Source organism: Kitasatospora sp. HPM-01-4, from assembly GCF_051374625.1.
Classification (GTDB): Bacteria; Actinomycetota; Actinomycetes; order Streptomycetales; family Streptomycetaceae; genus Kitasatospora.
Map to the genome: position 1 here is coordinate 5,779,241 of NZ_JBPQGP010000005.1, position 57,671 is coordinate 5,836,911.

The window sequence follows — 57,671 nt, forward strand, 5'->3', positions numbered from 1 at the left end:
GATCGACCCGAGCGCCCCGGCCACCGCCGTCCTGGTCGACGAACTGCTCCGGCGCCTGGGCGTACCGCTCGACCAGGAACTCGCCACCTGCCTCTACACGGGCATCGCCACCGACACCGGCTCCTTCCGGTACCGGGCCACCACCCCGGCCACCCATGAACTCGCCGGCCGGCTGCTGGCCACCGGCATCCGGCACGACCTGATCTCCCGCACCCTGTGGGACACCTCCTCCTTCGGCTACCTCAAGGTGCTCGCCGCCGCGCTCGACCGGGCCGTGTACGAGCCCGGGGCCGCGGATGGGCTGGGGCTGGTGTGGACCTGGGTGCCGTACCAGGACCTCGCGCTGTTCGGCGTGACCGTCGAGGAGATCGAGGGCCTGATCGACGTGGTGCGCCGCCCTGCCGAGGCGGAGGTCGCGCTGGTGCTCAAGCAGGACCCGGACGGCACGCTGCGGGGCTCCTGCCGGGCCAAGGGGGCGGTCGACGTCTCCGCCGTCTGCGCCCGGCTCGGCGGCGGCGGACACCTCTTCGCAGCGGGGTTCGAGGCCCGCGAGGAGGTGCCGGCGGCCATGGCCCGGTTCCGGGCCGCGCTCGCGGCGACCGTCGCGCTCCAAGACTGACCGGCGACAGGGCACGTTGCCAGTCGGTCCAAGTTTTCACCTTTCCACGGATCCGCACAGAGAAGAACTGATGAAGCGTAAGGGAACCGGCCCCGACGGCCTGGTCATTGTCGACAAGCCGGAGGGCCTCACCTCGCACGGGGTGGTGGCCAAGATGCGCTGGCTGGCCGGGACCAGGAAGGTCGGGCACGCGGGCACGCTGGACCCGATGGCCACCGGCGTCCTGGTCATCGGCGTCGAGCGGGCCACCCGGCTGCTCGGCCACCTGATGCTCACCGCCAAGACCTACGAGGCGACCATCCGGCTCGGGCAGAACACCATCACCGACGACCGCGAGGGCGAGGTCACCTCCTCCGCCGACGCCTCGGGAGTCGAGCGGGCGCGGATAGACGCCGGGATCGCCAGGCTGACCGGCGAGATCATGCAGGTGCCGTCCAAGGTCAGCGCCATCAAGATCGACGGCAAGCGGTCCTACCACCGGGTGCGGGAGGGCGAGGACTTCGAGATCCCCGCCCGGGCGACGACGGTGCACTCCTTCACGGTGCACGAGCAGCGGGCCGCGGTCGCGGAGGACGGCACCCCCGTGATCGACCTCGACGTCACCGTCGAGTGCTCCTCCGGCACCTACATCCGAGCCCTGGCCCGCGACCTCGGCGCGGACCTCGGAGTGGGCGGCCACCTCACCGCGCTGCGCCGTACCAAGGTCGGTCCCTACGGGCTCGAATCCGCGCGCACCCTGGAGCAGTTGGAGGAGAAGCTGGAGGTGCTGCCGATCGCGGAGGCCGCGTCGGCGGCCTTCCCGCGCTGGGACATCGACGCCGACCAGGCGCGGCTGCTCTCGAACGGCATGAAGCTGAAGGCCCCCGGGCTGGGCGTGGACGGCCCGATCGCCGTCTTCGACCCGGAGGGCCGTTTCCTCGCCCTGGTGGAGGAGAAGGGCGGCAGCGCCCGTCCGGTGGCCGTCTTCGTCGGGTGACGGCCGGCCGGGGCGGCGCTCCGGCGGAAGGGGCGTCCGGCACGATCGGGCGGGCACGACAGGGAGCGCGCTTCGCGGCCGACTCCGCGCTGCGGTGGAGGCGTTCGGCGAACCCGTTCCCGCGGCGTCCCGGTGGGCGTGGGGAACCGGACAACTCCGGGTGGGTTGACCGCGAAGTCCCCCGCGCCCCCGGCGGGTTGCGACTCGGCGAGGACGGGGTCGGGAGCTGCCGCGTGGTTCCGCGCGCCCTGGGGCGTGCCCGTTCGCGCCTCACCGCCACGTCCCACGTGAGCTCCTGAGGGCGCGTCTCCCGCGTGCGGCGAAGCCGTGCCTTCCGTGGTCTGGGCCCGGGTGCCGGCACGCACCGGCGGCATGCCCTCTTCCGCTGCTCGGGGGCGTCTGCCGCAGTCGGCGAAGGTCGAAAACCTCGGGGAGCGGGATCTCACTCGGACGAGTGAGCGCGAGAGGTGAAGGCTCGGCGCGAGGGGTGTGGCTGTGGTGCCCCGCCCGCGCCCGGGGGCAGGCTCCCGGCGGGCAAAGTACGGCGGCTGCGGCGGGCCACCCCGCAGAGCGGGACCTGTTCACGGCCCGGCTGGGGAAGGCGGGCTGATGGCCGCTGATCGGTGGTCCGGTACGGCTGACGGGTGGTCCCGGGGGCCGGTCGACCCGAGGCAGGCGCTGCTGCGGATCTGCGGTCCGGACGGCCGGATGCGAGGGCTCGGATTCGTCGTGGACCCCCACGGCACCGTGGTCACCGCGCACGAGACGGTGGCCGGACTGGACCGGGTGGTCCTGCACACCGAGGGCGGGCAGGCACGGGTGCTGGGCGCGGACTGCGTCGAACCGCTCGCGCGGCACGGCCTCGCGCTGGTGCGGACGGAGGCGGTCGGCGGGCTGCCGGTGCCGCCGCTGCCGATCGGCGGCCCCGGCGGGAGTGGGGATCCGGTCGAGGTGCCGTACTTCAAAGACGGCGGCACGGCGGCCTCGGCGCAGGGGAGAGTGCTCGGGACGGGCACGGCGATGTACCCCTGGCAGGACGAGTTCCACCTGATCTCCGGGGCGCTGTGGCTGGAGGCCACGGCGGCGGTTCCGGCCGGTGCGCCGGTGGTGGACGCCGGGACCGGGGCCGTGCTCGGGGTGGTCGCCCCCTCGCTGCCGCCCGGGCATGCGGGCGCGGTGGCGGCTGTGCCGCTGGTGCCCGCCGTGGGACCGGCGGGCAGGGCCGCCGCAGCGGCCGGCCTGTCCGCCTCGGGTCCGCCCGCCTCCGGTCCGGCGCCGGCCGGAGCGCTGGCCGGGGTGGTGGCGCGGAACGCGGCCACCGTTCCCGCGTACGGCCGGGCGCTCAATGCGGCCGGGGTGGTGCAACTGGCCTCCGTGCAGCTGGGATCGGCCGTCGCCGGGCCGGGGCGGATCGCCGACCTGGCCGCCGACCGGGTCGACCGGCCGGACGGACTCACCGGCGAGGAGCCGCGGGGCCCGTTCACCGTACTGGTCGGCGCCCCCGGCAGCGGGCGCACCACCGAGCTGGCCGCGCTGGCGGTCCGCCGGGCCGGCGGATGCCGCCCGCTGCCCACGCTCTGGCTGCGCGGCGCTGAACTGCGGTCCGCGGACGAGTCGTTGGCGGACGCGGTGGGCCGGATCCTGGCGCGGGCGGCCGGGCTGCTCGGGGTGGACGCACCTGACCCAGGGCGGGCCGCGCGGCTCTGCGCCGAGGCCGGGAGGCCGCTGCTCGTCCTCCTGGACGCGCCGGAGGAGGCCCACGCGGCCGTCGGCGGGCCGTGGCTGCGGGCGACCTCGCAGTGGCTGCGCGCGGAGTCGGCGGGCCTGCTCACGGCCTGCCGGCCGGAGCGGTGGGCCGAGTGGGAGGGCGCGGACGACACCGGCGGTACGGGGGCGGCGGGAGCCGTGGTGCACGGGCTCGGTCCACTGCCGAAGGAGGCCGCCGAGCGGGCCGCGCGGCGGTACGGTCTCGCGGGCCGGCCACCGGTGCCGCCCGAGGCCGTGGACGGGGTCAGACCCGTCGGGAACGAACGCCCGTTGGCGCCCTCGGAGGCGGCACACCCGCTGGCCCTGCGGATCGCCGGCGAGCTGCGGTCGGCGGGCGTGCGGTGGCACGGGGCGGCGCCCCGGCGCGGGGAACTCTTCGAGGGCTACCTCGACCTGGTCTGTCTGCGGATCGCCGGCCGGCTGGCCGGGGGAGCGGAGGTACGGCGCCCGGGGGCGCACCGCAGGGGCGGGCCCCGGCCGGGCGAGCCGGAACCGGGCCGGGTGCGGCGGCTGGCGGCGGCGGTGGCCGGGCGGGTGCACGAGGCGGCCCGGCAGATGCTCGGCTCGGGCCACGGCGGACTGCCGGCGGACGCGTTCGAGCTGCTGTTCCCCACCGCCGGTGGCTGGGCCTCGGCGGTGCTCGGCGAACGGCTCTTCGTCGCGGCGGGGGACGGCTACCGGCTGGCGTACGAGGAGCTCGCCGAGTGGCTGCAGGGGCAGCACCTGGATCTGGACGGCGCGCTGCGGCTCCTGCTGGGGGAGGACGGCGCCGACGGGCCGGACTCGCCTGAGGGTGCCACCGAGGGCGCTGCGGCGCCCTGGGGCCCGGCCGCCGGTGCCCGGGTGCCGAGGCACCGTGCCGGGCCCGTGGTGGCCGCGCTGGCCCGGATCGGCGAGATCTGGGGCGCCGAGGCGCTGGACGGCCGGCTGCACCGGCTCTGGCGGGCGCTGGAGCTCTCACCGGCCGGTAGCGAGGCCGCGTGGTGGGCCGGGCACCTGCTCGCCGCCGCCCTGCGCTCCGCCACCGACCTCGCCGTCCACCGGCCCCTGCTGCGCCGGCTCGCCGAACTCCGCGAGCACAGCGGCGCGTTCGGGCCGGCCTTCTGGGCCGCCCTGCCGCTGGCCCCCGAAGACCGGCTGGACCTGCTGCGCCGCCTGGTCAGGTCCGACGGCGCCGCCCAGGCCTTCCGGACCGCGGCGGCCGAGGCGCTGGCCGCCGACCCGCGCACGGTGATCCCGCTGCTGTGCCGGTGGTTCGAGGACGGCCACCGCCTCGCGGCCCGCCCCGGCGGCACGGTCGCCGGCCTCGCCCACGACCTGCTGTACGCCCACCGGAAGCTGGCGCTGGACGATCTCACGGAGTGCCTGGTGGAGACCGCCCACCCGCGGGCGGACGCGCTGCTGACGCTGCTCGCGGCGGACGAGCCCTCCGCGCTCTGCCGCGCCGTCGACCGCTGGAGCCACGACCCCCGCCCCGAACGGCACGTCGCCGCCGCCGTGCACGCACTGCGCACCGTGCCGCACGCCACCGGGTCCGCCCTGGAGCTGCTGAGCTTCACCGCGACCACCCTGCTGGCCAGGGAGGGCGAACCTGCCCTGCACGGTGCGGCGTTGGCGCTGCTGGTGCAGGACGGGCGGACCAGGGGGCGGTATCTGGCCGCGGCGATCGCGCGGTACCTGGCGGACGATCAGTTCGTCACCGCGCAGGTACTGGCCCCCGCGCTGGCGGAGCGGCCGGAGCCGGTACTGGCGGCGTTCCGGCAGCGGCTGGCGGCTCCGGGCGCGGCGCTGGCCGAGGGCCTGCGGGTGCTTGCCCAGGTGCCCGACCCCGCGGTGGCTCGCCAAGGGCTCGACCTGGCCGCCGAGGTGCTGCGCGAGCACCCCGAGTGGGCCGGCCGGATCGCCGACTACCTGGACCGGCTGCTCGCCGGGCCACCCGGGACCCGGGCCGGGGAGTCCCCGGCCGCTCCGGCACCCGGCGCCGTGCGAGCCGCCGTGGCCCGGCGGCCCTGCGCCGAGCCGCGGGAGATGCTGCGGGCGCTGGCGCTCGCCGCGCGGCCGGCACCGGTGCGGAGGGTCATCGCGGTACGGCTGGCGGCGCCGGGCCTGCCCGCGCGCGGGCCGCTGCTGGCCGCGCTGCTGGCGGAAGAGAGCGACGAGGGAGTGCTGACGGCGGTGCTGGAGTGCCTGGCCGAGCGGTGCGCGGAGCACAGCGCCGAGTGGGTACGGGAGCTGGTCCGCCGGATCGCGGCGCGGACGGCCCGGGCGGATGCCGCGCTGGTCCGCTGCGCCGGCCGCTCGGCGTCCTTCGCACGGCTGCTGGCCGAGTGGCCGCCCGCCGAGAACCCGCCGGCCGGCGGGCCGCTGCTGGCCAGGATGCGCGGCCTGGCGGCCGCCGGGCGCGACCCGCAGTACGCCGCAGCGGAGGCCGAACGCGGCGCCCCGCGCCCCTCGTCGCGCGCAGGGGGCCTTCCGGTGCCGAAGCCGACTCGGGCGCATGGCACGCTATAGGGGTTCAGGTTGGAACACAGGAGCGTACAGAGCGTGCGCCGGGAACGAGGAGCGGTCAGGGTGCAGCGCTGGCGTGGCCTGGAGGAGGTCCCCGGGGACTGGGGGCGCAGCGTCGTCACCATCGGATCCTTCGACGGTGTGCACCGGGGTCATCAACTGATCATCGGCCGGGCGGTCGAACGCGCCCGGGAACTGGGTGTACGGACCGTCGTGGTGACCTTCGACCCGCACCCGAGCGAGGTCGTCCGGCCGGGCAGCCACCCGCCGCTGCTGGCGCCGCAGCCGCGCCGGGCGGAGCTGATGGCCGAGCTGGGGGTGGACGCGGTGCTGGTGCTGCCGTTCACCCAGGAGTTCTCCAGGGAGTCGCCGGAGACCTTCGTACAGCAGGTACTGGTGGACGGGCTGCATGCGCGGCTGGTCATCGAGGGCCCGAACTTCCGGTTCGGGCACCGGGCGGCCGGGAACGTCGAGCTGCTCGCGGAGCTCGGCCGCAAGGCCGATTTCGAGGTCGAGGTGGTGGACCTCCAGGTGTCCGGAGCGGCGGGGGACGGAACGCCCTTCTCGTCGACCCTGGTGCGGCGACTGGTCTCGGAGGGGGACATGGCGGGCGCGGCGGAGGTGTTGGGACGGCCGCACCGGGTCGAGGGCGTGGTGGTCCGCGGTGCGCAGCGCGGACGGGAGCTCGGCTTCCCGACGGCGAACGTGGAGACGCTGCCGCACAGCGCGATCCCGGCCGACGGGGTCTACGCGGGCTGGCTGACGGTGCTCGGTGGAGAGCAAATGCCCGCCGCCATCTCGGTGGGTACCAACCCCACCTTCGACGGCACGCTGCGCACGGTGGAGGCGTACGCGATCGACCGGATCGGTCTGGACCTGTACGGCCTGCACGTGGCGGTGGAGTTCCTGGCCTACCTGCGTGGCATGGAGAAGTTCGACTCGATCGAGGCGCTGCTGGAGCGGATGGCCGACGACGTCAAGCGCGCCCGTGAACTGACCGACGCGGACTGAGAACCGGCCGCGGACAGCGGTACTGACAGCGGACCCCGCCGACCGTTTCGGTCGGCGGGGTCCGCTGTTGATGGCTCACTGCTGCGGGGGCGGCGGGTAGCCGTAGCCCGGCGGGGGCTGCTGGCCCTCCTGCGGCGGCGGGTAGCCGTAGCCGGGCTGCTCACCGGCCTGCTGGGTCCACTCCGGCGGCAGCGGTGTGCCGCCCTGCTGCGGCTGGGCGGGGTAGCCGGGCGGCGGGGCCTGGCCCGGCTGAGGTGCCCAGGGGGCGCCGGGGACGGGCTGCCCGGGGTAGCCGCCGGGCGGGGGCGGCGGGTAGCCGCCCTGCTGCGGGTACGGCTGTTGCTGCGGGTAGCCGCCGCCCTGGCCCTGCTGCGGGTACGGCTGCTGCTGCGGGGCCCAGCCGCCCTGGGCGGCCTGGGCGGCCTGCTGGGCGCGGGCGATGTCCTCGCCGACCAGGGTGGCGAGCTCGAAGTACGCGTCGCGGACCTTGGGCCGCATCATCGCCAGGTTGACCTCGGCGCCGGCCGCGAGGCTCTCGTCGAAGGGGACCACGACGACGCCCCGGCAGCGGGTCTGGAAGTGCGCGACGATGTCCTCGACCTTGATCATCTTGCTGGTCTCGCGGACCCCGGAGACCACCGTGATCGAACGCTGCACCAGGTCGGCGTAGCCGTGCGCGGAGAGCCAGTCCAGCGTGGTGGAGGCGCTGCTGGCGCCGTCCACGCTGGGGGTGGAGACGATGATCAGCTGGTCGGCCAGGTCCAGCACCCCGCGCATCGCGCTGTACAGCAGGCCGGTGCCGGAGTCGGTCAGGATGATCGGGTAGTGCTGGCCGAGCACCTGGATGACCTGGCGGTAGTCCGAGTCGTTGAAGGTGGTGGACACGGCCGGGTCGACGTCGTTCGCCAGGATCTCCAGGCCCGAGTTGAGGTCCTGCGAGGTGAACTGGCGGACGTCCATGTAGCTGCGCAGGTGCGGGATCGCCGTCACCAGGTCGCGGATGGTCGCACCGGTCTGCCGCTTGATCCGGCGCCCGAGCGTACCGGCGTCCGGGTTGGCGTCGATCGCGATCACCTTGTCCTGGCGCTCGCTGGCCAGGGTGGCCCCGAGCGAGGTGGTGGTCGTGGTCTTGCCGACGCCGCCCTTGAGGCTGATCACCGCGATCCGGTAGCAGCTCATCACCGGGGTGCGGATGATCTCCAGCCTGCGGGCCTTGTCGGCCTGCGCGGCCTTGCCGCCGAACTGGAACCGGGGCTGCTGGCGCTGCGGCTTGGGGTGGCCGCGCAGCAGGCGGTCGGAGGACAGCTCCACGGCCGCGGTGTAGCCCAGCGCGGCGCCGTGGGCCATCGGCTGCTGGCCGCCCTGCTGGTACGCCGCCGTCGGCTGAGGTGCGGCCTGCTGCGGATAGGCCTGCTGCGGGTAGCCGCCGGCCTGCGGCCAGCCGCCCTGCCGCGGGTCCACCGGAGCGGTGGTCGGTGCCTGTTGCTGTTGCTGTTGCTGCTGCGGCGGCCACGGGCCCGGGGGCTGCTGCGGGTTCTGAGGCTGCTGCGGAACCTGGGGCGGCTGGGGTGCCTGCGGCACCTGCGGCGGCTGCGGTGCCTGAGCGGTCTGCTGCACCGGCGGTGCCTGCGGCGGGAGGACGACCTCCTGCGGGTACGGAGGCTGCGCCGGCACGGGTGCCGGGACGGCCTGCGGCGCACCGTCGGCGGTGGGCCAGGGCTGCGGCGGAACCGGCTGCTCAGGGGTGGCCGGAGCCGGAGCCGGCACGGGTGCCGCCGGCGTCTGCACCGGGACGGCGGCCGCCGCGGTCTCGACGGGGGCGGGCGCGGGCGCGGGTACGGCCTGCGGCGCGGCCTCGACCGGAGCCGGAGCCGGAGCCGGAGCGGGTGCGGGCGCGGGGATCGGAGCGGGCGCGGGCGGCTGCTGCTCAGCGCCGGCGTACGGGTTGTCCGGTACGGCGGCCGGGACAGGTGCCGGCGGAACGGGGGCCGGTGCCGGCGGAACGGGGGCCGGAGCCGGCGGCACGGGCGCCGGAGCCGCCTCGGCCACCGGGGCGGGTGCCGGAGCCGGCACGCTCGGCTGGACGGGTGCGGGTGCGGGTGCGGGTGCGGGTGCGGGTGCGGGCGCCGGACCCGGGGCGGGCGCGGCCGCCTGCGGTTCCGCGCTCTGGGTGTACCAGGACGGCGGCGAGTAGTCAGGAACGTCCGACCAGTCGTCGTCGTCTTCTGCCGCGTTGTCGCCGACGTAGACGCCGTCCCGATCGCTGCTCACTTGGGCTCCCTCGTTTTCGCCGCCGCTGATTCGCGGTGCCGTCGGGCAACAAGACTAGGACGTGATTCGTGGTCACCTGAAGGCGGTGCCCGAACTCACGCCAGGGTTCACAGGCCTTCACCAGGGCATCGAAGGGCGATGACAACCGCCTTTGGAGTGAATCCCACCGGCTGTTCACCTCCTCCCCCAGGAGGCCGTCGGGCAGGTGGTCCGTCCGGGCGCCCACCACCTGCCTGACGTCGAGCCGGACTCAGTCCATCCGGCGCGGGGTGCCCAGCAGTTGGGCCTCCGCCTCGACCGGGTTGGTCATCACGAACTGACGGCGCATCCTGGTCGCCCAGAGCGTGATGTTGTCGGGCAGTGTCGGCAGCGACGCCATGTCCTGCTCGTCGAGCGTGAGGACCCGCGCGACGATCTCGGCCTCCTGCGGCGAGATCCGCTGGACCCCGACCAGGTCGGCGGAGTTGAGCACCCGGGCGGCGTTCGGACCCAGGTAGGGCAGCAGGGTGAGGGTGGTCTGCCACGGGGTGGCGGACAGCCGGCTGCGCGGCGGCCGGGCACCGAGGTCGCGGACCACCAGCACCGGCGAGGTCACCGAGGCACCCTGGGCACCGAGGCGACCGACATGGTGCACCGTCACACAGGGCTGGCCGCCGCCGGCCGCCTGGGCCAGCGGACCCCAGGCCTGCGGGCGTCCGGTCTCCACCGCGACCCGGGCGCCGGTGGCGGCCGCCCGCAGCGCGATGACCTGAGCGGTCCACATACCGCCGACCAGCACCACCTCGTACGGGTTCGGCCGGAACAGCCCCAGCACCGCGGGCTGGTGCTGCGAGTCGACGCCGATGACCACGCCGTCGTCGCCGACCGGGAAGGACAGCGCGGAGAGGTCCTCGACGGAGAGCACGTGCTTCTCGCGGCGCGGACCGCGCAGGCCGAAGCCGGGACGGATCCGAAGCGCGCCCCGGGTGCGGTCGGCATCCGGCTCGGCCGGCTGGGCGGGATAGGTCTGATAAGCCATCAGGAAGTCCCTCCCAGGGGCAGCGTGGCGAGCAGACCGGGCGCCTGCTCCTGGTCGAGCCGGGTCAGGCCGACCCCGGCACTCTGTGCGCGGGCCTCGACGAGCCGCCCGACCTGGGCGACCTCGCTCTCGCTGCGCCCGGTCACCCGGACGTGCCCGCTGATGCCGACCGAACCGCCGGTGCCCCGGCTCGCGGTGAGGCTGAAGGTGCTGGCCAGCGCGGGGGTGCCGGTGACCAGGTTGACCAGGTCGGGCGCGGCGATCCGGCCCGCGCCGCCGCCGGGGCGGCTGAGCTGTGGCCACTTGGAGATCCAATACGTGCTGTGCCAGCGGTCGTCGATCCGCCAGAACCTGCGGCTCTCCTGGGTGCGGCGGCTGGTTCCGGCGCCGCCGCCGGTGCCCTGGCGGCCCGCCACGGCGATCGGGTTGGCGCAGATCGAGATGGCCAGCGCGGCGATCAGCTCGCGCTCGTCCAGCACGGTGGCGGTGAAACCGGCGCTGTTGAGCCGCCCGGCCAGCTGGTCGGTCACCCGCTGGAGCGCCTTGCGGGCGCCCTCCTCGCCGCCGCCGCGGGCCAGTACGGCGGTGGCCGCCGCCTCCGGGTCGAGCTTGAGCGCGACCCAGGTGAGCCGCAGCCCCGGGGTGCTGAGGCCGTCCTGCAGCTGGTGGTAGGTGCGCGCGGCGAGCGACTGCTCCGGCAGGTGCGGGGCGGGCGCGGGCTGGGTGTGCTGGACCAGCTGGACCGACTCCAGGGCGATGTCGTCCACCTGGAGCGCCGAGCAGATCACGTCCAGCGGCAGCGGCAGGGTGGTCCGGGCGGGCCGCAGCGGCTGGTCCTTGGCCTGCACCAGCAGGACCGAGGTCAGGAAGGTGCCGTCGCCGACCATGCCGGTCTCGCGCCGGAGCGGCCGGCCGCCGCCGAGGTCGGCCTCGGTGGCGTGGGTGTAGGTGCGCAGCGCCGGTTCGACCTCAAGCGCCGGTGCCAGCGCCGGGTCGGTGCCCGGCGGCGGCACGTTGAGCTGGGCCTGCTTGCGGCGGGCGCTGTGCGCCATCCGTACCTGCAGGCCCTCGGGCAGGGTGCGGCCGCCCAGCGGCAGCACGGCGACGACGACCAGCAGGACGGCGGGTACCGCGAACACCCCGGCCATCGCCTTGCTGATGGTCCAGCCGACCGCGATCAGCGCGGCCGCGACCTCGATGAGGACGAGTTGCTGCAGTCGCAGCCGGGTGCCGAGCAGACCGGGGCGCGGGTGGATCTTCACCGCGATCGGGGCAGTGCTGCCCCCGGGCCGGTCCGGCGCCGACCGGCGCGTCCCCCTGCCCCCGTTCCGACGGCCGCCGTTTCCCCTGCCGTGCGATGTGCTACGTCGCTCTGGAGCGGTCTGGCTTGGCATCCCCCGAGTGAACCTCTCTGATCAGATATCACGGCCCGGTTGGCTGGTCGACAGACCGGACCCGTACCGTACTCACCGTCTGCTGCCGCATCGTAGAGGGTTTGCATCGTAGAGGGTTCGCTGCGCCCCGTGCCCGCCGGGTGGCAGACTCGCGCATGGACCAATCGTGCTGACGTACGCACAGGTGCCGGGCCGAGGCCGTCGGGCCGGTCCGGCTGTCGGTCAAACAGGGGAGACGACGAGATGGCATCACGCCGGGACGAACTCAACGCCTACACCTTCGCGCGCAAGCGCATGGTGGGCGCCTTCCTGCAGCCTGGGGGCGGCGGCAGCGACGAGGACGCCCCGCGCCCGGTGCGGGCCGTGCTGCCCAGCCTCGTGCTGGGTGCGGTCGTGGTGGCCGGCTTCGGTATGTGGGGTGTCATCAAGCCCACCGCGCCCAAGGGTTGGGACGACGGCAAGAACATCATCCAGGGCAAGGACTCCACCACCCGCTACGTGGTGCTGGTCGACCCCAAGACCAACGAGAAGTACCTGCACCAGGTCCTGAACATGGCCTCGGCCAGGCTGGTGCTGCCGGCCGGGGCCAAGGTCGTGCCGGTGGTGGACTCGGCGCTGGACGCGTACAAGAACCACGGCGCGACCATCGGCATCCCCTACGCCCCGGACCGGCTGCCCACGGCGGACGACGCGGCCCAGGCGAAGATCTGGTCGGTCTGCGACCGGCCGGGCGCGGGCGGGCAGCAGGCGACCATCAACCAGTCGGTGTTCATCGCGGCCGACGGCGAGAAGAAGATGCTGGAGCGGCCCGACCTGGTGCTGGGCAGCGGTCAGTGGCTGTTCGTGCAGGGCCCGCAGGACGGTGCGCAGGACGTCACCAGCAAGGACCTGCCGGCCACCGAGTTCCTGGTCGATCCGGCGGGCATGAAGCACGCGCTCGGTGACGACAGCACCGATCCGATCGACCGCCACGGGATGGAGGCGGCGCTGTTCGGCAGTGACGCCACGCCGGAGCAGGTCTCCAAGGAGTGGCTGGCCACCCTGGGGGACGGGGCGCCCATCAAGTTCCCCACCATGCCCGGTTCCAACACCATCGGTGCGCGTTCCTCGGTGGCCATCACGCAGCCGAGCGAGCGGAAGGTCGGGCGGCTGCTGTCGTACCAGGACAAGACCTACTACGTGGTGGGCGCGCAGAAGCTCTACCAGATCTCCGCATTCCAGGCCGAACTGATGCGCAACAGCCGGGCGTTGAAGGACGCCTACCCCTCGGGCACGACGCCGAAGTTCGCCGAGCTCTCGCCGAACGACTACGCGAGCCTCAAGGACAGCGTCGAAACCAGCATGATGGACAACGACCCCAAGGACATGCCGAAGGAGAAGCCCGCGGAGCACGCGGTCAACAACGGCAAGGGGGCGCGTACGGTGCTCTGCAGCACCTTCGAGGGCTGGGGCGCCGACAAGAACATCAAGCGCTCGGTCTGGGCCTTCACCGACTACCCGGCGCAGGTCAGCAACGGCTCCGCCACCGCGCACGTCTCGCCGGGCCACGGCCTGCTGTTCCGCGCGGTGGACGGCACGGGCGGAGTGGACAGTTCGGGCAGCAACTTCCTGATCACCGAGACCGGTCTGCGCTACTCGGTGCCGGCCAACAACGACGGCCCCAGTGGCCAGGGGGCGCCCTCCCCGAGCCCGTCCGCCGATCCGCAGAGCGGTGCCGCGCAGCAGGGCAACGAGGCGCAGGCCCGGCTCGGCTACGACAAGGTGCAGCCGAGCCTGGTCCCGCGCGCGTGGTCCGACCTGGTCCCGGCCGGCCCGGTGCTCAACACCAGTGCCGCGCTCCAGGCGCAGAACGCCTGATACCGCTCTATGACACGGCGTCAGTTGAACGGCTGGCGCAGTGTCATAGTCCAGTAACCGCCGTACTCCCGGTGTTGGGTGACTTGCGGATGGCGACTACAGTACTTCAGGACATCACACCGTGATGTTTGACGGATGGTCCGCGCCAGGACCATCAATCAGGATGTCTGTCTCATGGGGGACGGTGGACCATGTCTGGTCAGTTCACGACGACCGCTGAAGAAATGAGTGCTTTCGCCAACCGCATCGGTGAGGTGAACAGCCAGATCCACGGGGAGATCCAGCGGCTCAACCAGCTCGTCGACGAGATCAAGGCCGGTTGGCAGGGCCAGGCGGCTCAGGCCTACCAGCAGCTGCAGACGCGTTTCAACGAGGACGCGGACCGGCTGAACAAGGTGCTGGACGAGATCAAGCAGGCGATCGAGGCCACCACCAAGGCCTACTCGCAGACCGAGCAGGAGCAGCAGTCGTCGATGAAGGGCTCGTTCTGAGCCACGGCGCCGTAGTGCCCGTAACTCATCGGCCACTGTGACGGCCGCCGCGATTCCATCCAGAAGGAGACACCGTGTCCGATTCGCACATTCTCGTCAATTTCTCCACCATCCAGAACGCCAGCCAGGAGGTCCGCCAGACCGCCGCTCGCATCCAGAGCCAGCTGGACGAGCTGAAGGCCGGCGTGACCCGGATCGCCAGCAGCTGGCAGGGTTCGGCGCAGGAGGGCTACCAGGCCCGCCAGCGTGAGTGGGACACCCGCGCCGCCGACCTGCAGCAGGCGCTGGGCCAGATCGCCACCTCGCTGGACAACGCCGCGCAGAGCTACCAGGCGACCGAGTCGCGCAACGCGTCGATCTGGGGCTCCTGACCTCGGGCCCCGCTTCCGGGGCACGAAAGTGGTGCACATGGGGCGGGCGTCCGGACGGGCGCCCGCCCCGGGCCTGTTTCAGGCCCTGGCGCGCGGGCGCCCGCGCGCACGACATCGGGTGGATCAGAGGGGAAGACAGGTGTCGTTGGGTACCTACCGCAGGGCTGCCGCGGGACTGGTCGCGCTGGGGGTGATCGGCACCATGGCGAGCGCGCCCGCGTACGCGGACACCTCGGTGCCTTCGGGCGATGCCTCGGGCACGCACTGGTCGCCGCTGGGGATAGCCGCGGCGGCGGACTGCAACTTCCCTGCCGCGGACGTGCAGGGCGTGCCGTGGGCGCTGCAGCGGGTGCTGCTCGACCAGCTCTGGAACGGCGGCAAGGAGCGGGGCATCAAGCCCGACGGCAAGACCAGGGTCACGGTCGCGGTGATCGACACCGGGGTCGACGACAGCAACCCGCAGCTGAACGGCCAGGTGGTGGCCGGCACGTCGTTCCTGAAGGACAAGGACGGCAAGCCGGTCGAGGGCACGAGCACGGACGACACGGTCGGCCATGGCACCAAGGTGGCGGGGATCATCGCGGCCAAGCCGTACCCGCAGAAGACGGGGTTCGTCGGGCTGGCCCCGGACGCCAGGATCTACGCGATCCGGCAGAACGACAGCCAGGGCAGCGGTGACGTCGACACGCTGATCAAGGCGATCAACGAGGCGGTCGACCACAACGTCGACGTCATCAACATCTCGCAGGACGTCCGGGCGACCGACGACAGCGGCGGCTTCCCCCAGAAGGACGACCTCGAGAAGGCCCTGAAGAGGGCCGAGGCCGACCAAATCGTCGTGGTCGCGTCCTCCGGCAACGACGGACGCGAAGGCCCCACCTACCCGGCCGCCTTCCCGACCGTGCTGTCGGTCGGCGCCTCGGACCGCAACAACGAGCGGGCCCAGTTCTCCCAGTACGGGGACTTCGTGAAGGTCGCGGCGCCGGGTGTGGAGATGCTCTCGACCGTCCCCAAGGGCGGCCAGTGCGTGGACAACGGCACCAGCTTCTCCTCCCCGTACGTGGCGGGTGTGGCCGCGCTGCTGAAGGCGAGGTACCCGGGCTGGACGGCCGCGCAGATCCGGGCCCGGATCGAGCAGACCGCGCAGCGCACCGAGGCCGGAAACAACCGGTTCATCGGCTGGGGTGTGGTCGATCCGGTGAAGGCCGTCCGCAGTGACGCCCCGCCCGAGAACGAGCCGGTTCCGGACAAGCCGGTACAGCTGGACACCACGAAGATCGTCGCGCAGCCGCTCGGTCTGGGGGAGACCCAGGCCCAGCGGGACAGCCGGACCGGTACCTATGCGGTGGGCGTGGGCGCGCTGCTGGTGGCGGGTCTGGCGGGCGGCTCGATCGTGGTCCGGGACCACCGCCGGCGCCGCGCCGAGGGCTGAGCACAGAGCGGCCGCGGGCCCGGCTCCCCTGGTGGGAGCCGGGCCCGCGGCCGCTTCGGCGTTCAGACCCGCTCGTCCTCGGGCAGGGTGATCACCCAGTGGGTGTCCTGGCGGGGGCGGAGGTAGAGGGCCCAGTACAGCGAGGCGGCGACGGTGACACCGCCGGTCCACAGCAGCGACGCGACGTCCAGCTGGGTCAGCACGTAGCCGAGGACCACGATCAGCAGGGCGGGCAGCACCGGCCACAGCGGCTGGCGCCAGGCCGGGGCGTTCTTGTGCTGCCCGCGGCGGGAGAACAGGGCGGCGACGGCGACCAGCAGGTAGAGCGCGGCGACCGCGACTCCGGTGATGTTGGTCAGCATGGTGTTCGGCACGAAGCAGAGCACCGCGCCGGGGACGCCGACGGCCAGCGTGGAGACCCACGGGGCGCTGAACCGGTTCAGGGTGCCGAAGGCCTTGTTGACGGGCTCGGGCCAGGCCCGGTCGCGGCCGGAGGCGTAGAGCACCCGGGAGTTCTGGATGACCATCACGATGCCGGCGTTGATGATGGCCAGCGCGATGCAGAGGCTGATGAAGGTGCCGACCGCGGAGTTGCTCCAGCCGACCACCATGGCGGAGATGTCCCCGCCGGTCAGCGTGGCCAGGTCGGGGGCGCCCATGGTGATGGCGGTGACCGGGACCAGGATCACCACGACCGAGAGCGCGAGCGTCCACAGCACGGTGCGGGCGACGTTGCGGCGCGGGTTCTCCAGCTCCTCGGAGAGGTAGATCGCGGTGCTGAAGCCCTGGGTGACGAAGAGGGCGGTGCCCATCGCGGCCAGTACGGCGGCCATGCCGACCGGGCTGGTGGCGCCGCCGGCGTCGGCGGACAGGCCGTGCAGCAGGCTGTCCGCGCCGCGCTCGGTGTGCGCGAAGCCCAGGAAGGAGACCACGGCGGCGGCGATCACTTCGAGGACCAGGAAGATGCCGGTGATCCAGGCGTTGGCCCGCAGGTCCAGCAGGCCGGCGACGGTGGCGGCCAGCATCACGCCGGCCCCGGCCACCGCCGGATCGATGTGCACGATCGGGGCGAGGTAGTCGGCCGTGCCGAGGGCGATGACCGACGGCACGATCATCACCACGATCAGGGACTGGATGAACACCAGCCACCCGGTGAACCGGCCCGCCAGGGTGCCGACCATCGCGTACTCGCCGCCGGCGCTCGGGACCAGGGTGCCGAGCTCGGAGTAGCAGAACGCCACCGCCACACAGAGGACCGCGCCGATCCCGATGGTCAGCGCTGTCGCGGTGCCGAGGCTGTTGAAGAGGCTGGGCACGATCACGAACAGCGAGGAGGCCGGGGTCACGCAGGAGAGCGTGAGCAGTGTCCCGCCCACGACGCCGAGCGAACGGCTGAGCTTCCGCGGCGCCCCGTCGAGGCTCTCGGTCTCCGTAGTGGGGGCTACGGCGAGTGACGGGCGAAGCGTGTCGGTCATGGGCGTTCCGATCGGCTTGTGAGGTCGTGGGAGGGGAGCGCTATCGCCTCCGGTGGCTGGTGTCGGTCCTGGTCGCTCCCGAGAGGCCCATGGAACAGCGCCGTAAAGATCGCGTCAACGGTCGAACTGCTTCGAAATCCGCAGGTCAAAGCGGACTGAACAGGAGATCCGATGGTTGCTCAGGGTGATCACCGAGCATGTCCTATTTGTTACCTTCGCCACTCTGTATGTGAATCGAAGGTAAACAAAGATTGCTGTCCATGAATCCAAGGTCGTCTATCGGGCGGACCTGTACTGGCCCAGGCGCCCCTCCCGGGCCCACTGCCCCGCCCGAGGGCAACGAGAACCGCAGCAAAGTCATGCGAGAAACTCGATAACGTTTCGGCACCCGATACGGCAGAGGCCGGATCCGTAACCGGATCCGGCCTCTGCGTGTCACTCGGTGTTACGGCACCGCCCGGTGCTACGGGGTGGGCAGCCAGCCGACCTGGACCGTCTGGCCCGCGGTCATCCGGCGGGTCACGTACACGCCGCGGCCCGGCGGCAGCTGCTGCGGCTTGGCCGTGCCGAGCAGCGCGCCCTCGTTCTTGTCACCGGAGAGCAGCAGACCCTGGCCGCCCAGCTCGCGCATCCGCTGCATGACCGGCTCGAAGAGCGAGCGGCCGGCACCACCGGCACTGCGCGCGATGATGATGCGCAGACCGATGTCGCGGGCGAACGGCAGGAACTCGGCCAGCGGCGCCATCGGGTTGCCCGACTGGGTGGCGACCAGCTCGTAGTCGTCGACGATCACGAACATGTCCTTGCCGCTGTACCAGCTGCGGTTGCGCAGCTGCTCCGGCGTGACGTCCGGTCCGGGCAGACGGCGGGCGCAGGCGCCGCGGAGCATGTCCACGATCGCGGTCATGGCGGGCGCGGCCGCCGCGTACTCGACCAGGTACTCCGGCGGCACCACGCCCAGCAGCGAGCGGCGGAAGTCGCCGATCACGATGCCGGCCTGGTCCGGGGTGTAGCGCTCGGTGATCTGCTTGATCAGCATGCGCAGCACCGCGGACTTGCCGGACTCGCTCTCACCGAAGACCACGAACAGCGGGTCGGTCTCGAAGTTGAGGAAGACCGGCGCGAGTTCGGTCTCGTCCACACCGATGGCGACACCCAGTTCGGGGTGCTCGAAGCCCTTGGGCAGCGAGTTCCCGTCCAGGACGGAGGGCAGCATGCGCACCTGCGGGGCGCGCGGCCCGGTCCAGGCGGAGGAGACCGCCTCGACCAGGCCCGCCAGGCCGTCGCCGAGGTCGTCGATGGTGGACTTGCCGTCCAGGCGCGGCAGACCGGTGAGGAAGTGCAGCTTCTCCGGGGAGAGGCCGCGGCCGGGTGCGTTCGCCGGGACGTTCACCGCGACCTTGCGGTCGATCTCGGACTCCATCGGGTCACCGAGCTTCAGCTCGGTGCGGTTCTGCAGCAGGTCCTTGAGCGCGGGGCGGACCTCGGCGTACCGGGCGGCGGTCACGATGACGTGGACGCCGTAACCGAGACCGCGCTGGGCGATGTCGGAGATGACCGGCTCCAGCGCCTCGAACTCCTGCTTGAAGGTCAGCCAGCCGTCGATGATCAGGAAGACGTCGCCGTGCAGCTCGTTCGGCAGCTGGCCGCTCGCCCGCCGGCTCCGGAAAGTGCCGACGGTGTCGATCCCCGCGGTGCGGAACAGGTCCTCGCGGTGGTTCAGGACACCGTGCACCTCGCTGACCATGCGGCGCACCTTGTCGACGTCCAGACGCCCGGCGACGCCACCGACGTGTGGCAGGCCCTCCAGACCCTGGAAACCGCCACCGCCGAAGTCCAGCAGGTAGAACTGGGCCTCCATCGGGGTGTGGGTGACGGAGAAGCCCGCCACCAGGGTCCGCACCATGGTCGACTTGCCCGAGCGCGGACCACCGACGATCAGACCGTGACCGGCCGCACCCGAGTAGTCCTGCTCCATCACGTCGCGGCGCTGGTCGCGCGGCTTGTCGACGATGCCGACCGGCACCTTCAGGGTGCCCACCTTGCCGAAGTCCGAAGTGGTGAGCCCGCGTTCGGGGGTGACCTGGAGCGGCAGCACCAGCCCGTCGATGCTGGGGGCGTCCTCCAGCGGCGGCAGCCACACCTGGTGGGCGGGCGGACCCTGGCCGATCATCCGCTGGACGAAGACGTCCAGCATGGTGTCGAGCAGGGAGTCGTCGATCTCCTCGGTCTCCTCGTAGACCTCCTCGACCACCGGCTCGATGATCGGCACCTCGGCGGCGGTGAACAGCACCGGCTGGGCGGTGATCACCTGGCCGCTGCTGGTGCGCTGCTGGCCCGGCGGACGGTAGGGGCCCGAGACGTACGCGGCGCGGAAGCGCTCCATCACGTCGGAGCCGAACTTCAGGTAGCCGACACCGGGGATGGGCGGCAGGTGGTAGGCGTCCGGCACACCGATCGCGGCCCGCGACTCGGCGGCCGAGAAGGTGCGCAGACCCAGGCGGTAGGAGAGGAAGGTGTCCAGGCCGCGGAGCTTGCCCTCCTCGAGTCGCTGCGAGGCGAGCAGCATGTGCATACCCAGCGAGCGGCCGATACGGCCGATCTGGATGAACAGGTCGATGAAGTCCGGCTTGGCGGTGAGGAGTTCGGAGAACTCATCGATGATCATCAGCAGCGAGGGCAGCGGGTCCAGGGCCGCACCGGCGGCACGGGCCCGCTCGTACTCGTTGATGTTGGCGTAGTTGCCCGCCGCGCGCAGCAGCTCCTGGCGGCGGTTCATCTCGCCCTCGATCGCGTCGCGCATGCGGTCGATCAGGGTGGCTTCGCCCTCGAGGTTGGTGATCACTGCCGCGGTGTGCGGCATCTCCGCCATACCGGCGAAGGTGGCACCACCCTTGAAGTCGGCGAGGACCAGGTTGAGGACCTCCGAGGAGTGGGTCACCGCGAGCGCCAGCACGATGGTGCGGAGCACCTCGGACTTACCGGAACCGGTGGCGCCGACGCACATGCCGTGCGGGCCCATGCCCTGCAGCGACGCTTCCTTGATGTCCAGCCAGACGTACTCGCCGTTGGTGCCGACACCCAGCGGGACCTTGAGCTTCTCGGCCATCGGGCGCGGACGCCAGTGCCGGGCCGGGTCGAAGGAGCCCGGGTCACCGGTGCTCATCATCTCGGTGAAGTCCATGCTGACCAGCGACGGGTCGCCGTCGTCCCCGCCGGCCGAGACCCGGAACGGCGCCAGCTGGCGGGCCAGCGCCTCGGACTGCCAGGAGGACAGGGTGTCCGGCTTGCCGGAGTAGGTGGCCCCGGAGGCGGACTCCAGCAGCAGCTCGTCCTTGGTCAGCGAGATGACCAAGTGCCCGTTGGGCTCGTCCAGTTCACCCGGGACGACCTCGATCACGGTGACGCCCTGCACGCCCTCGGCGCCGGCCAGGACCGAGTCGTGCGGCACCGCGGCGCCGTCCATGACGACCACGATGTGCGGCTGGTCGGGCGACGGAACCGTCTCACGGGAGAAGCCCTTGCGACCCGCCAGCTCGTTCTCCAGCAGGTACTCCAGCTCGCCCAGCCCGGTCGCGATCAGCCGGCGCGAGCCCGCGCCGTCGCTGTCCTTGCGGTGCTGGGTGTGCGGCAGCCACTTCGCCCACTCCCACTCGTCCACCGCGCCCGGCGCGGCGGCGACCGCGATCATCAGGTCGTCGGGCGAGTGCAGGGTGGTCAACTGGGCGATCATCGCCCGGACGTTGCCGTACACGGTGTCCGGGTCGCCGCAGACGGTGATGTGGTAGAAGGCGCGCAGCGAGACCGCCAGCGGCAGCTCCTGCAGAGTGCCGTGCGCGGTGAGGAAGTTCTTCATCGCCGCGGCGGCCAGCGGCTCCAGCTCGTCCAGCGGCGCGGTCTGCGGAGCCACCAACGGCGTGGACAGCTGCTGCGGGCCGCGGCCGAGCCTGATCTGCGCGAAGTCCGCGTCGCCGGGCCTGCGCTCCCACAGCCGGCGGCCCTCCGCCACGATCGACCACAGCTGGTCGGGCTCGGGGTGCAGGAACAGCTGGGCGCCGCGCTGGCGCTCGGCGGTACGACGCACCTGGCGGCGCATCTGCTGCAGGTACTTCAGGTAGTCGCGGCGCTCGTCCGCGGTGCCCGCGTTGCCGCCCTTGCGCGCCTTGACGATCTGGGCCACCGCCATACCCGCGGTGGAGGCGATCATCAGGACGCCCATCATCTTCATCGGGCCCTGGGCACCGGGAGAGAAGAGGAAGGCCGCCGACCCGCCCATACCGAGCAGCGGCAGCAGGGACATCAGCCAGTCCTCGCCGCCCGCCCTGGGTAGCTCCGGCGGAGGCACCAGCTCCACCGGTTCGTCCGGCACCGCGGGCGGATACGCCCGCGCCGGACGCTTGACGGTAACCACACTCATGCGACCTCCTCGCTTCGCGCGTCGGCCGCTTCGCGCAACTCGCACCGCCCAACGGGGCGCTCGTTTCGCTCGCTCACTGGCATCAGCCCTCACGCACTGGATACGTACGGGTGAGGGCGCCCCGTATTGCGATGACGCCGCCCCCGCTCCGCCGACCGCAAGCGTCACCGGGGTCGCGCGTATCCGCCCCCGTACGCCTTGCGCAGGGGCCGATCCTACTGGTCTGCTCGGGCTGTGGGGCTACAGGGGCAAGCCATCCTCGGCTGTGAGGAAAAGGGGTGACCGGACGTCACGCTTCTTTCACAGCTCCGGCAGGCAGGGCCGGTGAGCCTGGACGCCCCGCTGGCGGTAGGGTAACGCCGCGCCAAGTCTCATCCGGGCCGCGCGAGTTCCGGTCCCGGCGGATCGGGGCGAGTCGACGAACGGCCAGTCAACAAGGGGGAGAGCGCCGGTGAGCGCTAATGCAACGACCGGATTCTGCCGGGTCACCGTGGTGGCGCCGGACAGCCGGATCGACGTCGCACTGCCGGAGGACGTCCCGCTCGCGGACATCTACCCCGAAGTGCTGAGGCTCTCCGGCCAGACCCAGGCGGACGGCGCACCGACCGGGTTCCACCTGGTCCGCCGCGACGGCACGGTCCTGGACAGCGGCCTGCCGCTGGCCGCCCAGCAGGTCCGCGACGGCGACCTGCTGAGCCTGCGCCCGTTCGCCGAGTCGCTGCCGCCGGCCGTCTACGACGACGTGGCCGACGCCATCGCCAGCGCCGTCGAGGCCGACCGCCGCTTCTGGAGCCCCGAGCTGATGCGGGCCTTCGGCCTGATCGGCTCGACCGTGCTGCTGGTGCTGCTCGGCTTCGCGCTCTGGTTCTCCGACCTGCGCCACGACATGCACAGCCTGCCGGGCATCCTCTCCGGCGTGACCGCGGTCGTCCTGGTCGCCTTCGCCGGGATCCGCGCCCGGGTCTACGACGACCACGACGCCGGGCTCGCGCTCGGCCTCGGCGCGCTCCCGCACACGCTGATCGCGGGCAGCGGCATCATCGCGGTCGCCCACGCCGGTGACGGTCCGGGCCGGCTCCAGTTCCTGGTCGGCTGCGTCGCGGTCCTGGTGGTCTCGGTGCTGCTGGTCGGCCTGCTGCCGGAGAAGGACTCGGTCTTCGTCGCCTCCGCCTTCCTGGCCGCCGCGGGCACCCTGGCGACCTTCGCGGGCGTGCTGCTCTCCGGTACCCCGGCCACCCACATCGCCGCCGTCACCGGTGTCGCCGCCATCGCCGCGATCGGCGTGCTGCCCGCGCTGTCCGCCCGCTTCGCCCGGCTGCCCGTCGGTTTCAGCGCCCCCGGCCAGGCCCGCACCCGGGGCCGCAACTTCAGCGAGGACGCCGACCGCGCCGAGACCGTCCAGTACGAGAAGATCGCCCACCAGGCCCGCCGCGGCCACGAGGTGCTGGTCGGCCTGGTCGGCGGCTGCGCCGCGGTGACCGTCGGCTCCTGCGCCGTGCTCGGCTTCAGCGACACCATGTACGGCGAGCTGCTGGCGCTGGCGCTCGGCGTCACCACCATGATGCGGGCCCGGCTGTTCCGCTACACCGCGCAGGTCTTCGCCCTCACCATCGCCGGCCTGGCCGGTCTGGGCCTGCTGATCCTGGGCCTGTCGCTGCACACCCCCGAGTTCATCGTGCGGGCCGCCGGCTCCACCACCCAGACCGATCTGCGCACCATCTGGCTGGGCGCCTCGGTCGCCTTCGGCGCCGCCGTGCTCACGGCCATCGCGCTGGTCGTCCCGCGCCTGGGCGTCTCCCCCTTCTGGGGCCGGGTGCTGGACATGGTGGACGGCCTGATGCTGGTCTCGCTGGTCCCGCTGGCCCTCGCCGTGCTGGACATCTACGGCCTGGTCCGCGGCGCCACCAGCTGACCCGTAGGCCGGGGTGACAGAGCGCCCGCCGTCGCCCCGCTGCAGGGGCGGCCGGCGGGCGCTGGTACGCTTGGCCAGTCCGAGTTCTGTCAGATCCTGTGCTTTCTACCAGGGTCACTCGGCCAAACCCTTGAAGGAGATGCCGTGGCACTCGCCGCCGACGTCAAGAAGCAGATCATCGCCGAGTTCGGCCAGAAGGAGGGCGACACCGGTTCCCCCGAGGTCCAGGTGGCCATGCTCTCCCGTCGCATCTCGGACCTGACCGAGCACCTGAAGTTCCACAAGCACGACCACCACTCCCGCCGTGGTCTGCTGATCCTGGTCGGCCAGCGTCGCCGCCTGCTGCAGTACCTGGCCAAGAAGGACATCGAGCGTTTCCGTACGCTCGTCGACCGTCTGGGCATCCGCCGCGGTGCCGCCGGCGGCGCCCGCTAAGTCCGCCGTGCAGGGGCGGCTCCCCCTCCCGGGGAGCCGCCCCTCGCTGCATCCCCGCGCGGCGCCGCCGCTCTTCGCAGCGGTGGCGGACACCGGGGGAAATCCCTGCGACGAGTCCTTTCCACACGCGTGGTAAAGGCGGGCTCTGTAGGGTGTGAATTTGTAAGGTGAAGGGCATGCCCGGTCATGGTGTCGTGAAGACGCCGCGCGAACCGAGGCAGCGCGACATCACCGAGCGGGCCGCTGGCTTCAAACGGAAGCCGCCCGCGTCCCAGGGAGCGTCCACACGCGACCGCCGACCAGCAGGCCGAGAGGCGCCGGTCCTCGGTAGTGGCCGCCGGGGAGAGCCAGGCCGTCCAGGCGACGGCGCCGGCGACCCGGAGGCTTCGATCGAAGACCGGCCCAGATGCCCGGGCCACCGGTAGGCAAAGCGCAGGGGCGCTCCTCGGGAGACGTACGAAAGAGGAGATCTTCCAGGTGGAAGAGAACGTGTTCTACGCCGAGGCCGTCATCGACAACGGCAGCTTCGGCACCCGTACCATCCGCTTCGAGACCGGCCGTCTGGCCCGTCAGGCCGCCGGCTCCGCCGTCGCCTACCTGGACGACGACACCATGGTGCTCTCGGCCACCAGCGCGTCCAAGCAGCCGAAGGAGCACTTCGACTTCTTCCCGCTGACCGTGGACGTCGAGGAGCGGATGTACGCCGCGGGCCGGATCCCCGGCTCGTTCTTCCGTCGTGAGGGCCGGCCCTCCGAGGACGCGATCCTGACCTGCCGCCTGATCGACCGCCCGCTGCGCCCGTCCTTCGTCAAGGGCCTGCGCAACGAGGTCCAGGTCGTCTGCACCGTCATGGCGCTGAACCCGGACCACCTGTACGACGTGGTGGCCATCAACGCCGCCTCCGCCTCCACCCAGCTGGCCGGTCTGCCGTTCTCCGGCCCGATCGGTGGCGTCCGGGTCGCCCTGATCAAGGGCCAGTGGGTCGCCTTCCCGACCCACAGCGAGCTGGAGCAGGCCGTCTTCGACATGGTCGTGGCCGGCCGCGTCCTGCCGGACGGCGACGTCGCGATCATGATGGTCGAGGCCGAGGCCACCGACAAGACCATCAAGCTGGTCGCCGACGGCGCCGAGGCCCCGACCGAGGAGATCGTCGCCGCCGGTCTGGAGGCCGCCAAGCCGTTCATCAAGGTGCTGTGCGCCGCGCAGTCCCAGCTGGCCGCCCAGGCCGCCAAGCCGACCGGTGAGTTCCCGGTCTTCCTGGACTACCAGGACGACGTGCTCGCCGCGCTGACCGCCGCCGTCAAGGACGAGCTCGCCCAGGCGCTCACCATCGCCGGCAAGCAGGAGCGCAACAACGAGCTGGACCGCATCAAGGCGATCGCCGCCGACAAGCTGCTCCCGGAGTTCGAGGGCCGCGAGAAGGAGATCAGCGCCGCCTACAACGCGCTGACCAAGAAGATCGTCCGCGAGCGCGTCATCAAGGACAAGGTCCGCATCGACGGCCGCGGTGTCACCGACATCCGCACCCTGGCCGCCGAGGTCGAGGCCATCCCGCGCGTCCACGGCTCGGCCCTGTTCGAGCGCGGCGAGACCCAGATCCTGGGTGTCACCACCCTGAACATGCTGCGCATGGAGCAGCAGCTCGACACGCTCTCCCCGGAGACGCGCCGTCGCTACATGCACAACTACAACTTCCCGCCGTACTCGGTCGGTGAGACCGGCCGCGTGGGCTCGCCCAAGCGCCGCGAGATCGGCCACGGCGCCCTGGCCGAGCGCGCGCTCCTCCCGGTGCTGCCGTCCCGCGAGGAGTTCCCGTACGCCATCCGCCAGGTCTCCGAGGCGCTCGGCTCCAACGGCTCCACCTCGATGGGCTCGGTCTGCGCCTCCACCATGTCGCTGCTGAACGCCGGTGTGCCGCTGAAGGCCGCCGTCGCCGGTATCGCCATGGGCCTGATCTCGCAGGAGATCGACGGTGAGACGCACTACGTCACCCTGACCGACATCCTGGGCGCCGAGGACGCGTACGGCGACATGGACTTCAAGGTCGCCGGTACCCGCAACTTCATCACCGCCCTGCAGCTGGACACCAAGCTGAACGGCATCCCGGCGTCGGTGCTCGCCGCCGCGCTGAAGCAGGCCAAGGACGCCCGCCTGCACATCCTCGACGTGATGAACGAGGCGATCGACACTCCGGACGAGATGTCGCCGAACGCCCCGCGCATCATCACCATCAAGATCCCGGTGGACAAGATCGGTGAGGTCATCGGCCCCAAGGGCAAGATGATCAACCAGATCCAGGAGGACACCGGCGCCGAGATCACGATCGAGGACGACGGCACCATCTACATCGGTGCCGCCGACGGCCCGGCCGCCGAGGCCGCCCGCACCACGATCAACCAGATCGCCAACCCGACCATGCCGGAGGTCGGCGAGCGCTACCTGGGCACCGTGGTCAAGACCACGACCTTCGGTGCGTTCGTCTCGCTGATGCCGGGCAAGGACGGTCTGCTGCACATCTCGCAGATCCGCAAGCTGGCCGGCGGCAAGCGCGTGGAGAACGTCGAGGACGTGCTCGCGGTCGGCACCAAGGTGCAGGTCGAGATCGCCGAGATCGACCCGCGCGGCAAGCTCTCGCTGATCCCGGTCGTCGAGGGTGAGGAGGGCGGCGAGGCCGCCACCGCGTCCGAGTGACTGCTCACGGCTAGCTGAACCCCCGCGGCCCGCACGCCAGCTGAGCGTGCGGGCCGCACCCTGTTGTTCCCATTCATGGAGGTACCCGCGTTGGCTCAGGCCTCGGCGGCAACGCAGCGACCCGGCACCACCCGCACCCTGCTCAAGGGCGTCGACGGCGCCGGCACGGTGCGCCGCACCGTCCTTCCCGGCGGCCTGCGGGTCGTCACCGAGACCCTGCCGACGGTCCGCTCGGCGACCTTCGGGATCTGGGTCGGCGTCGGCTCCCGGGACGAGACCCCGGTCCTGGGCGGTGCCACCCACTACCTGGAGCACCTGCTCTTCAAGGGCACCGCGCGGCGCAGTGCGCTGGACATCTCGGCCGCCCTGGACGCGGTCGGCGGCGAGATGAACGCCTTCACCGCCAAGGAGAACACCTGCTACTACGCGCGGGTGCTCGACACCGACCTGCCGCTGGCCATCGACGTGGTCTGCGACATGGTCACCGGCTCGCTGATCCGCGAGGAGGACGTGGAGGCCGAACGCGGCGTCATCCTCGAGGAGATGGCGATGGCCGAGGACGACCCGGGCGACGTGGTGCACGACCTGTTCGCCAAGGTCATCTACGGCTCCTCGCCGCTCGGCCGTCCGATCCTGGGCACCCAGGAGACCGTGACCAACCTCAGCCGGGACCAGATCGCCGGGTTCTACCACCGCCGCTACAAGCCCGAGCAGCTGGTCGTCGCGGCGGCCGGCAACCTCGACCACCGGAAGGTGGTCCGGCTGGTCCAGCGCGCCTTCGCCCCGGTGCTGGCCGGGTCCACCGGCCACCCCGCCGAGCTGCCCCGCGCCGTCAAGGCGCTGCGCACCGCCGGGAAGATCCAGGTGCTCAACCGTCCGACCGAGCAGGCCCACCTGGTCCTCGGCCTGCCCGGCATACCGCGCCACGACGAGCGCCGCTGGGCACTGGGCGTGCTCAACGCCGCCCTCGGCGGCGGGATGAGCTCGCGCCTGTTCCAGGAGGTCCGGGAGAAGCGGGGCCTGGCGTACTCGGTCTACTCGTACTCCACCTCGTACGCGGACAGCGGCCTGTTCGGCATCTACGCCGGCTGCCAGCCCAAGCGGGTCGAGGAGGTGCTGAAGATCTGCCGCGCCGAGCTGGCCAAGGTCGTCGAGGAGGGCATCACCGCCGAGGAGCTGCACCGGGCGATCGGGCAGATCTCCGGCTCCACCGTGCTCGGCATGGAGGACACCGGCTCCCTGATGAACCGGATCGGCAAGGCCGAACTCTGCTACGGGCAGCACCTGTCCGTGGACGAGATGCTGGCGAAGATAGCGGCGGTCACCCTGGATGACGTCCAGGCGGTGGCACGTGATGTGCTGGGTGCGTACCGGCCCTCGCTCGCGCTGATCGGCCCGGTCAACGACAGGCGGGCGGCCGCGCTCGCCGACCTGCTGCACTGAGAGGGTTACCGAAATGACGCTGCGCGTTGCCGTGATCGGCGCCAGGGGACGGATCGGCTCGGAGGCCGTCAAGGCCGTCGAGGCCGCCCCCGACCTGGAACTGGTCGCCGCCCTGGGCCGTGACCACGAGCTCTCCGAACTGAGTGACGCCGGCGTCCAGGTCGCCGTCGAACTGACCCACCCCGACTCGGTGATGGGCAACCTCGACTACTGCCTGCACAACGGCATCCACGTGGTCACCGGCACCACCGGCTGGACCGACGAGCGGCTGGCCACCGTGCGCGGCTGGCTGGCCGAGAGCCCGCGGACCGGTCTGCTGATCGCGCCGAACTTCTCCATCGGCGCCGTCCTCGGTATGCAGTTCGCACAGGTCGCGGCCAAGTACTTCGAGTCGGTCGAGGTGGTCGAGCTGCACCACGACCGCAAGGCCGACGCCCCCTCGGGCACCGCGACCCGTACCGCGCAGCTGATCGCCGCGGCCCGCACCAAGGCCGGCCGGGCGCCGCAGCAGGACCCGACCACCCACGCCCTGGAGGGCGCGCGCGGCGCCGACGTGGACGGGGTGCCGGTGCACGCGGTCCGGCTGCGCGGCCTGCTGGCCCACCAGGAGGTGCTGTTCGGTGACACCGGCGAGACCCTGACGATCCGGCACGACTCGCTGCACCACAGCTGCTTCATGCCGGGCATCCTGCTCGGCGTGCGCAAGGTGGTGGACCACCCGGGCCTCACCTTCGGCCTCGAACACTTCCTGGACCTGTGAGCCGTCGATGACCTCGCGCACCGGTTTCTTCCTGCTCTCCGGCGTCCTGTTCCTGGTCGCCCTGGTCTGCGTCGGCGAGGGCGTCCAGCTGATCGCCACCGGCAAGCCCCTGGGCATCGGCATCGGGATCTGCGCCTTCGTCATCCCGGCGATCGGGGTCTGGTTCCTGCGCCAGACGATCCGCTTCGGCCGGGCCAGCGAGCGGCTCGCCCGCGAGCTGGAGGCCGAGGGCGGGCTGCCGGTGGACGAGCTCGGGCGCACCAAGGGGGGCCGGATCGACCGGGCCTCGGCCGACGCGGTCTTCGCCAGGCGCAAGGCCGAGGCCGAGGCCTCGCCGGGGGACTGGCGGGTCTTCTTCAGGCTCGCCGTCGCCTACGCGGACGCGGGCGACGTACCGCGCGCCCGCAAGGCGATGCAGCACGCCATCAAGCTGCACAGCGCTTCGGCGCCCGTCGCGGCGGGCTAGGCTGTGGGCGTCACAAAAGGCTCGACTCAGTACACCTCAGGAGGATCTTCGCGTGAGCGATGAAGTGGATCTGACCCCGCAGTTCCGCAGCGATGTCAGCGTCGAGCTGGTGCGCAGCGCCGCGGCCGACTCGGACGTGATCTGGGCGGCACGTGTCTCGACCGCGGGTGAGCAGTCCCTGGAGGCGCTCCAGCAGGATCCTGAGAAGTCCAAGGGACTGATCAACTTCCTGATGCGGGACCGCCACGGCACCCCCTTCGAGCACAACTCGATGACCTTCTTCATCAGCGCGCCGATCTTCGTCTTCCGCGAGTTCCACCGGCACCGCAGCGGCTGGTCGTACAACGAGGAGTCCGGCCGCTACCGCGAGCTGCAGCCGGTGTTCTACGTGCCCGGTGAGGACCGCAAGCTGATCCAGCAGGGCCGCCCCGGCAAGTACGAGTTCGTCGCGGGCACCGCGGAGCAGCACAGGATCGCGACCGAGGCGATGGAGTCCTCCTACCGGGCCTCCTACCAGGCGTACCAGGAGATGCTCGACGCCGGTGTCGCCCGCGAGGTGGCCCGTGCGGTGCTGCCGGTCGGCCTGTTCTCCTCGATGTACGCCACCTGCAACGCACGCTCGCTGATGCACTTCCTCTCGCTGCGCACCAAGCGGGAGAACTCGGCGGTCCCGTCCTTCCCGCAGCGCGAGATCGAGATGGTCGCCGAGCAGATGGAGGCGGCGTGGGCGGACCTCATGCCGCTCACCCATGCGGCCTTCGAGAAGCACGGCCGTGTCGCGCCCTGACCTGGGCGGATAGGCATATGGGCGGGCCGGGGGGCATGTCTGGATTGCGGCTTTTCCGGGCGCTCCCTAGGCTCAAAGCCACGGATTCCGGTGCTGCTTGAACCCCCGAGCAAGCAGCACCGGAGTCCCCCGTCAGGGCCCTCTGCCCGCCCCTTCGCCTCCGGTCGGCCGTCCCGCGAACGGCACTCACAGGCCGCCGCGGAACGGCACACCTGTCCGAACCCTGGACCGGCCTGACAGACCCTCGGCCGCCTACGAGTAGTTTTGGACGCATGGCTCCGACCTCCACCTCTAAGACTCCCTTCGGCCGGGTCCTGACCGCGATGGTGACCCCGTTCACCGCAGACGGCGGTCTCGACCTCGACGGCGCGCAGCGCCTGGCCGCGCACCTCGTGGACTCCGGCAACGACGGCCTGGTGCTCAACGGCACCACCGGTGAGTCCCCGACCACCTCCGACAGCGAGAAGGCCGAGCTGGTCCGCGCCGTGGTGGAGGCGGTCGGGGACCGGGCCCACATCATCGCGGGCGTCGGCACCAACGACACGCACCACAGCGTCGAGCTCGCCCGCCAGGCCGAGGCGGCCGGCGCCCACGGCCTGCTGGTCGTCACGCCGTACTACAGCAAGCCCCCGCAGGAGGGCCTCTACCAGCACAGCGTCACCATCGCGGACGCCACCGAGCTGCCGGTGATGCTGTACGACATCCCCGGCCGCTCGGGGGTCGCGCTCAGCACCGAGACGCTGGTCCGGCTCGGCGAGCACCCGCGGATCGTCGCCAACAAGGACGCGAAGGGCGACCTCGGCGCGGCATCCTGGGCGATCGCCCGCAGCGACCTGGCCTGGTACTCCGGCGACGACATCCTCAACCTGCCGCTGCTGTCGGTGGGTGCCGTCGGCGTGGTCAGCGTGGTCGGCCATGTGGTCGCCGCCGAGCTGCGCGCCATGATCGACGCCTATCTGGTCGGCGACGTCGCCAAGGCCACCGGGATCCACCAGAGCCTGCTGCCGGTGTTCTCCGGCATGTTCCGTACCCAGGGCGTCATCCTCAGCAAGGCGGCCCTGAACCTGCAGGGCCGTCCGGCGGGACCGCTGCGCCTGCCGCTGGTCTCCGCCACGCCGGAGGAGATTGCCCAACTGAGGCTGGATCTCGCCGCGGGCGGGGTACACCTGTAGCAGACACAGACGTGCGCGCCCCGGATCGCCGGACCTTGCACGGGTCCGCCGCTGGACCGGACCGAAGGCGCGAGGGCACCAGGACCTGAAATGTAGGAAACCGACGAAGCACGCACGCCATATGTCTTCAGGGGAGGACCCCGGGCATATGGCGTGCGGCGTGAGGAGAGTCTTTTGAGTCACCCGCATCCCGAACTCGGCACGCCGCCGGCCCTGAAGGAGGGCGCCCTCCGGATCACCCCGCTCGGTGGCCTCGGTGAGATCGGCCGCAACATGACGGTCCTCGAGTACGGGGACCGCATTCTGATCATCGACTGCGGCGTCCTCTTCCCCGAGGACGAGCAGCCCGGTGTCGACCTGATCCTCCCGGACTTCAGTTACATCCGGGACCGGCTGGACAAGGTCGACGGCATCGTCCTCACCCACGGGCACGAGGACCACATCGGCGCCGTTCCCTACCTGCTCCGGGAGAACCCGGACATCCCGCTGATCGGTTCGAAGCTGACCCTGGCCCTGATCGAGGCCAAGCTCGCCGAGCACCGGATCCGCCCGTACGTGCTGGAGGTCGAGGAAGGCAACCGCGAGCGGATCGGCCCCTTCGACTGCGAGTTCATCGCCGTCAACCACTCCATCCCGGACGCCCTCGCCGTGGCCGTCCGGACGCCGGCCGGCATGGTGGTCGCCACCGGCGACTTCAAGATGGACCAGCTGCCGCTCGACGGCCGCCTGACCGACCTGCCGACCTTCGCCAAGCTGGCCGAGGAGGGCATGGACCTGCTGCTGGTGGACTCCACCAACGCCGAGGTCCCCGGCTTCATCCCGCACGAGCGGGACATCTCGGCCGCCCTGCGCAACGTCTTCGCCAACGCCGACCGCCGCATCATCGTCGCCTCCTTCGCCAGCCATGTGCACCGCATCCAGCAGGTGCTGGACGCGGCCCACGAGTACAAGCGCAAGGTCGCCTTCGTGGGACGTTCGATGGTCCGCAACATGGGCATCGCGCGGGACCTGGGCTACCTGAAGGTCCCGGGCAACCTGGTCGTCGACGTGAAGACCCTGGACGACCTCCCGGACAAGGAGGTGGTGCTCATCTGCACCGGGTCCCAGGGCGAGCCGATGGCGGCCCTGTCCCGGATGGCCAACCGCGAGCACCAGATCCGCATCACCCAGGGCGACACCGTCGTCCTCGCCTCCTCGCTCATCCCGGGCAACGAGAACGCGGTGTACCGGGTCATCAACGGCCTGACCCGATGGGGCGCCAAGGTCGTGCACAAGGGCAACGCCAAGGTGCACGTCTCCGGCCACGCCTCGGCCGGTGAGCTGCTCTACTTCTTCAACATCTGCCGGCCGCGCAACCTGATGCCGGTCCACGGCGAGTGGCGCCACCTGCGGGCGGCGGCCGACCTGGGCATCGCGACCGGCGTGCCGCGCGAGCGCACGGTCATCGCCGAGGACGGTGTCTGCGTCGACCTGGAGAACGGCGTCGCCCGCATCGTCGGCAAGGTCCAGGCCGGTTACGTCTACGTCGACGGTTCGTCGGTCGGTGACATCACCGAGGCCTCGCTCAAGGACCGCCGCATCCTCGGCGAGGAAGGCTTCATCTCGGCCTTCGTGGTGGTCGACTCCACCAACGGCAAGATCGTGAGCGGCCCGACCATCCAGGCCCGCGGCTCCGGCATCGATGACAGCGCGTTCATCCCCGTCGTGGCCAAGCTGGAGGAGGCGCTGACGAAGTCGGCGAACGACGGCGTGCTGGAGATCCGCCAGGTCCAGCAGCTGGTCCGGCGCACCATCGGCAAGTGGGTGGCGGACAACTACCGCCGCCGGCCGATGATCATGCCGGTCGTGGTCGAGGTCTGAGTTCCCCTCCCGCGGTTCTCAGCGGGTCGGCTGGCTCGGTTTGACGTGGGGCAGCCCGGTGCGTAATGTTCTCCGGGTTGCCCCACGGGCCGCCGAGAGTTCTCGAACGAAATTCGGGAGCGAGAAGCGGACCGAAGAACTCTGATAGAGTTCGGGAGCGCCGAAAGGCAAAAGCGAAATCCGATGAAATTCGGTCCGGAAAACGGAGCGGAAAACATCTGATAAGCTGGAAACACGAAAGAACGAAGCGCCCGGAGGGCCCGCTGGAAGGCGGCTCGAAGGAAGCGTCCGTTCCTTGAGAACTCAACAGCGTGCCAAAAGTCAACGCCAGATATGTTGACATCCCCGGCGAGACCATCCGGTCTTGTTGGAGATTCCTTTTGTAATACACAGCGAGGACGCAGTGCGCGGGATCACCTCATTCCGGTGGTTGCCGTGCCGCTCAACGCGAGTGTTCACCCGATCACGGGTAATCATTCACGGAGAGTTTGATCCTGGCTCAGGACGAACGCTGGCGGCGTGCTTAACACATGCAAGTCGAACGGTGAAGCCCTTCGGGGTGGATCAGTGGCGAACGGGTGAGTAACACGTGGGAAATCTGCCCTGCACTCTGGGACAAGCCTTGGAAACGAGGTCTAATACCGGATATGACCTTCCTCTGCATGGGGGTTGGTGGAAAGCTCCGGCGGTGCAGGATGATCCCGCGGCCTATCAGCTTGTTGGTGGGGTAATGGCCTACCAAGGCGACGACGGGTAGCCGGCCTGAGAGGGCGACCGGCCACACTGGGACTGAGACACGGCCCAGACTCCTACGGGAGGCAGCAGTGGGGAATATTGCACAATGGGCGAAAGCCTGATGCAGCGACGCCGCGTGAGGGATGACGGCCTTCGGGTTGTAAACCTCTTTCAGCAGGGAAGAAGCGAAAGTGACGGTACCTGCAGAAGAAGCACCGGCTAACTACGTGCCAGCAGCCGCGGTAATACGTAGGGTGCGAGCGTTGTCCGGAATTATTGGGCGTAAAGAGCTCGTAGGCGGCCTGTCGCGTCGGATGTGAAAGCCCGGGGCTTAACCCCGGGTCTGCATTCGATACGGGCAGGCTAGAGTGTGGTAGGGGAGATCGGAATTCCTGGTGTAGCGGTGAAATGCGCAGATATCAGGAGGAACACCGGTGGCGAAGGCGGATCTCTGGGCCATTACTGACGCTGAGGAGCGAAAGCGTGGGGAGCGAACAGGATTAGATACCCTGGTAGTCCACGCCGTAAACGTTGGGAACTAGGTGTTGGCGACATTCCACGTCGTCGGTGCCGCAGCTAACGCATTAAGTTCCCCGCCTGGGGAGTACGGCCGCAAGGCTAAAACTCAAAGGAATTGACGGGGGCCCGCACAAGCAGCGGAGCATGTGGCTTAATTCGACGCAACGCGAAGAACCTTACCAAGGCTTGACATACACCGGAAACTGGCAGAGATGTCAGCCCCCTTGTGGTCGGTGTACAGGTGGTGCATGGTTGTCGTCAGCTCGTGTCGTGAGATGTTGGGTTAAGTCCCGCAACGAGCGCAACCCTTGTTCTGTGTTGCCAGCATGCCTTTCGGGGTGATGGGGACTCACAGGAGACTGCCGGGGTCAACTCGGAGGAAGGTGGGGATGACGTCAAATCATCATGCCCCTTATGTCTTGGGCTGCACACGTGCTACAATGGTCGGTACAAAGGGCTGCGATGCCGTGAGGCGGAGCGAATCCCAAAAAGCCGGCCTCAGTTCGGATTGGGGTCTGCAACTCGACCCCATGAAGTTGGAGTTGCTAGTAATCGCAGATCAGCATGCTGCGGTGAATACGTTCCCGGGCCTTGTACACACCGCCCGTCACGTCACGAAAGTCGGTAACACCCGAAGCCGGTGGCCTAACCCGTAAGGGGAGGAGCCGTCGAAGGTGGGACCAGCGATTGGGACGAAGTCGTAACAAGGTAGCCGTACCGGAAGGTGCGGCTGGATCACCTCCTTTCTAAGGAGCACATAGCCGACTGCGAGCGAATGTCTCGCACGGTTGCTCATGGGTGGAACGTTGACTATTCGGCACGGTTCGGAAGCTTCCGCTAGTACTGCCCTTTGGGGCGTGGAACGTGGTGTGTGACTGGATTGTGTCGGGCACGTTGTTGGGTCCTGAGGGAACGGCTGTATGGCTGTTACCTCTAGGATGCCGGTCCTACTGACAGCATGGCTTGTCCGTGTCGTAGGTGGGTGACTGGTCGTTGTTTGAGAACTGCACAGTGGACGCGAGCATCTGTGGCCAAGTTTTTAAGGGCGCACGGTGGATGCCTTGGCACCAGGAACCGATGAAGGACGTGGGAGGCCGCGATAGTCCCCGGGGAGTCGTCAACCAGGCTTTGATCCGGGGGTTTCCGAATGGGGAAACCCGGCAGTCGTCATGGGCTGTCACCCGCTGCTGAACACATAGGCAGTGTGGAGGGAACGCGGGGAAGTGAAACATCTCAGTACCCGCAGGAAGAGAAAACAACCGTGATTCCGGGAGTAGTGGCGAGCGAAACCGGATGAGGCTAAACCTTGAGCGTGTGAGACCCGGCAGGGGTTGCGCTTGGGGGGTCGTGGGTTTTTTCTTGATCGGTCTGCCGGCCGGTCGGCGAGTCAGAAACCGTATGGGTAGTCGAAGGACATGCGAAAGGTCCGGCGTAGAGGGTAAGACCCCCGTAGACGAAATCTGTACGGCTCGCTTGAAGAATACCCAAGTAGCACGGGGCCCGAGAAATCCCGTGTGAATCTGGCGGGACCACCCGCTAAGCCTAAATATTCCCTGGTGACCGATAGCGGATAGTACCGTGAGGGAATGGTGAAAAGTACCGCGGGAGCGGAGTGAAATAGTACCTGAAACCGTGTGCCTACAAGCCGTGGGAGCGTCGTCACTTCGGTGGCCGTGACTGCGTGCCTTTTGAAGAATGAGCCTGCGAGTTTGCGGTGTGTAGCGAGGTTAACCCGTGTGGGGTAGCCGTAGCGAAAGCGAGTCCGAATAGGGCGACCCAGTTGCATGCCCAAGACCCGAAGCGGAGTGATCTAGCCATGGGCAGGTTGAAGCGTGGGTAAGACCACGTGGAGGACCGAACCCACCAGGGTTGAAAACCTGGGGGATGACCTGTGGTTAGGGGTGAAAGGCCAATCAAACTCCGTGATAGCTGGTTCTCCCCGAAATGCATTTAGGTGCAGCGTCGCGTGTTTCTTGCCGGAGGTAGAGCACTGGATAGGCGATGGGCCTTACCGGGTTACTGACCTTAGCCAAACTCCGAATGCCGGTAAGTGAGAGCGCGGCAGTGAGACTGTGGGGGATAAGCTCCATGGTCGAGAGGGAAACAGCCCAGAACACCGACTAAGGTCCCTAAGCGTGTGCTAAGTGGGAAAGGATGTGGAGTCGCAGAGACAACCAGGAGGTTGGCTTAGAAGCAGCCACCCTTGAAAGAGTGCGTAATAGCTCACTGGTCAAGTGATTCCGCGCCGACAATGTAGCGGGGCTCAAGCACATCACCGAAGTCGTGTCATTGCAGCAATACTCCTAACGGGGGCTGTGATGGGTAGGGGAGCGTCGTGTGCCGGGTGAAGCGGCCGAGGAATCGAGTCGTGGACGGTATACGAGTGAGAATGCAGGCATGAGTAGCGATACAAGAGTGGGAAACTCTTGCGCCGATTGACCAAGGGTTCCTGGGTCAAGCTGATCTGCCCAGGGTAAGTCGGGACCTAAGGCGAGGCCGACAGGCGTAGTCGATGGACAACGGGTTGATATTCCCGTACCCGCTTTGAAGCGCCAACGCTGAACCCTCTGATGCTAAGCCCGTGAAGCCGTCCCGGAGTCTTCGGACAATGGGGAGTGGTGGAGCCGGTGACCCGAGGTGGTAGTAGGTGAGCGATGGGGTGACGCAGGAAGGTAGTCCAGCCCGGGCGGTGGTTGTCCCGGGGTAAGGGTGTAGGACGTAGGGTAGGCAAATCCGCCCTGCAATAGTCTGAGACCTGATGCCGAGCCGATTGTGGTGAAGTGGATGATCCTATGCTGTCGAGAAAAGCCTCTAGCGAGTTTCATGGCGGCCCGTACCCCAAACTGACTCAGGTGGTCAGGTAGAGAATACCGAGGCGTTCGGGTGAACTATGGTTAAGGAACTCGGCAAAATGCCCCCGTAACTTCGGGAGAAGGGGGGCCATTCCTGGTGATGAGTCTTGCACTCTGAGCTGGGGGTGGCCGCAGAGACCAGCGAGAAGCGACTGTTTACTAAAAACACAGGTCCGTGCGAAGCCGTAAGGCGATGTATACGGACTGACGCCTGCCCGGTGCTGGAACGTTAAGGGGACCGGTTAGTCATGATTCGTCATGGCGAAGCTGAGAACTTAAGCGCCAGTAAACGGCGGTGGTAACTATAACCATCCTAAGGTAGCGAAATTCCTTGTCGGGTAAGTTCCGACCTGCACGAATGGCGTAACGACTTCTCGACTGTCTCAACCATAGGCCCGGTGAAATTGCATTACGAGTAAAGATGCTCGTTTCGCGCAGCAGGACGGAAAGACCCCGGGACCTTTACTATAGCTTGATATTGGTGTTCGGTTCGGCTTGTGTAGGATAGGTGGGAGACTTTGAAGCTGTGACGCCAGTCATGGTGGAGTCGCCGTTGAAATACCACTCTGGTCGTGCTGGATGTCTAACCTGGGTCCGTGATCCGGATCAGGGACAGTGTCTGGTGGGTAGTTTAACTGGGGCGGTTGCCTCCTAAAGGGTAACGGAGGCGCCCAAAGGTTCCCTCAGCCTGGTTGGCAATCAGGTGTTGAGTGTAAGTGCACAAGGGAGCTTGACTGTGAGACTGACGGGTCGAGCAGGTACGAAAGTAGGGACTAGTGATCCGGCGGTGGCTTGTGGAAGCGCCGTCGCTCAACGGATAAAAGGTACCCCGGGGATAACAGGCTGATCTTCCCCAAGAGTCCATATCGACGGGATGGTTTGGCACCTCGATGTCGGCTCGTCGCATCCTGGGGCTGGAGTAGGTCCCAAGGGTTGGGCTGTTCGCCCATTAAAGCGGTACGCGAGCTGGGTTTAGAACGTCGTGAGACAGTTCGGTCCCTATCCGCTGTGCGCGTAGGAGTGTTGAGAAGGGCTGTCCCTAGTACGAGAGGACCGGGACGGACGAACCTCTGGTGTGCCAGTTGTTCTGCCAAGGGCATGGCTGGTTGGCTACGTTCGGGAGGGATAACCGCTGAAAGCATCTAAGCGGGAAGCCTGCTTCGAGATGAGCACTCCCACCTCCTTGAGAGGGTAAGGCTCCCAGTAGACGACTGGGTTGATAGGCCGGATATGGAAGCCTCGTGAGGGGTGGAGTTGACCGGTACTAATAGGCCGAGGGCTTGTCCTCAGTTGCTCGCGTCCACTGTGTTGTTCTGAAACAACGACCCCGACCCGTGGTGGGTTGGTGCGGTTGATAGTTTCATAGTGTTTCGGTGGTCATAGCGTGAGGGAAACGCCCGGTTACATTCCGAACCCGGAAGCTAAGCCTTACAGCGCCGATGGTACTGCAGGGGGGACCCTGTGGGAGAGTAGGACGCCGCCGAACAATTTTTCTGAGAAGCCCTTCCCGGGATCCCCGGGGAGGGCTTCTCGCATTTCCGGGCAACTCCGAATCAAGAAGTCGGTCACCGTCCCGTCCCGGACTCGTCCCATGCCGGCACTGCCGATCGTCTCCCGTGCTGGTCGGCCGACCAGCCCGTCAGGCGTCCCGTCCATCCCGCACGGGCCGTCGCGCAGGGGCTCCTTCGAGACCCGCAAGGAGCGGCCTCGCCGCGACGCGCTACTCCGTACGACAGCTCAAACGGGCGTGCTACCGTCAAAAACCTGCTAAATCTGCCGATTCACTGGTCCGATCAGCGGAAATCCGGCCAAAAAGCCGTAGTCTCGAAACCAGCGAACAGGTGCCCGGGGGCACGGCTCCCGGGCGGCACGAAAAATGGGATGTATGGCACGCGGCAGGCTGCGGATCTACCTCGGGGCGGCGCCCGGGGTCGGGAAGACGTATGCCATGCTCGCGGAGGCCCACCGACGGCAGGCCCGGGGCACCGCCGATGTGGTCGTCGGGTTCGTCGAGCACCACAACCGGCGGCTGACCGCCGATCTGGTCGAGGGGCTGGAGACCGTACCCCGCCGGGAGGTGGTCCACCGGGGCGCCACCTTCACCGAGATGGACGTGGACGCGATCCTGGCGCGCAAGCCCGCCGTGGCGCTGGTCGACGAGCTCGCGCACACCAACGTCCCGGGCTGCCGTAACGCTAAGCGCTGGCAGGACATCGAGGAGCTTCTCGCAGCCGGCATCGACGTGGTGTCGACCGTCAACATCCAGCACCTGGAATCCCTCGGCGATGTGGTCGAGGGGATCACGGGGGTCCGGCAGCGGGAGACCGTGCCGGACGCGGTGGTCCGGCGGGCCGACCAGATCGAGCTGGTCGACATGTCCCCCCAGGCTCTGCGCCGCCGGCTGGCGCACGGCAACGTGTACGCGCCGGAGAAGATCGATGCGGCGCGCGCCAACTACTTCCGCCTCGGCAACCTGACCGCGCTGCGAGAGCTCGCCCTGCTCTGGACGGCCGACCGGGTGGACGAGTACCTGCAGCGGTACCGCGAGGAACAGGGCATCAAGGGCACCTGGCAGGCGCGCGAGCGGATCGTGGTCGGGCTCACGGGCGGTCCGGAGGGCGCCACGCTGATCCGCCGGGCCGCCCGGATCGCCGCGAAGGCGTCCGGCGGCGAGGTCCTCGCCGTGCACATCTCCAGGTCGGACGGTCTGGCGGGAAGCGGCTCCCCGCAGGCCCTGATCGAGCAGCGGGCCCTGGTGGAGAGCCTGGGCGGCACCTTCCACACCGTGCTCGGCGACGATCCCGCGGCCGCGCTGCTGGCCTTCGCCCGAGGGGTCAACGCGACCCAGATCGTGCTGGGTTCCAGCCGCCGCCGCGCCTGGCAGTACATCTACGGGCCGGGCGTAAGCGCGATGGTCACCCGGGACTCCGGCGACATCGACGTGCACATCGTCAGCCACGAGCACGCGGCCAGGGGCCGGGGCCGGATCCCGATCCGCAGGGTCACCGACCTCGGCCGGACCCGTACGGTGGCCGGCTGGCTGATCGGTGTGGCCGGGCCGCCACTGCTGGCGGTGCTCCTCACCCAGGTGCACGGGCTCGGGCTCTCCACCGACATGCTGCTCTTCCTGTCGCTGACGGTGTGCGCGGCACTGGTCGGCGGGCTCTTCCCGGCGATCGCCTCGGCCCTGGTCGGTTCCACCGCGCTGAACTACTACTTCACTCCGCCACTGCACACGCTGGACATCTCCTCGCCGCAGAACATCATGGCGGTGGGCATCTTCACCACGGTCGGCATAGCCGTGGCCTCCGTCGTCGACCTCGCCGCCCGCCGTACCCAGCAGGCCGCCCGCAGCCAGGCCGAGGCCCACACACTCAGTGCCCTGGCGGGTACCGTGCTGCGCGGTGCGCCCAGCGGCGACAGCCTGCTCACGGTGCTGCTCGACCAGGTCAGGGAGACCTTCCAGCAGGACTCCGCCGCTCTGCTGGAGCGCTCGGGCGAGCACTCCCCGTGGCGGATCGCCGCCAGTGCCGGGCAGCGTGCGCCGGAACGTCCCGAGGACGGCGACGTGGACGTCCCGGTCGGCACCGAGCTGTCGCTGGTGCTGCGGGGCCGGGTGCTCCCGGCGGAGGACCGCCGGCTGCTCGGCGCCTTCGCCGCCCAGGCCGCCGTCCTGCTGGAGCGCCGTCGGCTGGCCGGCGAGGCCGCCGCGGCCCGTCGTGAGGCCGAGGGCAACCGGATCCGCACCGCTCTGCTCGCCGCCGTCTCGCACGATCTGCGGACCCCGCTCGCGGGTATCAAGGCCGCCGTCAGCTCGTTGCGGGCCGAGGACGTGGAGTGGGACGAGGCCGACGAGGCCGAGCTGCTGGCCGGGATCGAGGCCGGGGCGGACCGGCTCGACCACCTGATCAACAACCTGCTCGACATGAGCCGGCTGCAGACCGGCACGGTGACCCCGCTGATCCATGAGACCGACCTGGACGAGGTGGTCCCGTTCGCCCTCGGAGGGGTGCCCTTGGAGGCCGTCAAGCTCGACGTGCCCGAGAGCCTGCCGATGATCCACGCCGATGCCGGGCTGCTGGAGCGCTCGCTGGCCAACCTGGTCGAGAATGCCGTCAAGTACAGTCCCGATGGTGTGAAGGTGCTGGTCAAGGCTGATGCGCTGCACCCGCCGGGCAGTCCGGCCAGGGTCGAGCTGAGGGTGGTGGACCGCGGTCCCGGTGTGCCGGAGGCCGCCAAGGAGCGGATCTTCGCGCCGTTCCAGCGCTACGGCGACGCCCCGCGCGGTGCGGGTGTCGGACTCGGCCTGGCCGTCGCCCGCGGTTTCGTGGAGGCGATGGGCGGCACCGTCACCGCCGAGGACACCCCTGGCGGCGGCCTGACGATGGTGGTTACCCTGCCCGCGGTCGACCTGCCCGACGTCAACATCCCCGAAAAGCCACAGCTGCCACCGAACCGAAAGGCGGAGCCCGAATGACCCGGGTTCTTGTCGTGGACGACGAACCGCAGATCGTCCGCGCCCTGGTGATCAACCTCAAGGCCCGCAAGTACGAAGTCGACGCGGCCCACGACGGGGCGAGTGCCCTGGAGCTGGCCGCCACCCGTCATCCGGACGTGGTCGTACTGGACCTGGGTCTGCCCGACATGGACGGCGTCGAGGTGATCAAGGGCCTGCGCGGCTGGACCCGCGTCCCGATCATCGTGCTCTCCGCCCGCCACGCCTCGGACGAGAAGGTCGAGGCACTGGACGCCGGCGCGGACGACTACGTCACCAAGCCGTTCGGCATGGACGAGCTGCTGGCCCGGATGCGGGCCGCGGTCCGGCGTGCCGAGCCGGTCGCGGGGGAGGACGACTCGGTGGTGGTCACCGACAGCTTCACCGTCGACCTGGCGGCCAAGAAGGTGAACCGGGACGGCCGGGACATCCGGCTGACCCCGACCGAGTGGCACCTGCTGGAGGTCCTGGTCCGCAACGCGGGCCGGCTGGTCAGCCAGACCCAGCTGCTCCAGGAGGTCTGGGGCCCCGCCTACCGGACCGAGACCAACTACCTGCGGGTCTACCTCGCCCAGCTGCGCCGCAAGCTGGAGGCCGATCCCTCGCACCCGCGCCACTTCATCACCGAACCGGGCATGGGGTACCGCTTCGAGACCTGAGGGGTGGCCGGAGGACACCGGGCCCGGTCCGGGGCCGGGGCTCCGGGCCCTGCCGTTCGAACACTTGAAACCGGTACTCTTCGGGCATGAGTGGTGACAACAGCAGCGCGCAGCCGCAGGGCCGTTTCCGGCGCATGCTCAGCCGTCTGACCTCCTCCGCCGAGGAGCTGGAGGCCCAGGAGCTGCGGCAGGACACGGCGGAGTCGGGCTGTACACCGATCGCCAGCTGCGGGGACCGCGAGGTGGTCACCGTGGCGGGAACCCTGCGCACCGTTACCCTCCGGCCCCGGGCCGGGGTGCCCGCTCTGGAGGCCGAGCTCTTCGACGGCAGTGACGCGCTGGACGTGGTCTGGCTGGGTCGACGCGCGATCGCCGGGATAGAGCCGGGCCGGAGGCTGATCGCCTCCGGCCGGATCAGCCATGCCCGGGGACGCCGCGTCCTCTTCAACCCCCGCTACGAACTGCGTCCGGCCGGACACGGGAGCGAGTGAGCGTGACCAATCTGCCAGGCGGCGAGCCCGCCGCCCGTACCGCTGCGCCGGCCGGGCTCGAGGAGTACGTCGAGCACACCCTGACCGAGTCGGTGGTGGAGTCGGCCGCCGAGAAGTTCGCCGCCTACGAGGCGTCCCGGGAGGCCGCCGACCAGCCGGCGCCACAGGAGACCCCGGAGGCGGCGGCCGCGCGCGAGGCCGCGGCCTCCAAGGAGGCGGCCGAGACGGTGATCCAGGCCTTCGGCGGCGTCCGGGGCATGATCGACATGACCCTGCCGGGTCTGGTCTTCATCGTCACCTTCAACCTCACCCACCAGGTCGCCTCGGCGGCCTGGGCGGCGCTCGGGCTCAGCGCGCTCTTCGTGGTGATCCGGCTGTTCAAGCGGGAGACCATCCAGCACGCCTTCAGCGGTGTGTTCGGGGTCGCGATCGGCGCCTGGATCTCGATGAAGACCGGCAAGGCGGAGAACTTCTATCTGCCCGGCCTGCTCTACAACGTCGGGTACTGCGTCGCGCTGGCCGTCTCCGCACTCGCCCGCTGGCCTCTGATCGGGGTGATGCTCGGCCCGATCACCGGTGAGATGTTCACCTGGCGCACCCAGAACCCGGGCCGGCTGGCCGCGTACACCAAGGCCACCTGGGCCTGGGTGGTGATCATGGGCATCAAGCCGGTGATCCTCTTCCCGCTGTACTTCACCGGCAACGTCAACCTGCTCGGCTGGCTCAAGGTCGCCCTGGGGATCCCGCCGATGCTGCTGGCGATGTACGTGACCTGGCAGATCCTGCTCAAGGCCCCGGCGCCGATCAAGGCGCAGACCGAGGACGAGTAGTCCCGCGGACGAGCGGAGGGCCGTGCCCGGCAAGGCGGGTACGGCCCTCTCGCATGGTGGCTACTGCGCGCCGGCTCCGGCGGAGAGCAGCTCCTCCAGCTCCTCCTCGCGCTCCTGGGCGGCCACGAACAGCAGTTCGTCACCGGCTTCCAGGGTGTCGTCCTTGCCCGGCACCAGCACCCGGCCAGCCCGGATGATGGTCACCAGCGCGGTGTCGACCGGCCAGGTGACGTCGCCGACCCGGGTGCCGACCAGCTCGGTGTCGGCGGCCAGGGTCAGCTCGACCAGGTTGGCGTTGCCCTGGCTGAAGCGCATCAGCCGGACCAGGTCACCGACGCTGACGGCCTCCTCGACCAGCGCCGACATCAGGCGCGGTGTGGAGACCGCGACATCGACGCCCCAGGACTCGTTGAACAGCCACTCGTTCTTCGGGTTGTTCACCCGGGCGACCACCCGCGGCACGCCGTACTCGGTCTTGGCGAGCAGCGAGACGACCAGGTTGACCTTGTCGTCACCGGTCGCGGCGATCACCACATGGCAGCGCTGCAGCGCGGCCTCGTCCAGCGAGGTGATCTCGCAGGCGTCGGCCAGCAGCCACTCCGCCAGGGGGACCCGCTCCACCGAGATGGAGCCGGGGTTCTTGTCGATCAGCAGGACCTCGTGGCCGTTCTCCAGCAGCTCGCCCGCGATCGAGCGGCCGACGGCACCGGCTCCGGCAATGGCGACTCGCATCAGTGCTCACCCTCCTGCGGACCCCGCGCGAACACGGCCTCGACGGCCGCCAGATCGGCCCGGTGCAGCGTGACGTGCACCAGGTCGCCTTCCTGGACCACCATCTGCGGAGTGGGCAGCACGCCCTCACCCAGACGAGTGACGAAGGCGACACGGACACCCGCGGCCTCCTCCAGGGCGGTGAACCGGTGGCCGATCCAGGACGGGGCGAAGGCCACCTCGGCCAGCTGGATGCTGCCGCTCGGGTCCTGCCAGAGCGGCTCGGCGCCGCTCGGCAGCAGCCGGCGCAGCATCTGGTCGGCGGTCCAGCGCACGGTGGCGACGGTGGGGATGCCCAGGCGCTGGTAGACCTCGGCGCGGCGGGGGTCGTAGATCCGGGCCGCGACGTGCTCGACGCCGAAGGTCTCCCGGGCGACCCGGGCCGCGATGATGTTGGAGTTGTCACCGCTGGAGACGGCGGCGAAGGCGCCCGCCTCCTCGATGCCGGCCTCCTTGAGGGTGTCCTGGTCGAAGCCGACCCCGGTCACCCGGCGTCCGTGGAAACCGGCGCCCAGACGCCGGAACGCGGTCGGGTCCTGATCGACGACGGCCACCGAGTGACCCTGTTTCTCCAGCGCTCTCGCGAGGGCCGAGCCCACGCGTCCGCAACCCATGATGACGATGTGCACGGGGCTACCTCACCGAGTCCGTTGGGGTCATGACCTGCGCAAACACCGCTCATCATCCTTTCGCCCCCAGCATTTGGGGGGTGATCTTCGAGCCGCGCCTTCGGATCGGCGCAGCGGGGCAGCCGGTCCACTGCCTCAGACTCATCATCCGACACGCTAGCCGGTCCGCCGAACGGGGTCTTGACGGAGGTGGCCGCCGCACGGGATCCGGTTGTGTCCACAGCCCTTACGATTCCTTAACGTGCCTATCCCCGCTGATCTCCCGAAACGCCTCCTGATCGGACGCGCGCTGCGAAGCGACAAGCTCGGGGAGACTCTCCTCCCCAAGCGGATCGCGCTGCCGGTCTTCGCCTCGGACGCGCTCTCCTCGGTCGCTTATGCCCCGGAGGAGATCCTCCTCACCCTCTCGATGGCGGGCGCTTCCGCGATCCACTTCTCGTGGCAGATCGGTGTCGTGGTCGCCATAGTGATGCTCGCGGTGGTCGCCTCGTACCGGCAGAACGTGCACGCCTACCCCAGCGGCGGCGGTGACTACGAGGTCGCCACGGTCAACCACGGGCCGAACTCCGGGCTGGTGGTGGCCAGCGCGCTGATGGTGGACTACATCCTCACCGTGGCGGTCTCCACCACCTCGGGTGTGGCCAACGTGGTCTCCGCGGTACCCGCGCTGCGCGGGCACGAGATGGCGCTCTCGGTGATCCTGGTGATCCTGCTGATGGGCATGAACCTGCGCGGCGTCCGCGAGTCGGGCACCGCCTTCGCCGTCCCGACCTACGCCTTCATGATCGGCGTGCTGGGCATGGTGGTCTACGGCGTGGTCCGGCACTTCGCCTTCGGCGCCGACATGCCCGCCGAGAGCGCCGGCTTCCATCTGGAGGCGACCGAGGGCAACGGTTCACTGGCCGGGTTCGCGCTGGTGTTCCTGCTGCTCAGGGCGTTCTCCTCGGGCTGCGCCGCGCTGACCGGCGTCGAGGCGATCTCCAACGGTGTCCCGGCCTTCCGCAAGCCGAAGAGCAGGAACGCCGCGACCACCCTGCTGATGATGGCCACCATCGCGGTGACCATGTTCATGGGCATCATCTACCTGGCCCACCTGACCGGCACCCAGATGGCCGAGAACCCGGCCGCCCAGCTGGCCGGTGCCCCGGCGGACTACCACCAGAAGACCGCGCTGGCCCAGATCAGCGAGGCCGTCTTCGCCAACTTCACCCCGGGCTTCTACTACATCGCCGGCGTCACCGGCCTGATCCTGGTGCTCGCGGCCAACACCGCCTTCAACGGCTTCCCGGTGCTCGGCTCGATCCTCGCCCAGGACCGCTACCTGCCGCGCCAGCTGCACACCCGCGGTGACCGGCTGGCCTTCTCCAACGGCATCATCCTGCTGGCCGTCGCCGCGATCGCCTTCATAGCGGCCTTCGGCGCGGACCCCAACCGGCTGATCCAGCTGTACATCGTCGGGGTCTTCGTCTCCTTCAACATGAGCCAGTCCGGCATGATCCGGCACTGGACCCGGCTGCTGCGCACCGAGACCGACCCGGCGAGCCGCCGGCGCATGCAGCGCAGCCGGGCGATCAACACCTTCGGTCTGGTGATGACCGCGGCGGTGCTGATCGTGGTCCTGGTCACCAAGATCGGCCACGCCTGGATCGCGATCGCCGCCATGGTGGCGCTCTTCGTGATGATGAAGGCGATCCGCCGCCACTACGACCGGGTCTCCGAGGAGCTGCAGGCCGCCGAGGAACCCGACGACAGCCTGCTGCCCACCCGGGTGCACGGCATCGTGCTGGTCTCCAAGCTGCACAAGCCCGCCCTGCGCGCCCTGGTGTACGCCCGGCTGGCCCGCTCGCACACACTGGAGGCCGTCACCGTCAACGTGGACCCGGCCGACACCGAGGCGCTGTGCAGGGACTGGGACGAACGCGGTATCGAGGTGCCGCTCAAGGTGCTGGACTCCCCGTACCGCGAGATCACCGGTCCGGTCCTGGACTACGTCAAGAACCTGCGCCGCAGCAGCCCGCGCGACGTGGTCTCGGTGTACATCCCCGAGTACGTGGTCGGCAGCTGGTACGAGCACCTGCTGCACAACCAGAGCGCGCTGCGCCTCAAGGGGCGGCTGCTGTTCAAGCCGGGCGTGATGGTGACCTCCGTACCCTGGCAGCTGGAATCCTCCGAGCGGCGCAGGCCGCAGCGCGCGTGGTCCGCGCCGGGGGCCGTCCGGCGCGGCGAGCCCAGGCACGAGCGCGTAGAGTCGGGTGGTTCCAGCACCGTAGAGTCGGTTGATTCCAGCACCGACCTCATCGACGCCAGCAAGGACTCGACCTCGTGACCCGCAACAACCCGTCCCGCTCCGCGGGGAAGTCCGGCAAGTCCGGCAAGTCCGCCAAGCCGGGACAGGTCGCCCGCCCGCGCTGGGGAGCCAAGCCGGCCCGTCCGGCCGCCACCGACCGCGAGGGCTACACGGCCCTGACCGCCCCGGTCGTCCCGGCCGAGCCGAAGCCCCAGGCGGCCCAGGAGCGGCCGGCCCAGGCCAAGCCGGCCGGGGCCGGGAAGAGCACGCCGCGCAAGCAGGCCGTCCGCCCGCCGAAGGCGCTGCGCACGGCCAAGCCGGTCAGGGCGGAGCGGGCACCCAAGGCTCCGAGCGGCGACCCGCTGGTCGGCGAGCGGTACGAGGTCGAGGTGGGCCCGGTCGCGCACGGCGGCGGGCACTGCGTGGCCCGGCACGAGGGCCGGGTGCTGTTCGTCCGGCACGCGCTGCCGGGTGAGCGGGTGATCGCCCTGGTCACCGAGGGCACCACCACCTCCCGCTTCCTGCGCGCCGACGCGGTGGAGATCCTGGACGCCGCCAAGGAGCGGATCCCCGCGCCGTGCCCGTTCTCGGGCCCCGGCCGGTGCGGCGGCTGCGACTGGCAGCACGTCACCCCGGGCGGCCAGCGCAAGCTCAAGGGCCAGGTGCTCACCGAGCAGCTGGCCAAGCTCGCCCAGCTGACCCCCGCCGAGGCCGGCTGGGACGGCAGTGTCGAGCCGGTCGGCGGCAAGCTCCCGGCCGGCGAGGTGCCCGCCTGGCGCACCCGGATCCAGTACGCCGTCGACCCGGCCACCGGCAAGGCGGGGCTGCGCCGCCACCGCTCGCACGACATCGAGCCGATCGACCGCTGCCTGATCGCCGCCCCCGGGGTGTCCGAGCTGGGTATCGAGGCCCGCGACTGGCCGGGGGTCGAGACCATCGAGGCGATCGCCGCCACCGGGTCCTCGGACCGCCAGGTCGTGCTGACGCCGAGGGAGGGCGCCCAGCTGCCGCTAGTCGAGCTGGACCAGCCGGTCTCGATCGCCCGGATCGACGAGCAGGGCGGCATCCACCGGGTGCACGGCCGGACCTTCGTCCGCGAGCGGGCCGCCGGGCGCACCTGGCGGGTCAGCAACGGCGGGTTCTGGCAGATCCACCCCGAGGCGCCCCAGACCCTGGTCGACGCCGTCCTGGAGGGTCTCGACCCGCAGTGGGGCGAGATGGCCCTCGACCTGTACTGCGGGGTCGGCCTGTTCGCCGGGGCGCTGGCCGACCGGGTCGGCGAGGACGGTGCGGTGCTCGGCATCGAGTCCAGCAAGCAGGCCGTCGTCGACGCCAGGCACAACCTGGCCGCGGTGGACAACGTCCGGATCGAGTGCGACAAGGTCGAGTCGCTGCTCCCGCGTACCGGGATCACCTCCACCGACCTGATCGTCCTCGACCCGCCGCGCGCGGGGGCGGGCCGGGAGACCGTCGCGCACCTGGTCGGCCTTGAGGCGCGCCGGATCGCCTACGTCGCCTGCGACCCGGCGGCCCTCGCGCGTGACCTGGCCTTCTTCCGCGAGGGCGGCTACCGCCCGGTCTCGCTGCGGGCCTTCGACCTCTTCCCGATGACCCACCACTTCGAGTGCGTGGCCATCCTGGAGCCGGTCGCGGAGTAGTCCTGACACCGCCCGAGGGGCGTGCGGAACACACGACCGAGACTGGTCGTGCTCCGTGCGCCCCTCGGTGCTCTCCGGGCCGGTCATGGCCGGTCGGGTCGGGGAGCCCCATAAACTCCGATCCGATCTTGTATGTCGATACGGGTCCGTTTCCGAGTGTGCCCGTGGCAGGGGAGGACGGCATGGCGCCCAGACGCATGACCCGCGAGGAGGCCAGGCAGCAGACCCGGGACCGGCTGGTGACGGCCGCCGCCGAGCTGTTCGCCGAACGGGGGGTCAACGGAGCCTCGGTCGAGCAGATCGCCGAGCGGGCCGGCTACAGCCGAGGCGCTTTCTACGGAAACTTCGAGGACAAGAACGGCCTGGTGCTGGAGCTGCTCAAGCACCGCACCCTGCGGGAGAAGCAGGAGGTCGAGGCGATCGGGAGCGAGGCGGAGTCCTTCGAGGAGATGCTGGCCGCGCTGCGCGCCTGGCACCGTGAGCGCGGGCGGCACCTGGCGGACTGGTTCGCGCTGCGGATGGAACTCGTCCTGCACGCCCTGCGGAACCCCGAGATCAGGCCGCTGCTGGCGGAGCGCGAGGAGCTGGCGAGCAACGCGATCGCCGAGGGTCTGCGCTATGAGCTGGCGCGGCGCGGGGCCGAACCGCCCGGCGACCCGGCGTTTCTCGCCCTGATCGTCCACGCGCTGGAGGACGGCCTGCTGATCCAGCGGCTGCTGCGCCCCGACGAGTTCACCGACGAGGTGGTCGTCGACGCCTTCGAACTGCTGCTGCGCACCTGGAGCGGCGTGCCGGAAGCCGGCCCAGGCCCGGCGGACCCGGTGGAGAGGGCCTGAAGGCCCGTGGCGGTGTTGTGTGCGAAGGGATGACGCGGGGAACGGGCGGGTATGTTCCCCAGCGCTCCCAGCGGCGATTTCCGGTCTTCTGGGAGCACTGGGGCGAGGGAGGGCGCGGGGAGGTCGGAAATGCGCGCCCTTGTTGTGCTAGCAACATGACGCTAGCATTACGTCATGGCGAAGAAGCAGCTGAATGTCCGGGTGGATGCGGCCACCGCCGAGATGGCGCGCGAGCGCGCCGAGCAGCAGGGGATCAGCATGAACCAGTACATCGAACGGCTTGTCAGGCAGGACATGGGCGAGACCGGCCGGCTGTTCGTCGACGCCGCCGCGCAGTTCATGAAGGAGTACGAGTCGACCTTCCTCGCCGAGTTCGGTGACGGCTTGCAGGATGTGCGCCGTTGAACCTGGAGGTGGACCTCTCGTGGCTGCTCATGACCGCCGAGCAGTACACCCCCGGTGATCCGCCGGTCACCGACTACGGATCGCTGCTCGCGGCGATCACCCGGCACCAGGCCGAAATCTTCGACATCGCCGTCTATCCCGAACCGCAGGACCGGGCGGCGGCTCTGATGCACCAGCTGATCCGGGTCCCGGCGCTGGAGCGGAGCAACGAGCTCTTCGCCACCGCTGTCGCCTACGCGTACCTGGTGGCCAGCGGCTGCAGCGTCGCCACCACCGCGCGCGAGGTCCGCAGCCTGGCACGGGCGATCCGGGAGGGCAAGCTCGGCGTCAGCGGAGTCGCCGACCGGCTGGCCACCTGGGTGGTGGACGAGGCGGAGGAGGAAGAGGTCCGGGGAGACGACGACGGGGACGACGGCGACGTCGACTGAGCCGCGGCCGGGCACCCGGCCGCCGCCCGCCGATCCCGCCGCCGGAGATCACCTAGGCTGGGGGTTTCACCCCACACGGCGAGGAACCACGGACGTTGCTGCAGGACATCGAGCGCTACCTGGCCTGCCCGCACTGCGCACAGCGGCTGGCCCTCGACGGGCGCACCCTGCGCTGCCCTACGGGTCACAGCTTCGACCAGGCCAAGCAGGGCTACGTCAGCCTGCTGGCCGGTGACGCGCACACCGGTACCGGCGACACCGCCGACATGGTCGCCGCGCGCGGCGCCTTCCTGACCGCCGGCCACTACCGGCCGATCGTGGACGCCCTGGCCGCGGCGGCGGACCGGACCGACGGCCTGGTGGTGGACCTGGGCGCGGGCACCGGCTACTACCTCACCCGGGTGCTGGACCACGCCGGCGGCGTGGGAGCCGCCCTCGACATCTCCAAGTACGCGCTGCGCCGGGCCGCCAAGGCGCACCCCCGGATCGGCGCGGTGGTCTGCGACGCCTGGCGTCCGCTCCCGCTCCAGGACGGCTGTGCCGACCTGGTGCTGAACGTCTTCGCACCGAGGAACGGGCCGGAGATCCGGCGGGTGCTGCGCCCCGGCGGCCGGCTGCTGCTGGTCTCGCCGACCTCCCGGCACCTGCGCGAACTGGTCGCGGCACTGGGCCTGCTGTCGGTGGACGAGGAGAAGGAGCGCCGGATCGACGAGAAGCTGAGCCCGTGGTTCACCAGGACGGACCGGGCCGAGGTCGAGTTCCGGCTCAGCCTCTCGCGGGCGGACGCGGCGGCGGTGGTGGCGATGGGCCCCAACGCCTGGCACACCGCCCCCGACGTGCTCGACGCCGCGCTCGCCGCGCTGCCGGAGCCGGTCGAGGTCACCGGCTCGGTGCAGGTGACGACGTACCGGTGAGGACCGGGCGGGTGGCCTGGTCAATCGCCGGGACCGGGTCCGGCACCCCGTAGGGATGAACGGTGCGTGCAGGCACGTTTCGTCTCGGCGGGCGGCAACTAGGGTGCCCGGGGTGACCAGCGAAGCCGCCCAGTCCGCAGTCCAGTCGCCCGGGAGCACCGTCCTACCGCTCAAAGACCCTGCGGGGAGGTCCTCCGCCCGCCCCGCCGTCGAGGAGCTCAGGCTCACCTCGTTCAAGTCGTACCGCCGGACGACACTCCCGCTCTCCCCGTTCACCGTCCTCCACGGGCCCTCGGGGGTCGGCAAGTCGAACGCGCTCGACGCGCTGGCCGTGCTCTCGCGGCTGGCGCTGGGCGAGCCGATCGGTCCCTCGCTGGACGGTTTCGGCGGTACCAACGGACCGCTGGCCCAGCCGGTCAGGGGCGGGCTGCTGGGCTGTGTGCCGCACGGCCGGAACGCGATCATCCTGGGCTGCACGGTCCGCTCCTGCGCCGGACCGATCCGGCTCGAACTGGTGGTGCGCACCGACGGCCGGGTCCGGGTCGCCAGGGAGTGGCTCACCTGCGCGGGGCAGACCCTGGTCGAGACCGGGGAGCAGGACGTGGCCCACGGGAAGGTCAACGTCACCTGGCACAACGACACCCGGCAGGGCGACATCCGGGCGCCGTTCCCGAGCGACAGTCTGATCGTCACCCAGATCCCGCTGCGGGTGGCCGGTTCCTCGGCCGGGGAGTGCAAGGTGCTCGCGGCCGCCGAGCAACTGCTGACCGCGCTGCGCGAGATCTTCCCACTGAACCCCGTACCCGCCCTGATGCGCGACTGGGCGCAGCCCGATCCGGATGCCCGACTGCTGGGCTCGGCCGCCAACATCTCCGCGGTCCTGGCCAGGGTCAGAAACGACTGCACCCGGCGCTACGGGCGGTTGCTCAAGGCCGTCCAGGCGGCGGCCCCGCACCCGCTGCTCGGGCTCGACGTGGCCCGGCGCGGCCCGGAGGCGCAGGAGCGGCTGCTCGCGGTCTTCGACGAGGGGGTGCTCGGGCGGACCGGTGCTGACCAGGCATCGGACGGCATGCTGCGACTGCTTGCCTTCGCCGCGGTGCTGCTGACCGGCGCGGGGGTGCTGGACGTGGAGTCCGCCGCCGAGGTTCCGTCGGCGCACCGCCAACTGATCGTGCTGGCAGAGGACTTGGGAGCCGGTCTGGCGGGCGAGCAGATCGCCGCACTGCTACGGGTGGCCCGCGAGGTGTGCGAGAAGGGCGACGTCCGGCTGCTCGCGGCGCTGAACGATCCGACGCCGGTGCGGGAGGCCGGCGGTGCCGAACTGGTGGAGTGCCGGCGGGATCCGGCCACCGGGCACAGCGTGCTGCGGCCCGATCCGCCCAGGGTGCCGGTGCAGTCGGCGCGTGAGGACGGGGTGGACGCCGAGGGCGCCACGGCCGGTACCGGGGCGGACGGGGAGGAGGCGGGCGGTTCCGCCGACAGGCCGGCGATGGGGTAGACCTGAGGGCGTGAGTGAGCAGACGAACGGCCCGGCGGGCCCGACCCTGGGGGAGCTGCAGCAGCGGCTCACCGACTTCGCGGCGGCCCGGGACTGGCAGCCGTTCCACACCCCGAAGAACCTGGCGGCCGCGCTGAGCGTGGAGGCGGGCGAACTGCTGGAGATCTTCCAGTGGTTGACGCCTGAGCAGGCGACGGCGGTGATGGCCGAGCCGGACCGGGCACACCGGGTCCGGGACGAGGTCGCCGATGTGCTGGCGTATCTGCTGCAGTTCTGCACGGCGGTCGGGGTGGATCCACTGACCGCGCTGGCGGCGAAGATCGAGCGGAACGAGGTGCGCTTTCCGGTGGCCGACCGGGGGCTGACGGAGGATGGGAACGAAACAGGATGATTGTCAGATCGCCGCGCTGAGCTGCGGAATCGCTCTTCTGTACACCCGTGTGGGTGACGGGGATTTTCCACAGGGCGGGGTTGTCCACAGGTTCTGCCCGGGGTGCTGCGCGGACTCGATCCGCGCAGCACCCTTGCGTCGTGACACACCGTCGGTAACGGCGGTCCGACGCGAGCGAGGGGAGCGGCGGGTTATGGACGCGCTGCGGTTGATCAAGACGGCCAGGCACGCGCTGGCGGAGGCCAGAAGCGTGCCGGACGCACTCGCCGAGGCCTGGCAGGCGGGGCTGCTCACCGAGGCGGTCGGAGCGCGGATCGCCGCGCGTGAGCCCGGCGGGATCGGTGCGCTGGGCCAGCTGCTCTGCGATGCGGGTGCTCATGCGGTCGGCTGCCTGGACCAGCCGTCCGGCGTTGCGGGGGCTGGTGAGGGCGGCGCGGAGCAGGAGTGGAGCCGGATCGATTGGGGCGGCGCGGGTCGCGCGTCCCGCCTGGACGAACTCGGTGAGCTGGAGCCGGTCCTCGAAGAGCTCGGCCGGCTCCTGCACGAGGTCGCCGAAACCCTCGTGGTGCTGGCCTGCGGTGCCGACGGTGAGCGCCTCTACTGGCGGTGCATCGACGGCGTGGACGCCGGAGCCGAGTGCAAGGACTTGGTGGCGGAGCTGCTCAGGACGGTACGGAAGCAGTCCGGAGACCACGGCGCGGGGGACTTCGGGGAGGCGGACATGGAGGGGAGCAGCGGTCTCCTGGACGAGGAGCGCGGCTGGTACGAGGACGAGGAGTGGGAGCACCGCCGGGAGCGGCGGGGCGATGGGCGGCGGAACGGCGATCGGCGGTGCACCGAAGCGGACGGTGTGGCGGAGCCGGGCGGCACCGGGCCGTCGGAGCCGGAACCGCACAACGCGGGGACCGGGCCGGTCGCGGACCGGTACTCGGAACGGAGCCTGCCGACCCTGGTCATCCCGCTGGCCTCACCGGGTTCCCCGCCCGGCTGCCGGCCCGGGGCTCAGGAGTCGGCGGAGCCCTCGGCTTCGGCCGGTTCCCGGCCCGGTTGGTTCGGCCGGGCGCCGGAGGAGCGCAGGTCGGCGCCGAGACCGGCCAGCGAGTCATTGACGGAGGCGAGCAGTTCCTGCATCTGCTCCAGCAGGCTCTTGGGCGTGGCGGCGGCGGGCGGGACGACGGCAGTGGGAGCGGTGGCCTCGGCCTGCGGTACCTCGGACCTGGGCTCGGACATGAGGGGACCCCTCCAGCTCGGTAGTGCGGTGTGAGGCGGCGGATGTCGACGCCGTCGGTTGAACGAGCGGTGCGGGCACACGGTCACCCCCTACCACTCGTTGAGGTCGAACCTCCGCACCCTGTCAGCCTCGGGGGTGAGGATGGCTTGCCGCACGGTGTCCCACTCGGCTAGGAGCGGCCGGCGCAGGACGCTGCTGGCGGCGTCGCCGTTCCGGCTCGTCCGGCCTTCGCCGGTCGGTGTGCCCCGGTCCCGTGTCCCCCGGTCCGGTGTCCGCCCGGTCCTGCCCGGTCCGGTGTCCGCCTGGTCGGTGTCTGTCGGTCCGGTGCCTGTCCGGTCGGCGTCCGCCCGTGGGGTCCGCGTGGCAGAAGACCAGGGCCCCCGGTGCCGTCGCGAGGACGGCGCCGAGGGCCCGGCAGAGCAGTGGAGGTCAGTTGTGCGCGTGCAGGTCCGCGTTGAGGCCGCCCCACGAGCCGGACCGGGCGATCACCTCGACCGCGCCGCTCTGCGAGTTGCGGCGGAACAGCAGGTTGTCCTGGCCGGAGAGCTCGACCGCCTTGGCGATCTTGCCGTCGGGGGTGGTGACCCGGGTGCCGGCGGTCACGTACAGACCGGCCTCGACCACGCAGTCGTTGCCCAGCGAGATGCCGATGCCCGCGTTGGCACCGAGCAGGCAGCGCTGGCCGACCGAGACGACCTGCTTGCCGCCGCCGGAGAGGGTGCCCATGATCGAGGCACCGCCGCCGATGTCGCTGTGGTCGCCGACCACGACGCCCGCGCTGATCCGGCCCTCGACCATCGAGGTGCCCAGGGTGCCGGCGTTGAAGTTGACGAAGCCCTCGTGCATGACGGTGGTGCCGGCGGCCAGGTGCGCGCCGAGGCGGACCCGGTCGGCGTGCGCGATCCGGACGCCCGACGGGGCGACGTAGTCGGTCATCCGCGGGAACTTGTCGATGCCGTACACGGCCAGCTGGCCGCCCTGGGCACGGACGGCGAGCCGGGCCCGCTCGACGTTCTCGACCGGCACCGGGCCGATGCTGGTCCAGGCGACGTTGGCGAGCAGACCGAAGATGCCGTCCAGGTTCTGCCCGTGCGGCTTGACCAGTCGGTGGCTCAGCAGGTGCAGGCGCAGGTACACGTCGTGCGTGTCCAGCGGCTTCTCGTCCAGCGAGGCGATGGTGGTGCGCACCGCGACCACCTCGACGCCACGGCGTGCGTCAGCGCGCAGCGCCTCCTCGGCGCCTGCGCCGAGAGCCGCCTTGGCCTCCTCGGCGGTCAGTCGGACGGTGCCGGCCGGGCCCGCCTCGGCGACGAGTTCGGGGGCGGGGTACCAGGTGTCGAGGACAGTCCCGTCGGCGGCGATGGTGGCCAGACCGACGGCGACGGCACCGCTTGCGAGGTTGGAGGTTTCAGCAGTCACATCGTGCACGTTAACGAATCCCGGCGGCGGCTGCCGAACCCGCTCACCGTCCGGAGACGGATTCGGACCGTCCAGGCGGGGATTCGATCGCTGGTGCGGACAAAATCCGGTGCCCGCCCCACCCGGGCTCGGCAATACTCAGCGAGGTGTTCATCTCGATCTCCACCACAGGAACGGCCGAGCGGCCCGCCACCGACCTGGGATTTCTGCTGCACAAGCACCCTGACAAGGTGCAGCGGTTCTCGACCTCCCACGGTGAGGCACATGTCTTCTACCCCGAGGCGACGGCGGAAGCGTGCACCGTGGCGCTGTTGCTGGACATCGACCCGATCGCGCTGGTGCGCAAGGGCCGGGGCAAGGGCCGCGGCGGCTCGCCGGACTTCGCGCTCGCCCAGTACGTCAACGACCGCCCCTATGCGGCGTCCTCGCTGCTCGCGGTGGCTCTGCGGACAGTCTTCCGGACCGCGATGAAGGGCGTGTGCGAGATGCGTCCCGGCCTGGCGGACCAGCCGCTGCCGCTGCGGATCTCGCTCCCGGCCGTACCGGCGAGCGGCGCGGGCGAGAGCGGTGGCGCGGCGCTGGTCGGCCGGCTCTTCGAGCCGCTCGGCTGGCGGGTCGCGGCCGAGGCGATCCCGCTGGACGAGGCGTTCCCCGAGTGGGGCGATTCCCGGTACGTCCGGGTCGAGCTGACCGCCACCGCGCGGCTGGCCGACGCGCTCCAGCAGCTCTATGTGCTGCTGCCGGTGCTCGACGGCTCCAAGCACTACTGGGTCGCGCCGGACGAGGTGGACAAGCTGCTCGACGCCGGGGAGGGCTGGCTGGCCGAGCACCCGGAGCTCACTCTGATCATCCGCCGGTACCTGGCGCGGCGCTGGTCGCTGGCCCGGACCGCGATGGAACGCCTGGAGCTGGCCCGGCTGGCCGAGGCCGACGACCGGGAGGCCGAGGAACTGGACAACGCGGTCGACGACGAGGGCACCGACGAGAACGGCGAGGAGGGAGCCGAGAGCAGGGAGACCACCGGGTCCGAGGCGGGTGGAACGGCTGCGGCCGAGAGGCACACCTCGCTCGCCGTCCGGCGCCGGGAGGCGATCCTCGCCGCCCTGAGCGAGACGGGTGCCTCCCGGATCCTCGATCTCGGCTGCGGGCAGGGCGAGTTGGTGGGTGCGCTGCTCAAGGACGCCAGGGTGACCGAGGTGATCGGCGTGGACGTGTCCTCACGAGCGCTCTCGGCGGCCGCCCGCAAGCTGCGGATCGAGCGGATGCCGGAGCGTCAGTCATCCAGGGTCAGGCTGCTCCAGGGCGCGCTCACCTACACCGACGCGCGTCTCAAGGGCTATGACGCGGCCGTGCTCTCCGAGGTCATCGAGCATCTCGACCTGCCCCGGCTGCCCGCACTCGAACACGCGGTGTTCGGTGCCGCCCGCCCCGGTGCCGTCGTGGTGACCACGCCCAACGTCGAGTACAACGTCCGCTGGGAGACCCTCCCG

General features: G+C 70.4%; 38 protein-coding genes, 3 rRNA genes and 1 pseudogene (2 of these 42 running past the window's edge). 34 read left to right on the top strand and 8 right to left on the bottom strand.

The window, feature by feature from the left end:
* From ACSMTC_RS25125 to ACSMTC_RS25140, 4 genes are all read left to right on the top strand, one after another.
* Window positions 1–619 carry the 3' portion of a DHH family phosphoesterase gene (locus ACSMTC_RS25125; RefSeq protein ID WP_436561975.1) on the top strand. 356 nt of this gene lie to the left of the window's left edge, so the window shows 619 of its 975 coding nt (coding positions 357–975); its start codon lies off the left edge, out of view; the stop codon is at window positions 617–619.
* A 70-nt stretch (window positions 620–689) separates the two neighbouring features.
* The gene (truB, locus tag ACSMTC_RS25130) at window positions 690–1,595 is read left to right on the top strand and encodes a tRNA pseudouridine(55) synthase TruB (RefSeq protein WP_436561976.1); all 906 of its coding nucleotides are present in this window, start codon (window positions 690–692) and stop codon (window positions 1,593–1,595) included.
* Window positions 1,596–2,204: 609 nt separating this feature from the next.
* Window positions 2,205–5,873 (top strand): trypsin-like peptidase domain-containing protein, encoded by a 3,669-nt coding sequence (locus tag ACSMTC_RS25135; protein ID WP_436561977.1) that lies wholly within the window; start codon window positions 2,205–2,207, stop codon window positions 5,871–5,873.
* Window positions 5,874–5,933: 60 nt separating this feature from the next.
* Window positions 5,934–6,881 carry a bifunctional riboflavin kinase/FAD synthetase gene (locus tag ACSMTC_RS25140; RefSeq protein WP_436561978.1) on the top strand — a complete coding sequence of 316 codons (948 nt, stop codon included), beginning with the start codon at window positions 5,934–5,936 and terminating at the stop codon, window positions 6,879–6,881.
* A gap of 75 nt (window positions 6,882–6,956) precedes the next feature.
* Here ACSMTC_RS25140 and ACSMTC_RS25145 read toward each other — a convergent pair.
* The 3 genes and pseudogenes from ACSMTC_RS25145 to eccE all read right to left on the bottom strand — a co-directional run.
* Window positions 6,957–9,152 (bottom strand): annotated as a pseudogene (locus ACSMTC_RS25145) (MinD/ParA family ATP-binding protein); the annotation flags it as partial.
* Window positions 9,153–9,402: 250 nt separating this feature from the next.
* Window positions 9,403–10,170, bottom strand: coding sequence for a hypothetical protein (locus ACSMTC_RS25150; RefSeq protein ID WP_436561979.1), 768 nt, complete (start codon window positions 10,168–10,170; stop codon window positions 9,403–9,405).
* A complete protein-coding gene (gene eccE / locus ACSMTC_RS25155) occupies window positions 10,170–11,432 on the bottom strand; it encodes a type VII secretion protein EccE (protein WP_436561980.1) in 1,263 nt (420 codons plus the stop codon). Before eccE ends, ACSMTC_RS25150 begins: the two co-directional genes overlap by 1 nt.
* A 375-nt stretch (window positions 11,433–11,807) precedes the next feature.
* Here eccE and ACSMTC_RS25160 point away from each other — a divergent pair, with 375 nt between their 5' ends.
* The 4 genes from ACSMTC_RS25160 (at window position 11,808) to mycP (ending at window position 15,715) form a co-directional block, all read left to right on the top strand.
* The gene (locus ACSMTC_RS25160; protein ID WP_436561981.1) at window positions 11,808–13,421 is read left to right on the top strand and encodes a type VII secretion protein EccB; all 1,614 of its coding nucleotides are present in this window, start codon (window positions 11,808–11,810) and stop codon (window positions 13,419–13,421) included.
* A 191-nt stretch (window positions 13,422–13,612) separates the two neighbouring features.
* Entirely contained in the window at window positions 13,613–13,912 is a 300-nt protein-coding gene (locus ACSMTC_RS25165) for a WXG100 family type VII secretion target (protein ID WP_436561982.1), read from the top strand.
* 74 nt (window positions 13,913–13,986) lie between these two features.
* Window positions 13,987–14,283, top strand: a complete 297-nt coding sequence (locus ACSMTC_RS25170) for a WXG100 family type VII secretion target (RefSeq protein ID WP_436561983.1) — start codon at window positions 13,987–13,989, stop codon at window positions 14,281–14,283.
* Between the two features lie 139 nt (window positions 14,284–14,422).
* On the top strand, window positions 14,423–15,715 hold the full coding sequence (mycP, locus tag ACSMTC_RS25175; protein WP_436561984.1) for a type VII secretion-associated serine protease mycosin: 1,293 nt from the start codon (window positions 14,423–14,425) through the stop codon (window positions 15,713–15,715).
* Between the two features lie 62 nt (window positions 15,716–15,777).
* On the opposite strand, the gene ACSMTC_RS25180 is transcribed toward mycP, so the two are convergent.
* Both ACSMTC_RS25180 and eccCa read right to left on the bottom strand, forming a co-directional pair.
* Window positions 15,778–17,190 (bottom strand): APC family permease, encoded by a 1,413-nt coding sequence (locus ACSMTC_RS25180; RefSeq protein WP_436561985.1) that lies wholly within the window; start codon window positions 17,188–17,190, stop codon window positions 15,778–15,780.
* A gap of 463 nt (window positions 17,191–17,653) precedes the next feature.
* Entirely contained in the window at window positions 17,654–21,607 is a 3,954-nt protein-coding gene (eccCa, locus tag ACSMTC_RS25185; protein ID WP_436561986.1) for a type VII secretion protein EccCa, read from the bottom strand.
* Window positions 21,608–22,058: 451 nt separating this feature from the next.
* On the opposite strand from eccCa, the gene eccD reads away from it, so the two are divergent.
* The 16 genes from eccD to ACSMTC_RS25265 all read left to right on the top strand — a co-directional run bounded on the left by eccD (window position 22,059) and on the right by ACSMTC_RS25265 (window position 43,714).
* Complete coding sequence (gene eccD, locus ACSMTC_RS25190; protein ID WP_436561987.1) at window positions 22,059–23,519, top strand: type VII secretion integral membrane protein EccD; 1,461 nt, start codon at window positions 22,059–22,061, stop codon at window positions 23,517–23,519.
* A gap of 144 nt (window positions 23,520–23,663) precedes the next feature.
* Complete coding sequence (rpsO, locus tag ACSMTC_RS25195; protein ID WP_030462697.1) at window positions 23,664–23,954, top strand: 30S ribosomal protein S15; 291 nt, start codon at window positions 23,664–23,666, stop codon at window positions 23,952–23,954.
* 477 nt (window positions 23,955–24,431) lie between these two features.
* Window positions 24,432–26,645 (top strand): polyribonucleotide nucleotidyltransferase, encoded by a 2,214-nt coding sequence (locus ACSMTC_RS25200; protein ID WP_436561988.1) that lies wholly within the window; start codon window positions 24,432–24,434, stop codon window positions 26,643–26,645.
* Window positions 26,646–26,720: 75 nt separating this feature from the next.
* Window positions 26,721–28,088, top strand: coding sequence for a M16 family metallopeptidase (locus ACSMTC_RS25205; protein WP_436561989.1), 1,368 nt, complete (start codon window positions 26,721–26,723; stop codon window positions 28,086–28,088).
* A gap of 13 nt (window positions 28,089–28,101) precedes the next feature.
* Entirely contained in the window at window positions 28,102–28,848 is a 747-nt protein-coding gene (dapB, locus tag ACSMTC_RS25210; RefSeq protein ID WP_436561990.1) for a 4-hydroxy-tetrahydrodipicolinate reductase, read from the top strand.
* A 7-nt stretch (window positions 28,849–28,855) separates the two neighbouring features.
* A complete protein-coding gene (locus ACSMTC_RS25215) occupies window positions 28,856–29,314 on the top strand; it encodes a tetratricopeptide repeat protein (RefSeq protein ID WP_436561991.1) in 459 nt (152 codons plus the stop codon).
* Window positions 29,315–29,366: 52 nt separating this feature from the next.
* Window positions 29,367–30,101, top strand: coding sequence for an FAD-dependent thymidylate synthase (gene thyX, locus ACSMTC_RS25220; protein ID WP_436561992.1), 735 nt, complete (start codon window positions 29,367–29,369; stop codon window positions 30,099–30,101).
* A gap of 272 nt (window positions 30,102–30,373) precedes the next feature.
* Window positions 30,374–31,273, top strand: a complete 900-nt coding sequence (dapA, locus tag ACSMTC_RS25225) for a 4-hydroxy-tetrahydrodipicolinate synthase (RefSeq protein ID WP_436561993.1) — start codon at window positions 30,374–30,376, stop codon at window positions 31,271–31,273.
* Between the two features lie 174 nt (window positions 31,274–31,447).
* On the top strand, window positions 31,448–33,133 hold the full coding sequence (locus ACSMTC_RS25230) for a ribonuclease J (RefSeq protein WP_436561994.1): 1,686 nt from the start codon (window positions 31,448–31,450) through the stop codon (window positions 33,131–33,133).
* 476 nt (window positions 33,134–33,609) lie between these two features.
* A 16S ribosomal RNA gene (locus ACSMTC_RS25235) occupies window positions 33,610–35,133 on the top strand.
* 283 nt (window positions 35,134–35,416) lie between these two features.
* A 23S ribosomal RNA gene (locus ACSMTC_RS25240) occupies window positions 35,417–38,527 on the top strand.
* A gap of 81 nt (window positions 38,528–38,608) precedes the next feature.
* Window positions 38,609–38,725, top strand: a 5S ribosomal RNA gene (rrf, locus tag ACSMTC_RS25245).
* Together the 16S, 23S and 5S rRNA genes form the textbook arrangement of a ribosomal RNA operon.
* A gap of 399 nt (window positions 38,726–39,124) precedes the next feature.
* Window positions 39,125–41,716, top strand: a complete 2,592-nt coding sequence (locus tag ACSMTC_RS25250; protein WP_436561995.1) for an ATP-binding protein — start codon at window positions 39,125–39,127, stop codon at window positions 41,714–41,716.
* Complete coding sequence (locus tag ACSMTC_RS25255) at window positions 41,713–42,393, top strand: response regulator (protein WP_436561996.1); 681 nt, start codon at window positions 41,713–41,715, stop codon at window positions 42,391–42,393. Before ACSMTC_RS25250 ends, ACSMTC_RS25255 begins: the two co-directional genes overlap by 4 nt.
* An 86-nt stretch (window positions 42,394–42,479) precedes the next feature.
* Window positions 42,480–42,884, top strand: coding sequence for an OB-fold nucleic acid binding domain-containing protein (locus ACSMTC_RS25260; RefSeq protein WP_436561997.1), 405 nt, complete (start codon window positions 42,480–42,482; stop codon window positions 42,882–42,884).
* A 2-nt stretch (window positions 42,885–42,886) separates the two neighbouring features.
* Complete coding sequence (locus tag ACSMTC_RS25265) at window positions 42,887–43,714, top strand: DUF3159 domain-containing protein (protein WP_436561998.1); 828 nt, start codon at window positions 42,887–42,889, stop codon at window positions 43,712–43,714.
* Window positions 43,715–43,774: 60 nt separating this feature from the next.
* Here the strand turns inward: ACSMTC_RS25265 and ACSMTC_RS25270 are convergent, their stop codons facing one another.
* Window positions 43,775–44,446, bottom strand: coding sequence for a potassium channel family protein (locus tag ACSMTC_RS25270; RefSeq protein WP_436561999.1), 672 nt, complete (start codon window positions 44,444–44,446; stop codon window positions 43,775–43,777).
* The gene (locus ACSMTC_RS25275) at window positions 44,446–45,114 is read right to left on the bottom strand and encodes a potassium channel family protein (RefSeq protein WP_436562000.1); all 669 of its coding nucleotides are present in this window, start codon (window positions 45,112–45,114) and stop codon (window positions 44,446–44,448) included. The genes ACSMTC_RS25270 and ACSMTC_RS25275 overlap by 1 nt, the downstream gene beginning before the upstream one ends.
* A 247-nt stretch (window positions 45,115–45,361) precedes the next feature.
* Here ACSMTC_RS25275 and ACSMTC_RS25280 point away from each other — a divergent pair, with 247 nt between their 5' ends.
* The 9 genes from ACSMTC_RS25280 (at window position 45,362) to ACSMTC_RS25320 (ending at window position 54,795) form a co-directional block, all read left to right on the top strand.
* A complete protein-coding gene (locus tag ACSMTC_RS25280; protein ID WP_436564803.1) occupies window positions 45,362–47,440 on the top strand; it encodes an APC family permease in 2,079 nt (692 codons plus the stop codon).
* A 263-nt stretch (window positions 47,441–47,703) separates the two neighbouring features.
* Window positions 47,704–49,059: a class I SAM-dependent RNA methyltransferase gene (locus ACSMTC_RS25285; protein WP_436564804.1), complete on the top strand. Its 1,356-nt coding sequence runs from the start codon at window positions 47,704–47,706 to the stop codon at window positions 49,057–49,059.
* A 182-nt stretch (window positions 49,060–49,241) separates the two neighbouring features.
* The gene (locus ACSMTC_RS25290; protein ID WP_436562001.1) at window positions 49,242–49,895 is read left to right on the top strand and encodes a TetR/AcrR family transcriptional regulator; all 654 of its coding nucleotides are present in this window, start codon (window positions 49,242–49,244) and stop codon (window positions 49,893–49,895) included.
* Between the two features lie 174 nt (window positions 49,896–50,069).
* The gene (locus ACSMTC_RS25295) at window positions 50,070–50,300 is read left to right on the top strand and encodes a toxin-antitoxin system HicB family antitoxin (protein ID WP_045304440.1); all 231 of its coding nucleotides are present in this window, start codon (window positions 50,070–50,072) and stop codon (window positions 50,298–50,300) included.
* Window positions 50,297–50,728, top strand: coding sequence for a fic family toxin-antitoxin system, toxin component (locus ACSMTC_RS25300; RefSeq protein WP_436562002.1), 432 nt, complete (start codon window positions 50,297–50,299; stop codon window positions 50,726–50,728). The genes ACSMTC_RS25295 and ACSMTC_RS25300 overlap by 4 nt, the downstream gene beginning before the upstream one ends.
* A 95-nt stretch (window positions 50,729–50,823) precedes the next feature.
* Window positions 50,824–51,642 carry a putative RNA methyltransferase gene (locus ACSMTC_RS25305; protein ID WP_436562003.1) on the top strand — a complete coding sequence of 273 codons (819 nt, stop codon included), beginning with the start codon at window positions 50,824–50,826 and terminating at the stop codon, window positions 51,640–51,642.
* Between the two features lie 112 nt (window positions 51,643–51,754).
* Window positions 51,755–53,140, top strand: a complete 1,386-nt coding sequence (locus tag ACSMTC_RS25310) for an AAA family ATPase (RefSeq protein WP_436562004.1) — start codon at window positions 51,755–51,757, stop codon at window positions 53,138–53,140.
* Window positions 53,141–53,150: 10 nt separating this feature from the next.
* The gene (locus ACSMTC_RS25315) at window positions 53,151–53,531 is read left to right on the top strand and encodes a nucleotide pyrophosphohydrolase (RefSeq protein WP_436562005.1); all 381 of its coding nucleotides are present in this window, start codon (window positions 53,151–53,153) and stop codon (window positions 53,529–53,531) included.
* Between the two features lie 193 nt (window positions 53,532–53,724).
* Window positions 53,725–54,795 carry a DUF6099 family protein gene (locus ACSMTC_RS25320; RefSeq protein ID WP_436562006.1) on the top strand — a complete coding sequence of 357 codons (1,071 nt, stop codon included), beginning with the start codon at window positions 53,725–53,727 and terminating at the stop codon, window positions 54,793–54,795.
* Between the two features lie 396 nt (window positions 54,796–55,191).
* Here the strand turns inward: ACSMTC_RS25320 and dapD are convergent, their stop codons facing one another.
* Window positions 55,192–56,181 carry a 2,3,4,5-tetrahydropyridine-2,6-dicarboxylate N-succinyltransferase gene (gene dapD / locus ACSMTC_RS25325; protein ID WP_436562007.1) on the bottom strand — a complete coding sequence of 330 codons (990 nt, stop codon included), beginning with the start codon at window positions 56,179–56,181 and terminating at the stop codon, window positions 55,192–55,194.
* 146 nt (window positions 56,182–56,327) lie between these two features.
* On the opposite strand from dapD, the gene ACSMTC_RS25330 reads away from it, so the two are divergent.
* On the top strand, window positions 56,328–57,671 hold the 5' portion of the coding sequence (locus ACSMTC_RS25330; protein ID WP_436562008.1) for a 3' terminal RNA ribose 2'-O-methyltransferase Hen1. 261 nt of this gene lie beyond the right edge of the window; 1,344 of the gene's 1,605 nt are visible here — the first part of the coding sequence; it begins with the start codon at window positions 56,328–56,330; its stop codon lies beyond the right edge, outside the window.

Excerpts from the sequence above, each read along its gene's own strand:
- truB (WP_436561976.1), top strand. The coding sequence starts at position 690 with ATGAAGCGTAAGGGAACCGGCCCCGACGGCCTGGTCATTGTCGACAAG.
- ACSMTC_RS25260 (WP_436561997.1), top strand. The coding sequence starts at position 42,480 with ATGAGTGGTGACAACAGCAGCGCGCAGCCGCAGGGCCGTTTCCGGCGC.
- ACSMTC_RS25250 (WP_436561995.1), top strand. The coding sequence starts at position 39,125 with ATGGCACGCGGCAGGCTGCGGATCTACCTCGGGGCGGCGCCCGGGGTC.
- ACSMTC_RS25165 (WP_436561982.1), top strand. The coding sequence starts at position 13,613 with ATGTCTGGTCAGTTCACGACGACCGCTGAAGAAATGAGTGCTTTCGCC.
- ACSMTC_RS25180 (WP_436561985.1), bottom strand. The coding sequence starts at position 17,190 with ATGACCGACACGCTTCGCCCGTCACTCGCCGTAGCCCCCACTACGGAG.
- ACSMTC_RS25270 (WP_436561999.1), bottom strand. The coding sequence starts at position 44,446 with ATGCGAGTCGCCATTGCCGGAGCCGGTGCCGTCGGCCGCTCGATCGCG.
- ACSMTC_RS25295 (WP_045304440.1), top strand. The coding sequence starts at position 50,070 with ATGGCGAAGAAGCAGCTGAATGTCCGGGTGGATGCGGCCACCGCCGAG.
- ACSMTC_RS25215 (WP_436561991.1), top strand. The coding sequence starts at position 28,856 with ATGACCTCGCGCACCGGTTTCTTCCTGCTCTCCGGCGTCCTGTTCCTG.
- ACSMTC_RS25135 (WP_436561977.1), top strand. The coding sequence starts at position 2,205 with ATGGCCGCTGATCGGTGGTCCGGTACGGCTGACGGGTGGTCCCGGGGG.
- eccCa (WP_436561986.1), bottom strand. The coding sequence starts at position 21,607 with ATGAGTGTGGTTACCGTCAAGCGTCCGGCGCGGGCGTATCCGCCCGCG.
- ACSMTC_RS25205 (WP_436561989.1), top strand. The coding sequence starts at position 26,721 with ATGGAGGTACCCGCGTTGGCTCAGGCCTCGGCGGCAACGCAGCGACCC.
- ACSMTC_RS25160 (WP_436561981.1), top strand. The coding sequence starts at position 11,808 with ATGGCATCACGCCGGGACGAACTCAACGCCTACACCTTCGCGCGCAAG.
- dapB (WP_436561990.1), top strand. The coding sequence starts at position 28,102 with ATGACGCTGCGCGTTGCCGTGATCGGCGCCAGGGGACGGATCGGCTCG.
- ACSMTC_RS25150 (WP_436561979.1), bottom strand. The coding sequence starts at position 10,170 with ATGGCTTATCAGACCTATCCCGCCCAGCCGGCCGAGCCGGATGCCGAC.
- ACSMTC_RS25320 (WP_436562006.1), top strand. The coding sequence starts at position 53,725 with ATGGACGCGCTGCGGTTGATCAAGACGGCCAGGCACGCGCTGGCGGAG.
- ACSMTC_RS25290 (WP_436562001.1), top strand. The coding sequence starts at position 49,242 with ATGGCGCCCAGACGCATGACCCGCGAGGAGGCCAGGCAGCAGACCCGG.
- dapA (WP_436561993.1), top strand. The coding sequence starts at position 30,374 with ATGGCTCCGACCTCCACCTCTAAGACTCCCTTCGGCCGGGTCCTGACC.
- ACSMTC_RS25255 (WP_436561996.1), top strand. The coding sequence starts at position 41,713 with ATGACCCGGGTTCTTGTCGTGGACGACGAACCGCAGATCGTCCGCGCC.